Annotated in this window: 50 protein-coding genes (1 of these 50 only partly in view); 31 read left to right on the top strand and 19 right to left on the bottom strand. The window is 70.6% G+C overall.

The window, feature by feature from the left end:
- From rplF to EDD54_RS01275, 15 genes are all read left to right on the top strand, one after another.
- Positions 1–56, top strand: partial view of a 50S ribosomal protein L6 gene (gene rplF / locus EDD54_RS01205; RefSeq protein ID WP_126537347.1) — the final stretch only. The gene continues 481 nt to the left of window position 1, outside the view; only the last 56 of its 537 coding nucleotides appear in the window; its start codon lies beyond the left edge, outside the window; the stop codon is at positions 54–56.
- Positions 57–66: 10 nt separating this feature from the next.
- Entirely contained in the window at positions 67–426 is a 360-nt protein-coding gene (gene rplR, locus EDD54_RS01210) for a 50S ribosomal protein L18 (RefSeq protein WP_126537345.1), read from the top strand.
- 25 nt (positions 427–451) lie between these two features.
- A complete protein-coding gene (gene rpsE / locus EDD54_RS01215; RefSeq protein ID WP_126537343.1) occupies positions 452–1,033 on the top strand; it encodes a 30S ribosomal protein S5 in 582 nt (193 codons plus the stop codon).
- Between the two features lie 62 nt (positions 1,034–1,095).
- Positions 1,096–1,299, top strand: a complete 204-nt coding sequence (rpmD, locus tag EDD54_RS01220; RefSeq protein WP_126537341.1) for a 50S ribosomal protein L30 — start codon at positions 1,096–1,098, stop codon at positions 1,297–1,299.
- 29 nt (positions 1,300–1,328) lie between these two features.
- A complete protein-coding gene (gene rplO, locus EDD54_RS01225; RefSeq protein WP_126537339.1) occupies positions 1,329–1,802 on the top strand; it encodes a 50S ribosomal protein L15 in 474 nt (157 codons plus the stop codon).
- 203 nt (positions 1,803–2,005) lie between these two features.
- A complete protein-coding gene (secY, locus tag EDD54_RS01230) occupies positions 2,006–3,340 on the top strand; it encodes a preprotein translocase subunit SecY (protein ID WP_126537337.1) in 1,335 nt (444 codons plus the stop codon).
- Complete coding sequence (locus EDD54_RS01235; RefSeq protein ID WP_126537335.1) at positions 3,337–3,927, top strand: adenylate kinase; 591 nt, start codon at positions 3,337–3,339, stop codon at positions 3,925–3,927. Before secY ends, EDD54_RS01235 begins: the two co-directional genes overlap by 4 nt.
- 227 nt (positions 3,928–4,154) lie before the next feature.
- A complete protein-coding gene (gene rpsM, locus EDD54_RS01240) occupies positions 4,155–4,523 on the top strand; it encodes a 30S ribosomal protein S13 (protein ID WP_126537333.1) in 369 nt (122 codons plus the stop codon).
- 338 nt (positions 4,524–4,861) lie between these two features.
- Entirely contained in the window at positions 4,862–5,254 is a 393-nt protein-coding gene (gene rpsK / locus EDD54_RS01245; RefSeq protein ID WP_126537331.1) for a 30S ribosomal protein S11, read from the top strand.
- A 115-nt stretch (positions 5,255–5,369) separates the two neighbouring features.
- Positions 5,370–6,392, top strand: coding sequence for a DNA-directed RNA polymerase subunit alpha (locus EDD54_RS01250; RefSeq protein ID WP_126537329.1), 1,023 nt, complete (start codon positions 5,370–5,372; stop codon positions 6,390–6,392).
- A 91-nt stretch (positions 6,393–6,483) separates the two neighbouring features.
- A complete protein-coding gene (gene rplQ, locus EDD54_RS01255; RefSeq protein WP_126537327.1) occupies positions 6,484–6,915 on the top strand; it encodes a 50S ribosomal protein L17 in 432 nt (143 codons plus the stop codon).
- Positions 6,916–7,092: 177 nt separating this feature from the next.
- A complete protein-coding gene (locus EDD54_RS01260) occupies positions 7,093–8,025 on the top strand; it encodes a right-handed parallel beta-helix repeat-containing protein (protein WP_126537325.1) in 933 nt (310 codons plus the stop codon).
- 144 nt (positions 8,026–8,169) lie between these two features.
- Positions 8,170–8,994 carry a right-handed parallel beta-helix repeat-containing protein gene (locus tag EDD54_RS01265; protein ID WP_126537323.1) on the top strand — a complete coding sequence of 275 codons (825 nt, stop codon included), beginning with the start codon at positions 8,170–8,172 and terminating at the stop codon, positions 8,992–8,994.
- A complete protein-coding gene (locus EDD54_RS01270) occupies positions 8,957–9,163 on the top strand; it encodes a hypothetical protein (protein WP_126537321.1) in 207 nt (68 codons plus the stop codon). The genes EDD54_RS01265 and EDD54_RS01270 overlap by 38 nt, the downstream gene beginning before the upstream one ends.
- Positions 9,164–9,210: 47 nt before the next feature.
- Positions 9,211–10,299, top strand: coding sequence for a right-handed parallel beta-helix repeat-containing protein (locus EDD54_RS01275; protein ID WP_126537319.1), 1,089 nt, complete (start codon positions 9,211–9,213; stop codon positions 10,297–10,299).
- 5 nt (positions 10,300–10,304) lie between these two features.
- On the opposite strand, the gene EDD54_RS01280 is transcribed toward EDD54_RS01275, so the two are convergent.
- Positions 10,305–12,272, bottom strand: a complete 1,968-nt coding sequence (locus EDD54_RS01280) for an O-linked N-acetylglucosamine transferase, SPINDLY family protein (protein WP_126537317.1) — start codon at positions 12,270–12,272, stop codon at positions 10,305–10,307.
- A 156-nt stretch (positions 12,273–12,428) separates the two neighbouring features.
- On the opposite strand from EDD54_RS01280, the gene EDD54_RS01285 reads away from it, so the two are divergent.
- Together EDD54_RS01285 and EDD54_RS01290 are read left to right on the top strand one after the other, a co-directional pair.
- Positions 12,429–13,847, top strand: a complete 1,419-nt coding sequence (locus EDD54_RS01285) for a DegQ family serine endoprotease (RefSeq protein ID WP_245515608.1) — start codon at positions 12,429–12,431, stop codon at positions 13,845–13,847.
- Positions 13,844–15,154, top strand: coding sequence for a replication-associated recombination protein A (locus EDD54_RS01290; protein WP_126537315.1), 1,311 nt, complete (start codon positions 13,844–13,846; stop codon positions 15,152–15,154). The genes EDD54_RS01285 and EDD54_RS01290 overlap by 4 nt, the downstream gene beginning before the upstream one ends.
- Before the next feature lie 42 nt (positions 15,155–15,196).
- Here EDD54_RS01290 and EDD54_RS01295 read toward each other — a convergent pair whose 3' ends face one another.
- The 3 genes from EDD54_RS01295 to EDD54_RS01305 all read right to left on the bottom strand — a co-directional run bounded on the left by EDD54_RS01295 (position 15,197) and on the right by EDD54_RS01305 (position 18,439).
- A complete protein-coding gene (locus EDD54_RS01295; RefSeq protein WP_126537313.1) occupies positions 15,197–16,672 on the bottom strand; it encodes a methyl-accepting chemotaxis protein in 1,476 nt (491 codons plus the stop codon).
- A gap of 356 nt (positions 16,673–17,028) precedes the next feature.
- Positions 17,029–17,484, bottom strand: a complete 456-nt coding sequence (locus tag EDD54_RS01300; RefSeq protein WP_126537311.1) for a c-type cytochrome — start codon at positions 17,482–17,484, stop codon at positions 17,029–17,031.
- A gap of 115 nt (positions 17,485–17,599) precedes the next feature.
- Entirely contained in the window at positions 17,600–18,439 is an 840-nt protein-coding gene (locus EDD54_RS01305; RefSeq protein ID WP_126537309.1) for a MurR/RpiR family transcriptional regulator, read from the bottom strand.
- A 189-nt stretch (positions 18,440–18,628) separates the two neighbouring features.
- Between EDD54_RS01305 and EDD54_RS01310 the strand changes: the two genes are divergently transcribed.
- Both EDD54_RS01310 and EDD54_RS01315 read left to right on the top strand, forming a co-directional pair.
- A complete protein-coding gene (locus EDD54_RS01310; RefSeq protein ID WP_126537307.1) occupies positions 18,629–19,099 on the top strand; it encodes an AprI/Inh family metalloprotease inhibitor in 471 nt (156 codons plus the stop codon).
- Positions 19,100–19,201: 102 nt separating this feature from the next.
- Positions 19,202–20,212 (top strand): hypothetical protein, encoded by a 1,011-nt coding sequence (locus tag EDD54_RS01315; RefSeq protein WP_126537305.1) that lies wholly within the window; start codon positions 19,202–19,204, stop codon positions 20,210–20,212.
- Positions 20,213–20,412: 200 nt separating this feature from the next.
- On the opposite strand, the gene EDD54_RS01320 is transcribed toward EDD54_RS01315, so the two are convergent.
- On the bottom strand, positions 20,413–21,600 hold the full coding sequence (locus tag EDD54_RS01320) for an OpgC family protein (RefSeq protein WP_126537303.1): 1,188 nt from the start codon (positions 21,598–21,600) through the stop codon (positions 20,413–20,415).
- A 201-nt stretch (positions 21,601–21,801) separates the two neighbouring features.
- Here EDD54_RS01320 and EDD54_RS01325 point away from each other — a divergent pair, with 201 nt between their 5' ends.
- Positions 21,802–22,263 (top strand): BA14K family protein, encoded by a 462-nt coding sequence (locus tag EDD54_RS01325; RefSeq protein WP_126537301.1) that lies wholly within the window; start codon positions 21,802–21,804, stop codon positions 22,261–22,263.
- Between the two features lie 70 nt (positions 22,264–22,333).
- Here the strand turns inward: EDD54_RS01325 and EDD54_RS01330 are convergent, their stop codons facing one another.
- Together EDD54_RS01330 and EDD54_RS01335 are read right to left on the bottom strand one after the other, a co-directional pair.
- A complete protein-coding gene (locus EDD54_RS01330) occupies positions 22,334–23,272 on the bottom strand; it encodes a 1-phosphofructokinase family hexose kinase (RefSeq protein WP_126537299.1) in 939 nt (312 codons plus the stop codon).
- 203 nt (positions 23,273–23,475) lie between these two features.
- Positions 23,476–23,868 (bottom strand): DUF1236 domain-containing protein, encoded by a 393-nt coding sequence (locus EDD54_RS01335; RefSeq protein ID WP_126537297.1) that lies wholly within the window; start codon positions 23,866–23,868, stop codon positions 23,476–23,478.
- A gap of 390 nt (positions 23,869–24,258) precedes the next feature.
- Here EDD54_RS01335 and EDD54_RS01340 point away from each other — a divergent pair, with 390 nt between their 5' ends.
- From EDD54_RS01340 to EDD54_RS01350, 3 genes are all read left to right on the top strand, one after another.
- Complete coding sequence (locus EDD54_RS01340; RefSeq protein WP_126537295.1) at positions 24,259–26,271, top strand: acetyl-CoA carboxylase biotin carboxylase subunit; 2,013 nt, start codon at positions 24,259–24,261, stop codon at positions 26,269–26,271.
- On the top strand, positions 26,268–26,552 hold the full coding sequence (locus tag EDD54_RS01345; protein ID WP_126537293.1) for an acylphosphatase: 285 nt from the start codon (positions 26,268–26,270) through the stop codon (positions 26,550–26,552). The genes EDD54_RS01340 and EDD54_RS01345 overlap by 4 nt, the downstream gene beginning before the upstream one ends.
- An 84-nt stretch (positions 26,553–26,636) precedes the next feature.
- Positions 26,637–27,662, top strand: a complete 1,026-nt coding sequence (locus tag EDD54_RS01350) for an asparaginase (protein ID WP_126537291.1) — start codon at positions 26,637–26,639, stop codon at positions 27,660–27,662.
- Between the two features lie 79 nt (positions 27,663–27,741).
- Here EDD54_RS01350 and EDD54_RS01355 read toward each other — a convergent pair whose 3' ends face one another.
- The 8 genes from EDD54_RS01355 to EDD54_RS01390 form a co-directional block, all read right to left on the bottom strand.
- Positions 27,742–28,245, bottom strand: coding sequence for a hypothetical protein (locus EDD54_RS01355; RefSeq protein ID WP_126537289.1), 504 nt, complete (start codon positions 28,243–28,245; stop codon positions 27,742–27,744).
- 173 nt (positions 28,246–28,418) lie between these two features.
- Positions 28,419–29,795, bottom strand: a complete 1,377-nt coding sequence (locus EDD54_RS01360; protein ID WP_425374987.1) for a TIGR03808 family TAT-translocated repetitive protein — start codon at positions 29,793–29,795, stop codon at positions 28,419–28,421.
- A gap of 110 nt (positions 29,796–29,905) precedes the next feature.
- Positions 29,906–30,409: an SRPBCC family protein gene (locus EDD54_RS01365; RefSeq protein WP_207620250.1), complete on the bottom strand. Its 504-nt coding sequence runs from the start codon at positions 30,407–30,409 to the stop codon at positions 29,906–29,908.
- Positions 30,410–30,527: 118 nt separating this feature from the next.
- Positions 30,528–31,634, bottom strand: a complete 1,107-nt coding sequence (locus EDD54_RS01370; protein WP_126537285.1) for an ABC transporter ATP-binding protein — start codon at positions 31,632–31,634, stop codon at positions 30,528–30,530.
- An 89-nt stretch (positions 31,635–31,723) separates the two neighbouring features.
- Positions 31,724–33,412 carry an alpha-glucosidase family protein gene (locus tag EDD54_RS01375; protein WP_126537283.1) on the bottom strand — a complete coding sequence of 563 codons (1,689 nt, stop codon included), beginning with the start codon at positions 33,410–33,412 and terminating at the stop codon, positions 31,724–31,726.
- A gap of 5 nt (positions 33,413–33,417) precedes the next feature.
- Positions 33,418–34,572: a carbohydrate ABC transporter permease gene (locus tag EDD54_RS01380; protein WP_126537281.1), complete on the bottom strand. Its 1,155-nt coding sequence runs from the start codon at positions 34,570–34,572 to the stop codon at positions 33,418–33,420.
- Position 34,573: 1 nt separating this feature from the next.
- On the bottom strand, positions 34,574–35,584 hold the full coding sequence (locus tag EDD54_RS01385) for a carbohydrate ABC transporter permease (protein WP_207620251.1): 1,011 nt from the start codon (positions 35,582–35,584) through the stop codon (positions 34,574–34,576).
- 259 nt (positions 35,585–35,843) lie between these two features.
- On the bottom strand, positions 35,844–37,199 hold the full coding sequence (locus tag EDD54_RS01390; protein ID WP_126537277.1) for an ABC transporter substrate-binding protein: 1,356 nt from the start codon (positions 37,197–37,199) through the stop codon (positions 35,844–35,846).
- A gap of 491 nt (positions 37,200–37,690) precedes the next feature.
- On the opposite strand from EDD54_RS01390, the gene EDD54_RS01395 reads away from it, so the two are divergent.
- The 5 genes from EDD54_RS01395 (at position 37,691) to EDD54_RS01415 (ending at position 43,383) form a co-directional block, all read left to right on the top strand.
- A complete protein-coding gene (locus tag EDD54_RS01395; RefSeq protein WP_207620249.1) occupies positions 37,691–38,716 on the top strand; it encodes a LacI family DNA-binding transcriptional regulator in 1,026 nt (341 codons plus the stop codon).
- 88 nt (positions 38,717–38,804) lie between these two features.
- Positions 38,805–39,731 (top strand): lysophospholipid acyltransferase family protein, encoded by a 927-nt coding sequence (locus EDD54_RS01400; RefSeq protein ID WP_166653419.1) that lies wholly within the window; start codon positions 38,805–38,807, stop codon positions 39,729–39,731.
- 80 nt (positions 39,732–39,811) lie between these two features.
- Positions 39,812–40,828 (top strand): sulfate adenylyltransferase subunit CysD, encoded by a 1,017-nt coding sequence (gene cysD / locus EDD54_RS01405; protein ID WP_126537273.1) that lies wholly within the window; start codon positions 39,812–39,814, stop codon positions 40,826–40,828.
- Positions 40,828–42,729 carry a sulfate adenylyltransferase subunit CysN gene (gene cysN / locus EDD54_RS01410; protein WP_126537271.1) on the top strand — a complete coding sequence of 634 codons (1,902 nt, stop codon included), beginning with the start codon at positions 40,828–40,830 and terminating at the stop codon, positions 42,727–42,729. The genes cysD and cysN overlap by 1 nt, the downstream gene beginning before the upstream one ends.
- A 405-nt stretch (positions 42,730–43,134) precedes the next feature.
- Positions 43,135–43,383 carry a hypothetical protein gene (locus EDD54_RS01415; protein WP_126537269.1) on the top strand — a complete coding sequence of 83 codons (249 nt, stop codon included), beginning with the start codon at positions 43,135–43,137 and terminating at the stop codon, positions 43,381–43,383.
- A 457-nt stretch (positions 43,384–43,840) separates the two neighbouring features.
- Here the strand turns inward: EDD54_RS01415 and EDD54_RS01420 are convergent, their stop codons facing one another.
- The 3 genes from EDD54_RS01420 to EDD54_RS01430 form a co-directional block, all read right to left on the bottom strand.
- The gene (locus EDD54_RS01420) at positions 43,841–45,226 is read right to left on the bottom strand and encodes a virulence factor family protein (RefSeq protein ID WP_126537267.1); all 1,386 of its coding nucleotides are present in this window, start codon (positions 45,224–45,226) and stop codon (positions 43,841–43,843) included.
- Entirely contained in the window at positions 45,223–47,808 is a 2,586-nt protein-coding gene (mprF, locus tag EDD54_RS01425) for a bifunctional lysylphosphatidylglycerol flippase/synthetase MprF (RefSeq protein WP_165644637.1), read from the bottom strand. Before mprF ends, EDD54_RS01420 begins: the two co-directional genes overlap by 4 nt.
- Positions 47,809–47,976: 168 nt before the next feature.
- Positions 47,977–49,563 (bottom strand): bifunctional aminoglycoside phosphotransferase/ATP-binding protein, encoded by a 1,587-nt coding sequence (locus EDD54_RS01430; protein ID WP_126537263.1) that lies wholly within the window; start codon positions 49,561–49,563, stop codon positions 47,977–47,979.
- 190 nt (positions 49,564–49,753) lie between these two features.
- On the opposite strand from EDD54_RS01430, the gene scpC reads away from it, so the two are divergent.
- Positions 49,754–51,256, top strand: coding sequence for a succinyl-CoA:acetate CoA-transferase ScpC (scpC, locus tag EDD54_RS01435; protein WP_245515676.1), 1,503 nt, complete (start codon positions 49,754–49,756; stop codon positions 51,254–51,256).
- Positions 51,257–51,339: 83 nt separating this feature from the next.
- Positions 51,340–54,111, top strand: a complete 2,772-nt coding sequence (locus EDD54_RS01440) for an HAD-IC family P-type ATPase (RefSeq protein ID WP_126537261.1) — start codon at positions 51,340–51,342, stop codon at positions 54,109–54,111.
- Positions 54,112–54,118: 7 nt separating this feature from the next.
- Here EDD54_RS01440 and EDD54_RS01445 read toward each other — a convergent pair whose 3' ends face one another.
- Positions 54,119–55,042 (bottom strand): ring-cleaving dioxygenase, encoded by a 924-nt coding sequence (locus tag EDD54_RS01445; protein ID WP_126537259.1) that lies wholly within the window; start codon positions 55,040–55,042, stop codon positions 54,119–54,121.
- Between the two features lie 348 nt (positions 55,043–55,390).
- On the opposite strand from EDD54_RS01445, the gene EDD54_RS01450 reads away from it, so the two are divergent.
- On the top strand, positions 55,391–56,296 hold the full coding sequence (locus EDD54_RS01450; RefSeq protein ID WP_126537257.1) for a ferritin-like domain-containing protein: 906 nt from the start codon (positions 55,391–55,393) through the stop codon (positions 56,294–56,296).
- Positions 56,297–56,676: the final 380 nt, after the last annotated feature.

The following is a 56,676-nucleotide window of genomic DNA, read 5'->3' on the forward strand; positions in this document are numbered from 1 at the left end:
AGGGCGTGAAGTATGCGGGCGAGTTCATCGTCCGTAAGGAAGGCAAGAAGAAGTAAGGGGCGACCCATGGCAAAGCTCACTGGTGACGATCGGCGCCGCGCCCGCGTGCGCCGTGCCGTCAAGGCGGCGGCCAACGGTCGTCCGCGTCTCTCGGTGCACCGCTCGTCGATGCACATCTACGCGCAGGTGATCGACGACACCCAGGGCCGCACCCTGGCGTCGGCCTCCACCATCGACAAGGAACTCCGCGAGGGGCTCAAGACCGGCGCCGACAAGGATGCGGCCGCCGCCGTCGGAAAGCTCATCGCCGCCCGTGCGCTCGCCGCCGGCGTGACCAAGGTCGTGTTCGACCGCGGTCAGTTCCTGTTCCACGGCCGCGTGAAGGCGCTCGCCGATGCCGCCCGCGAGGGCGGTCTCGACTTCTGACGCCACCGACCCGAGAGAGATCAAAATGGCTGAACGTGAACGCAACAACCGGGACGGTGGTCGCGGCCGCGACGAGGAGCGCGACAGCGAATTCGTCGACCGCCTGGTGCACATCAACCGCGTCGCCAAGGTGGTGAAGGGCGGCCGGCGCTTCGGCTTCGCCGCCCTCGTCGTCGTCGGCGACCAGAAGGGCCGCGTCGGCTACGGCCACGGCAAGGCTCGCGAGGTTCCCGAGGCGATCCGCAAGGCGACCGAGGCGGCCAAGCGCGCCCTGGTCCGCGTGCCGCTGCGCGAGGGCCGCACCCTGCACCACGACGTCTCCGGACGTTGGGGCGCGGGCCGCGTCCACCTCCGCGCCGCCCCGGCCGGTACCGGCATCATCGCCGGCGGCCCGATGCGCGCCGTGTTCGAGACCCTGGGCGTCCAGGACATCGTCGCGAAGTCGCTCGGTTCGTCGAACCCGTACAACATGGTGCGCGCCACCTTCGCGGCCCTCGGGGCCGAGGACAGCCCGCGCTCCGTGGCCGCCCGCCGTGGCCTCAAGGTGTCGGTCCTGCAGTCGCGCCGCCGCGACGTGGATCCGGACGCCGTGGCCGCCGAAGGCTGACGCGCGAGGGGAGGGCGGTCGTCCGCCGTCCCCGCCCGTCCCGTTCCAAAGGATCGACACCCATGGCCATCACCACTGAAGCGGGCAAGACCGTGACGATCGTCCAGGTCGCCAGCCCGCAGCGCCGCCCGGCGGACCAGCGCGCTACGCTGGTCGGTCTCGGCCTCAACAAACTGCATCGCGTGTCCACGCTCGAGGATACGCCTGCGGTCCGCGGCATGATCGCGAAGGTCCAGCATCTCGTCCGCGTCGTGGACGAGGCCTGAGAAACCACCCGGTCGGAAGGATCGAGAACATGAAGCTCAACGAGCTCAAGGACAACGAAGGCGCGACCAAGGAACGCATGCGCGTCGGTCGCGGCATCGGTTCCGGCAAGGGCAAGACCGGCGGCCGGGGCGTCAAGGGTCAGAAGTCCCGCACCGGCGTGGCCATCAAGGGCTTCGAAGGCGGCCAGATGCCCCTGCATCGCCGTCTGCCGAAGCGCGGCTTCACCAACATCTTCGCGCTCGACCTCAACGAGGTCGGCCTGTCGAAGATCCAGGCGGCGGTCGACGCCGGCAAGCTCGACAAGGGCGCGCCGGTCACCGCCGAGGCGCTGAAGGCCGCCGGCCTGATCCGCCGCGTCAAGGACGGCGTCCGGATCCTCGGTGGCGAGCTCACCGCCGCGCTGACCTTCCAGGTCGCCGGCGCGTCGGCTCCGGCCGCCGCGACCATCGAGAAGGCGGGCGGCACGCTCACCCAACTCGTCTCGGCCACCGCCGAGGCCTGATCGGACGAGAGCCCCCGGGCGCGCCCGCACCGTTTCCGCACGCCGGAACGGTCGCAGGGCGCACCCGGGGGCTTATCACGTCCGCGGCGAGGGGCTATATGGGCCCAGCGCGCAGCACACAGCCGGTTCGCCCGGCCGCCCTCGACGGGGCCGGCGCGTTCCGATCGACCGACGCGACAGTCCCTGTGCGGACGGAGTGAGACATGGCCTCTGCGGCAGAACAGCTTGCTGCGAACCTCAACTTCGGAGCCTTCGCCAAGGCGGAAGAGCTCAAGAAGCGGATCTGGTTCACCCTCGGCGCCCTCATCGTCTACCGGCTCGGCACCTACGTGCCCCTGCCGGGGATCAACCTCCAGGCGCTCGAGCAGGCGTTCAACCAGCAGAGCAGCGGCATGCTCGGGCTGTTCAACATGTTCGCCGGCGGCGCGATCGGCCGCATGGCGATCTTCGCCCTCGGCATCATGCCGTACATCTCGGCCTCGATCATCGTCCAGCTGCTCACCAGCGTGGTGCCGCAGCTCGAGACGCTGAAGAAGGAGGGCGAGGCCGGCCGCAAGAAGATGAACCAGTACACCCGGTACCTCACCGTGGTGCTGGGCACGGTCCAGGCCTACGGCATCGCCGTCGGCCTGCAGAACGGCAACGGCATCGTGCTCGATCCCGGCCCGTTCTTCGTGATCTCCACCGTGCTGACCCTGCTCGGCGGCACGATGTTCCTGATGTGGCTCGGCGAGCAGATCACCTCCCGTGGCATCGGCCAGGGCACCTCGCTGATCATCTTCTCCGGCATCGTCGCGAATCTGCCGGTGGCGCTCGCCCACATGCTGGAGCTCGGCCGCCAGGGCTCGATGTCGACGGCGCTGATTCTCGGCATCCTCGTGCTCGCGGTCGCCGTCATCGCCGGCATCGTCTTCGTCGAGCGCGCCCAGCGCCGGCTGATCATCCAGTATCCGAAGCGCCAGATCGGCAACCGGATGTTCCAGGGCGATTCGAGCCACCTGCCGCTGAAGCTCAACACCTCGGGCGTTATCCCGCCGATCTTCGCCTCGTCGATCCTGCTGATTCCCGCCACCATCGCCGGCTTCGCGCCGCCGGACGCCGCCGGCGGCTGGCTGCAGACGCTGACCACGCTGATGGCGCACGGCCAGCCGCTCTACATGCTGCTCTACGCCGGCATGATCGTGTTCTTCGCCTTCTTCTACACCGCGATCGTGTTCAACCCGACCGACACCGCGGAGAACCTGAAGAAGCACGGCGGCTTCATCCCCGGCATCCGCCCGGGCGAGCGCACCGCGCAGTACATCGACTACGTGCTGACGCGGATCACCGTGCTTGGCGCCATATACCTCGTGGTGGTTTGTCTCTTACCCGAATTTCTGATTTCGGCGACCGGCGTTCCGTTCTATTTCGGTGGCACGTCGCTCCTCATCGTGGTGAGCGTGACCATGGACACGGTCGCGCAGATCCAGGGTCACCTCCTGGCCCACCAGTACGAGGGGCTGATCAAGAAGTCGAAGCTCAGAGGGAAACGTCGATGAGGCTCATTCTTCTCGGTCCGCCGGGTGCCGGCAAGGGAACGCAGGCCCAGCGGCTGGTGGAGCGCCACGGCATCGTGCAGCTGTCCACCGGCGACATGCTCCGGGCGGCGGTCGCCGCCGGCACGGAGATCGGGAAGAAGGCCAAGGCGGTCATGGACGCCGGCCAGCTCGTCTCGGACGACATCGTGATCGGCATCGTCGCCGACCGAATCGACGAGCCGGACGCCAAGGCGGGCTTCGTGCTCGACGGTTTCCCGCGCACGGTCGCCCAGGCCGAGGCGCTGGAGGCGATGCTCGCCGAGAAGGCGCTGAAGCTCGACGCCGTGATCGAGTTCAAGGTCGACGAATCGAAGCTGGTCGACCGCATCGTCAACCGCGCCGAACAGGCCAAGGCCTCCGGGCAGCCGGTCCGCAAGGACGACAACCCGGAGGTCTTCGTGAAGCGGCTCGACGAGTTCCGGGCCCTGACCGCGGCGCTGACGCCGTTCTACCGGGAGCGCGGCCTGCTGCGCCAGGTCGACGGCATGGCCCCGATGGATACCGTGACCGGCGAAATCGCCGGGATCCTGGCCGAAACCGTCGCCTGATCCCGGCCCGTTTCGGTTGACCTCGGCGTCCGTGTCGGCTATGTAGCCGCACCTATCCAGGTCTGCCCTTGCGATCGGGTCGTCTTCCCATGGGCTCCGCTCCGAATCGGGGCGGTCGCGGGAGGCGCGGCGCGGCCGCAGCAAGCTATTCGAGACCTCCCCGGCACGACCGGCGGAGGGAGCGTCCGGGGCCACGGCTCCGGGGCGCGTCGACAGGAGAGAACGAAGTGGCCCGTATCGCTGGCGTCAACATTCCCACCGGCAAGCGCGTCCTGATCGCGCTGCAGTACATCCACGGCATCGGCCCGAAGTTCGCCGAGGAGATCCTGACCAAGGTCGGCATCCCCGCCGAGCGTCGCGTCAACGAGCTGTCGGACGCCGAAGTCCTGCAGATCCGCGAGACGATCGACCGCGACTACACCGTCGAGGGCGACCTGCGTCGCGAGACCGCGATGAACATCAAGCGGCTGATGGACCTCGGCTGCTACCGCGGCCTGCGTCACCGCCGCGGCCTGCCGGTCCGCGGCCAGCGCACGCACACCAACGCCCGCACCCGCAAGGGTCCGGCGAAGGCGATCGCCGGCAAGAAGAAGTGATCTCGTCCACGGGCGGGTGCCGGTCCGGCGATGCCGGCGGTGCCCTTCCGTGGATCGGCCGATCCCGGCGTCGGGTCGCGGGTTCGCTCGCGCTCGGCGCCTTGGCCGTTTCGGAGCCTCGCGCTATTCGGCGCGGCTCTGTCCGGATCGAGGTGGCGGCCCGCGGGCCGCGCCCGGTCCGGGACCGGACGAACCCCGGGGTCGGGTGTCCGGTGGTCGGGCGGGTTCTCCGTCCGGATCACATCTCCGGTGCGCGGGTCCTGGCGTGCGCTCCGGTGGAGCCGCTGGCATTACGGCGGTGACGATATCGAAAGACGAAGCAAGAAGGCAAAGATCGCATGGCCAAGGAAGCTGCCGGTCGCGTTCGCCGTCGCGAGCGCAAGAACATCACGTCGGGCATCGCCCACGTGAACTCGACCTTCAACAACACCATGATCACCATCACCGACGCGCAGGGGAACACGATCTCCTGGTCGTCCTCGGGCACGATGGGCTTCAAGGGCTCGCGCAAGTCGACCCCCTACGCGGCGCAGATGGCCGCCGAGGACGCCGCCCGCAAGGCGTCGGAGCACGGCGTCAAGACGCTCGAGGTCGAGGTCCGCGGTCCCGGTTCCGGTCGCGAGTCGGCGCTGCGCGCGCTGCAGGCGGCCGGCTTCCTCGTGACGTCGATCCGCGACGTCACCCCGATTCCGCACAACGGCTGCCGTCCGCGCAAGCGTCGTCGCGTCTGACGACGGCGACAGCGTTCACCCCGGCGCGGGCCGTCCGCGCCGGTGCGGCCGTTCGGCGGAACGATCGGCGGGAGGCGGCCCCCCTTCGTTCCGCCCTCATGGAAAGGGTAGCATCGTGAGCATCCAGAAGAACTGGCAAGAGCTCAAGAAGCCGAACAAGCTCGAGGTTCAGTCGAGCCGCGATCCGAAGCGCACGGCGACCGTGGTCGCCTCGCCGCTCGAGCGCGGGTTCGGCCTGACCCTCGGCAACGCGCTGCGTCGCGTTCTGCTGTCGTCGCTGCAGGGTGCTGCGGTGACGGCGGTTCAGATCGACGGCGTGCTGCACGAGTTCTCCTCGATCGCCGGCGTGCGCGAGGACGTCACCGACATCGTGCTGAACATCAAGGAAATCGCCGTCAAGATGCACGGCCAGGGTCCGAAGCGCATGGTCGTGCGCAAGTCGGGTCCGGGCGTGGTCACCGCCGGCGACATCCAGACGGTCGGAGACATCGAGATCCTGAACCCCGACCTGGTGATCTGCACCCTCGACGAGGGCGCGGAGATCCGCATGGAGTTCACGGTCAACACCGGCAAGGGCTACGTGCCCTCCGACCGCAACCGTCCCGAGGACGCTCCGATCGGTCTGATCCCGGTCGACAGCCTGTACTCGCCGGTGCGCAAGGTCAGCTACCGCGTCGAGAACACCCGCGAGGGCCAGGATCTCGACCTCGACAAGCTGACCCTGACGGTCGAGACCGACGGTTCGGTGAAGCCCGAGGACGCGGTGGCCTACGCCGCCCGCATCCTGCAGGACCAGCTGGCGATCTTCGTGAACTTCGAAGAGCCGCAGAAGGACATGAAGGTCGAGTCCGTTCCGGAGCTCGCCTTCAACCCGGCGCTGCTCAAGAAGGTGGACGAGCTCGAGCTGTCGGTCCGTTCGGCGAACTGCCTGAAGAACGACAACATCGTCTACATCGGCGACCTCATCCAGAAGACGGAGGCGGAGATGCTCCGCACGCCGAACTTCGGTCGCAAGTCGCTCAACGAGATCAAGGAAGTTCTCGCGCAGATGGGCCTGCACCTCGGCATGGAAGTGCCGAACTGGCCGCCGGAGAACATCGAAGAGCTCGCCAAGCGCTACGAAGACCACAACTACTGAGACCGGCCGCCGGGGGAACGCCTCCCGGCTCCTACCAACATGAACGCCGGGCCCGACGGGAGTCGCGCCCACCAACCGATAGGAGAAGGCCATGCGTCACGGTAATGCAGGCCGCAAGCTGAACCGCACCCAGTCCCACCGCAAGGCGCTGTTCGCCAACCTCGCGGTGTCGCTGGTCGAGCACGAGCAGATCGTCACCACCCTGCCGAAGGCGAAGGACCTGCGTCCGATCGTCGAGAAGCTGGTGACGCTCGCCAAGAAGGGCGGTCTCGCCGCCCGTCGCCAGCTCGTCGCCGAACTGCAGAACAACGAAGCCGCCGCGAAGAAGCTCTTCGACGTGATCGGCCCGCGCTACAAGGACCGCGCCGGTGGCTACACCCGCGTCCTCAAGGCCGGCTTCCGCTACGGCGACGCCGCGCCGGTGGCGGTGATCGAGTTCGTCGATCGCGACGTTGCCGCCAAGGGCGCCGCCGACAAGGCCCGCGCCGAGGCCGAAGAGTCCCAGGAGACCGTCGCGGCCTGATCGGCCGAGGGCGGATTTCCGATGGTTCGACGAGGGCGGTCCCGAAAGGGGCCGCCCTTTTCGTTTGGCCGAGGTGGGTACGCCGGCGGCAACTTGTGGTATCCTCCCGGAACCCGGCGGTGGCCGTCGGCCGCGGCCCGGCTTTTTCGATCGGCGATTTCAAGCGGAGGCTCGTTCATGCGGAGTTTGGTCGCACTCTCCGTCCTCGGCGTCGCCCTCTCGACATCTGCGGTTCACGCCGCCACCGCAACCTTTCAAAGCCAACGGGTCGTCGTCGCCGCCACCGGGCGCGACCACGTCTACTGCGGCTTGCCGACCACGCCTTGTCGCACGTTCCAGAAGGCCCTCGAGGTGGTCCTCCCCGGCGGTATCATCACTACCGCGGGGCCGGGGAACTACGGTGCGATGAAGATCACCAAGTCGGTCGCGATCATGAACGACGGTGCGGGCATCGCCACGGTGGAGGGCGAGGGCGGGCGGCCGGCGATCGAGATTGCAAAGGGCTATTCCGTTGTGCTGCGCGGCCTGACCGTCGACGGCCGCGGCACAGCCAGCGCCGGGATCTTGTACGCGGGGGGCGGTGGCTACCTGCTGGTGTCGAAGTCGTTCATCCAGGGGGCGCTGACGGGCATCAGGATCGCACCGCGGTTCGGCGGCACCGTGACGATCGAGGACAGCGTCGTGACGGACAACGTGGACGGCGTCGTTTCCTCGAGCTCCCCGAAGCGCAATCTGTCCGTGGTGCTGATCCACGTGACGATCTCCAACAACGGGTCCTTGGAGAGCGGTGTCGGCCTGAAGGTCGGTGGCGCGGGGGCGGCCCAGCACGTCGCGATGACGGACACGACCATCAACGGCAACGGCTATGGCGTCACGGTGAACGGATCGGAACCCGAAGCGGTCGTGGTGACGGCGACCAACAGCGCCATCGTCAACAATGGTTGGTCAGCCGTAGTCGGTTCCGGCGGCACGCTGACGCTCGACCGGACGATGGTGCGGTCGAGGTCCGCCAACTACATCTCCAATGCGGGCAGCATCATCTCCTTCGGCGACAACGCCATCGTCGACCCCGTCACCGGCAACCCGATCACACCGGTGGCGCTGAAGTAACCGACTTCACCCGTCGCCTCGCGATCGGCCGACGGGTTGGTTCGGGATGGACGGAGAAGGTCGGTCGCGGAAGGGCCCGCCCTTCTCGGTTGGCCGAGGTGGGTACGCCGGCGGCAACTTGCGGCAAACTTGCGGAGCCCGCCGATGGCCGTCGGCCGCGGCGGGGTTTTTCGATCGGCGATTTCAAGCGGAGGTTCGTTCATGCGGAGTTTGGTCGCCCTCTCCGTCCTCGGCGTCGCCCTCTCGACATCTGCGGTTCCAGCCGCCGCCGACGGCTTGGAACGAGTGGTCGTCGCCGCCACCGGGCACGACAGCGCCTCCTGCGGCCTTCCGACCACACCGTGCCGCCAGTTCCAGAAGGCCCTCGAGCGGGTCCTCCCCGGCGGTATCGTCGTGACGGCGGGACCGGGGAGCTACGGTACGATGAAGATCACCAAGTCGGTCTCGGTCCTGAACGACGGGGCGGGCATCGCCATGGTGGAAGGCGGAGCCGGGCAGCCGGTGATCGAGGTGAATGTTCCCGACTCCGGGCCTGTGGTGCTGCGCGGCCTGACGATCGACGGCCGCGACGCAGCCAGCGCGGGGATCTCGTTCGCGGCGGGCGGCCATCTGCTGGTGTCCAAGTCGTTCATCAAGGGATCGAAGATGGGTATCAGGATCGCACCGCAGTTCGGCGGCAGCGTCACGATCGAGGACAGCCTCGTGACGAACAACGGGACCGGCGTCGCTTCCTCGGGCGCCTCGCCGGGCCAGCTGAGCGTCGTGCTGAACCACGTGACGATCTCCGCCACCAGATGGGACTTCGGGGACGGTATCGGGTTGAGGGTTGTCGGTCGCACTGGGGCCAAACAGTTCGTCGCGATGACGGACACGACCATCTCCAACAACAACATGGGCCCTCTCGGTGCAGGGGTCGGATGCCGACGCGGTCGTGGTGACGGCGACCAACAGCGCCATCGTCAACAATAGTCGGTCAGCAGAAGTCGATTCCGGCGGCACGCTGACGCTCGACCGGACGATGGTGCGGTCGGAGTCCGCCAAATACATCTCCAATGCGGGCAGCATCATTTCCTTCGGTAACAACGCCATCGCCGACCCCGTCAGCGGCAACCCGATCACACCGGTGGCGCTGAAGTAACCGACATCACCCCGTCGCCTCGCGATCGGCCGACGGGTGGTTCGGGATTGACGGAGAAGGTCGGTCGCGGAAGGGGCCGCCCTTCTCGGTTGGCCGGGGTGGGGACGCCGGCGGCGAATTGCAGTAAGCTCGCGGAACCCCCCGGTGGCCGTCGGCCGCTGCGGGGCCATTTTCGATCAGCGATTTCCTTCGGAGTTTCATGCATGCGGAATTTCGTCGCCCTCTCCGTCCTCGGCGCCGCCCTCGCGGCATCTGCGGTTCCGGCCGCCGCCGCCGGCTTCGCCCGGGTCGTCGTCGCCGTCACCGGCACCGACACGGCGGACTGCGGGTTGCCCACCACGCCGTGCCGTACGTTCCAAACCGCCCTCGGCCGCGCCATCCCCGGTGGCATCGTCGTCACGGCGGGTCCGGGGAACTACGGCCCGATGAAGATCACCAAGTCGGTCGCGGTCCTGAACGACGGGGCGGGCATCGCCACGGTGGAACGCGGAGACGGGCCGCCGATCGTGGTGCAGTTGTCGGGGACCGGCGGTTCCGTGGTGCTGCGCGGCCTGACCGTCGACGGCCGCAGCACAGCCAACGCCGGGATCGCCTTCGTCGGCACCGGCAAGCTGCTGGTGTCCAAGTCGCTCGTCCAGGGAACGCAGACGGGTATCTCGATCGTGCCGACGTCCGGAGGCGACATCACGATCGAGGACAGCGTCGTGACGGACAACCTGAACGGCGTCGTCTCCTCGGGTGTCTCGTCGGGCTCGCTGACCGTCACGCTCAGCCACGTGACGATCTCCGGCAACGGCCTCAACCCGGAAGGCGTCGGTCTCAAGGCATCGGGCGGGGCCGCCGCCTACCAGTTCGTCGCGATGACGGACACCACCATCGCGGACAACGGCACGGGTGTCTCGGTGCAGGGATCGGATTCCAACGCGATCGTCGTGACGGCGACCGACAGCGCCATCGTCAACAACGGGACGTCGGCCGTGATCGGTAGCGGTGGGACGCTGACGCTCGATCGGACGATGGTGCGGTCGAACTTTTTCGGCACCATCGTCAACGCGGGCAGCATCGTCTCCTACGGCAACAATGCGATCGTCGACAACGTCACCGGCAACCCGATCTCGCCGGCGGCGTTGAAGTAGCCAGCCTAGCCGGTCGCCTCGCGCACCGCCCGGTCCAGCCAGTCCTCGAGCGCCCGGACCGGGCGCTCGTCGTTCCAGAGCCGGGCGCGGCGGTCGGCGAGGCGGGCGCGGACGGCGGCGTCGAGGGCGGGGTCGGCGAGGGCGACGGCCTTGGCGACGTAGTCGTCGCGGTCGGCGGCGATCAGCTCGGGCATGTCCATGGCGCAGAGGATGCCGGTGGTGTGCCGGCCGCGCATCAGGCCGGTCGGCAGCGTCACCGGCGGCAGGCCGCAGGCGACGGCCTCGAGCGTGGTGTTGCCACCCGACCAGCCGACCGAGTCGAGATAGACGTCGCCGCAGTGGAGCAGCGAGGGGAAGAGGTCCGGCGGCACCGGCGGGGTGATCACCACGTGGCGGCGCGGGTCGAGCCCGGCGGCGGCGAAGGCGCCGTGCAGCCGCTCGCGGAACACCGCCGTGGTCGGCGCGGCGGGATCGCCGATGAACAGGAACTGCGCCGCCGGCAGCCGCCGGGCGATCGCGACGACGAGGGCGTCGTCGCGCGGGAGATATTTGAACAGGCTCTGGCAGCAGACGTAGACGACCGCGTCGTCGCGAAGGCCGAGGCCGGCGCGCGTCAGGCGGCCGCCCTCGGAGGGCAGCGGCGCGTAGCAGATCGACAGACCCGGCAGGCGGACGAGCCGTTCGGTGTAGTGGCGCGCGCCGTCGTCCGGCTCCATCAGCTCGGACGACAGGAACCAGTCGATCGTTGGCAGGCCCGAGGTGACCGGATGGCCCCAGGCCATCGCCTGCACCGGCGCGAGGCGCTGGGCCGCGAGCTGGACCGACAGCGTGCCCATGCCGATCTCGAGGTGGATCAGCGCGTGCGGCCGGTCGGCCTCGATCACGCGGCGCCATTCGGCGGCCGAGGCGCTGCCGGAGCGCCAGCGGTCGGCGCTCGCGGCGATGGCGTCGCGGGTCGGGTCGCGGTCGGGCGAGAACTGGTAGCCGATCACCTCGAAGCGGCGGCGGTCGAGCCGCTCGATCCAACCGCGGAACAACTTCGAGACCGAGTGCAGCGTGAAATAGGACGTCGCGAAGCCGACGCGGATGCGGCCGTCCGGTCGGCCGGCGAGGGCGGCAGGGGCGGGCAGGGCGGCGGCGGTCAGCGCGGCGAGGATGCGGCCGTAGACGCGCTGGAGTTCGGTGTCGTCACGGCCCTGGTAGGACAGGAAGAAGGGCTTGGCGCCGCCCACCTCGGCGGCGGCGGCGGCGCGCGCGGCGGGAGAGGCGGCGGCGACGCGGGCGTCGAGCTCGGCGAGGTCGGCGGCGTAGAGGGCGCGGCGGCGGTCGATCTCGTCCTCGGAGGCGTGGATCACGGCGAGCCGGTTCATCGCCCGGATCAGGCGGGCGCGCAGGCAGTCCGGCGCGACGGCGAGGCGCAGGTCGACGAGCGCGGCGGCGTCGGCCTCCCGGCCGCCGATCCGCAGCATGTTGGCGATGGTCGCCCAGTTCTCGGGCGGGATACCGCCGGCGAGGATGGCGGCGAGACCGTCGGCGACGACCCGGTCGGCGCGCGCGCCGATCGCCCGCTCGACCAGCCGACCGCGGACGTCGGCGGCGGCCCGGGTGTCGCCGGAGGCGGCCAGGAGGTCGGCGAGTTGCACCGGCGCCGGCACGTAGTCCGGCGCGGCGGCGACGAGGGCGCGGAGCCGCGCGACCGCGGCGGCGGTCCGGCAGAGACGGGCCTCGGCGAGCGCGAGGTTGTAGGCGAAGCGCGGTTCGGCAGAGAGCGCGGCGGCCGCCTCGAGGAAGGGCAGGGCGCCGGCGGCGTCGCCGACGGCAAGGCGCGCGCCGCCGATGCCGTGCAGCGCCTCGGCGGCGCCGACGGCGTCGAGGTGGGCGCGGTAGAGCGCCTCGGCCTCGGCGAGGCGGCCGGCCTGGAGATGGCCCGCAGCCTCGGCGCGGCGGTCGTCTGGTGTGGTCGGGGCCGTCATGGCGGGGCATCCGAATCGTCGAGGCCACGAGGATAGCCGAGGCGCCGCCGCCCGGGCCCCCGCCGGGGCGCGCAGGCGCGAAATTCCCTTTTCTTCGCCACGATGCGACGCCTACATAGCCGCCGACGGGAAATCGTGGACAACGGAGACCGATTCATGCGGTTCGGGATGCGGATGATCGCGGTCGCCCTCGTCGCCGCCCTGGCGGCGCCCGCCGGGCTGCCGGCGCGGGCCGAGGAGGCGCGGGTGCCGACGAGCGCGGGCGAGGTGCGGCTGACCTTCGCGCCGGTGGCGCACCACGCCGGCCCGGCGGTGGTCAACGTCTACGCGATCAGCCGGCGCCAGACCCAGGCGTCGCCGATGATGGACGACCCGTTCTTCCGCCAGTTCTTCGGCGATGCGTTCCCGGCACCGCGGCGCAGCCGGCCGCAGACCTCGCTCGGCTCGGGCGTGATCGTCGACGCCGGCGGCCTCGTCGTCACCAACAACCACGTCATCGCCGACGGCGACGAGGTCAAGGTGGCGCTCGCCGACCGCCGCGAGTTCGACTGCGACGTGGTGCTGAAGGACGAGCAGCTCGACCTCGCGGTGCTGAGGATCCGCAACCCCAAGGGCGACCTGCCGACCATCGACCTCGCCGACAGCGACCAGGTCCAGGTCGGCGACCTCGTGCTCGCCATCGGCAACCCGTTCGGCGTCGGCCAGACGGTGACCCAGGGCATCGTCTCGGCGCTCGCGCGCAGCCAGGTCGGCATCTCGGACTACCAGTTCTTCATCCAGACCGACGCCGCCATCAACCCCGGCAACTCCGGCGGCGCGCTGGTCGACGTCGACGGCCGGCTGGTCGGCATCAACACCGCGATCTTCACCCGCGGCGGCGGTTCCAACGGCATCGGCTTCGCGATCCCCTCCAACATGGTCCGCGTCGTGATCGACAGCGCCCGCAAGGGCGGCTCGACGGTGGAGCTGCCGTGGATCGGCGCCGACCTTCAGCCGGTCACCGCCGACATCGCCGAGACGCTCGGCCTCGACCGTCCCCAGGGCGTGCTGGTCACCGGCGTCACCGCCGACGGCCCGGCGGCCGAGGCGGGCCTCGAGGTCGGCGACCTCGTCACCGCGGTGGACGGCCTGGAGGTTTCGGATCCGCGCGTCTTCAACTATCGCCTCGCCACCCGCGGCGTCGGCCACGAGGTCGACCTGACGCTGAACCGCGACGGCGGCGAGCGCCACGTCACCGTGCGCCTGATCGCGCCGCCGGAGACGATCCCGAGCGCCGAGGTCACGATCGACCGGCCGTCGCCGTTCCAGGGGGCGACGGTGGCGAACCTGTCGCCGGCGGTGGCCTCCCGGATCGGCCTGCCCTACCGCGGCCAGACCGGCGTGGTGATCACCGACATCGACCGCCGCTCGCCGGCGGCCCGGGTCGGTCTCGCGCGCGGCGACATCGTGGTCGCGGTCAACGGCGCGGAGGTCGCGGACACGGCGCAGCTCCAGGCCGTGGTCGCCGACGAGCCGATGCTGTGGCGGCTGACGATCGACCGCGGCGGCCGCATCATCCGGATGGCGTTCCGGTGAGCGACCTGTTCTCCGCGCCGGTGCCGGAAGCCGAGCGGCTCCGGCCGCTCGCCGACCGGCTCCGGCCGGAGAGCCTCGCCGACGTGGTCGGCCAGGACCATCTGGTCGGGCCGCAGGGCACGATCACGCGGATGCTGAAGTCGGGGTCGCTGGGGTCGCTGATCCTGTGGGGGCCGCCCGGCACCGGCAAGACGACGGTGGCGCGGCTGCTCGCGCGCGAGACCAATCTCGCCTTCGAGCAGACCTCGGCGATCTTCTCCGGTGTCGCCGATCTCAAGAAACTGTTCGACGCCGCTCGCATGCGCCGGCAGACCGGGCGCGGCACGCTGCTGTTCGTCGACGAGATCCACCGCTTCAACCGCGCCCAGCAGGACAGCTTCCTGCCGGTGATGGAGGACGGCACCGTCACGCTGGTGGGCGCGACCACCGAGAACCCGTCCTTCGAGCTCAACGCGGCGCTGTTGTCGCGCTCGCACGTGCTGGTGTTCAAGCCGCACGACGAGGCGGCGCTGGCGGCGCTGCTCGCGCGCGCCGAGGCGGTGATGGGCCGGCCGCTGCCGCTCGACGACGACGCCCGCGCCGCGCTCGTGCGCATGGCCGACGGCGACGGCCGCTCGGTGCTGACGCTGGCCGAGGACGTCTGGCGCGCCGCCGCCGAGGGCGAGGTGTTCGACGCGGCGACGCTGCAGGAGGTCGTGCAGCGCCGCGCCCCGGTCTACGACAAGGCCCAGGACGGCCACTACAACCTGATCTCGGCGCTGCACAAGTCGGTGCGCGGGTCCGATCCCGACGCCGCGCTCTACTATCTCTGCCGCATGTTCGACGCCGGCGAGGACCCCCTCTACGTGGCGCGCCGGGTGGTCCGGATGGCGGTCGAGGACATCGGCCTCGCCGACCCGCAGGCGCTGCCGATCTGCAACGCCGCCTGCGCCGCCTACGAGATGCTCGGATCGCCCGAGGGCGAACTCGCGATCGCCGAGGCGGTCGTCTACGTCGCGACGGCGCCGAAGTCCAACGCGGTCTACACCGCCTTCAAGGCGGCGATGCGGACGGCCAAGGAGCACGGCTCGCTGCTGCCGCCGAAGACCATCCTCAACGCCCCGACCAAGCTGATGAAGGGCGAGGGCTACGGCGCCGGTTACCGCTACGACCACGATCAGCCGGACGCGTTCTCGGGGCAGGACTATTTTCCGGAGAAGCTCGGCCGGCAGAGCTTCTATCAGCCGGTCGAACGCGGATTCGAGCGCGAGATCCGCAAGCGGCTGGACTACTGGGCCCGGCTCCGCCGCGAACGCGGCGAAGGGTGACGTCGGCGGCCCCGGACCGAACTTCCGGGGAAGCCGGCGGGTTCAGCGCAGCGCCGCGGAGGCCTCGCGGACCTTGCGGGTGGCGCCGTCGATCGCGCGGGTGGAACTCGCGATCGAGTTCATGTTCTGCGAGATGGTCGCGACGCCGTCGGCGGCGACGCGCATGTTCGACGACATCTCGGCCGCCACGGCCGACTGCTCCTCGACCGCCGAGGCGATCGCGGCGGAGATCTCGCTGATCTTCACGATGGTCGACGAGATCGTGCTGATCGCCCCGACCGCGCCGTTCGTGGTGTCCTGCACCGCGTTGATCTGCGCGCTGATCTCCTCGGTGGCCTTGGCGGTCTGGTTGGCGAGGCTCTTCACCTCCGAGGCGACGACGGCGAAGCCGCGGCCCGCCTCGCCGGCGCGGGCGGCCTCGATGGTGGCGTTGAGGGCGAGCAGGTTGGTCTGCGCCGCGATGTTCTGGATCAGCTGCACGACGTCGCCGATGCGCTGCGCCGCGGTCGACAGACCGGAGACGATGACGTTGGTGCGGTCGGCCTCCTCGACGGCGTGCGTCGAGATCTGGCGCGCCTGGGTGACCTGGCGGGTGATCTCGTTGACCGACGCGGACAGTTCCTCGGCGCCGGCGGCGACGGCCTGGACGTTGTCCGAGGTCTGCGTCGACGCGGCCGCGGCCGACGTCGCCTCGGCGTTGACCAGCGAGATGGTGTCGACAACGCCGCCGATCTCGACGTCGATGGCGCGCTGGGCCTCCTGACGGCGGAGCTGGTCGGCGACCTCGCGGGTGATGTCGGTGGCGAACTTGACCACCTTGAACGGCTTGCCGCTCATGTCCAGGATCGGGTTGTAGCTCGCCTGGATCCAGACCTCGCGCCCGCCCTTGGCAACGCGCTTGTAGCGTGCCGCCTGGAACTCGCCGCGGGCGAGAGCGGCCCAGAAGCCGCGGTACTCGGCGCTGTCGCGATCGCGGGGATCGACGAACATCGAATGGTGCCGGCCCTTGACCTCGTCGAGGCGGTAGCCGACCACGTCGAGGAAGTTCTTGTTGGCGGTGCGCACGGTACCGTCGAGATCGAACTCGATGGTGCCCTGCGCCTTGTCGATGGCGGCGAGCTGGCCGGCCATGTCGGCGGCGTTGAGCTTGGCGGCGGTGACGTCGGTGGCGATCTTGACGACCTTCACCACTTTGCCGCCGCGGAACACCGGGTTGTAGCTCGCCTGGATCCAGACGTCGCGCCCGCCCTTGGCGATGCGCTTGAACTCGGCCATCTGGAACTTGCCGGCGCGCAGTTCGTCCCAGAAGCGCTTGTACTCCGCGCTCTCGCGATAGCCGGACTCGACGAACATCGAGTGGTTCTTGCCCTTCACCTCGTCGAGCGAGTATCCGACCGCCGCGAGGAAGTTCGCGTTCGCGGTCAGAATCGTGCCGTCCGGAGCGAATTCGATCATCGCCTGCGACTTGCCGAAGGCGTCCAGGATCGCCTGGGCGTCGTTCGTGCCGAAGAGTGCCATTTCCCCCACCTTTCCCGACCTAGGTCGTACACGGTGACATTTGGGCCCGTGCCCTTAAGCGCCAGTAAACACCGCGAATTGACCGTACTAATATCGCCGGTAGTTTCGGCTGGCACGTAGTGTCACCTACCGATGTCGTCGTGCCGATCACACGCTCGGGGGGAACATAGGCTGAAACGCTCGGAATGCGCAGTGAAGCCGTAGCGACATCGGACGTATTCGAGGTTGAGGGTTTCCCGGATACTCGCAAATGCGCAGTTGCGACGAGCCCGACAAGGAGCCGTTAAGCAAAGAGCCCGCCACAGGGGGGCGGGCTCTCGGTGCGAAGGGGTGTCCCCGCGGTTGCGGGCCGGGGATCAGGACGGCTTGCGGTACTTCTCGTGGCAGCCCTTGCAGTTCGACATCACCGTGCCGGCGGCGGCCTTGAAGGCGTCCTCGCCGGCGGCCGAGGCCGTCGCGGCGGCGGCGGCGTCGTCCGCGAGCTTCTTGGCGCGCGCGTCGAAGTCGGCCTTGTTCTCCCAGATTGCCGGCAGCGCCTCGGTCTTGCCGGTGTCGGTGCCCGCGGGGAAGTGGTTGGGGAAGTCGGCGGCGTTCTTCGAGATCAGCGTGAAGGCCTCCGCGGCCGCGGCGGCGTCGAAGGGAGCCTTGCCCTGCAGCATCGGGCCGACCACCTTGGCGGCCTTGCCGACGCCTTCCATCAGTTCCTCGCGCACGTGCCGCGGATCCTCCTCGGCGACCGACACGGTGGCGAGGCAGGCGAGGCACGCGGCCGCGAGGCCCGCAGCGGCGAGGATGGTACGCTTCATCGTCATGGTCTCCCTCCGGATCCTGATTTGGCCGAGGCCGCGGGGATGGTGGCAATCGCCCGTCGCACGGGCAAGACGGCCACGTCCCTCCGGGGGTGAACATTACGTGATGAGACTGACGTCACCCTGACACCGCCGCGCGGCGCCGCTCCCCGACCGCGACCGCGAGGGCGATCGCGAGCACGAAGGTGCCGGCGACGGAGCGGAAACCGCCGAAATCCGCCTCGACGATCTCCACCCACGCCGACGAGACCTGGGTGAGCGGGCTGAAGGCGCTGTCGGTGATGGCGGCGATCGGCACCTTCTGGGCGGCGAGGTCGCGCGCGAGTTCCACCGTCACCGGTGCGTAGGGGGTGAAGCTGACGGCGAGCAGCGCGTCGGCGGCGGTGGCGAAGCGCAGCGTCTCCGGCGCCATCGAGGCGACGTTGTCGACCAGGATGTTGCGCACGCCGATCTTCGAGAGCGCGTAGGCGAGATAGCTCGCCACCGGGAAGGCGCGGCGCTGGCCGATCACGTAGATCGTCTCGGCGCCGACCAGGATGTCGACGATGCGCTCCAAGGCGGCCGGGTCGAGGCTCTGCCGGAGACGCGTCAGCGAGAAGACGGCGGCCTCGGCGAAACCCTCGACCAGACCGGCCGGGCCCGAGGCCTCCTCGCGCGACTTCAGGGCGTCGAGGCGCTCGCGATAGTCGACGACGCCCTCGCGCAGGCGCGAACGGAACACCTTCTGCATGTCCGAGAAGCCGGCGTAGCCGAGCGCCTGGGCGAAACGCACCAGGGTCGAGGGCTGAACCTGCGCCTCGGCCGCGATGGCGGCGACGGTGCCGAAGGCGATGTCGTCGGGATTGTCGATGGCGAAGGCCGCCACCTGGGTCAGGCGCTTGGGCAGCGCGTCGCGTCGTTCGATCAGCGCCGCGCGCAGGGTCTCGAAATCGCGCGGCGGTGTCGTCGTGTCCGTCATCGGGGGCCTCCTTCCCCAGCTATACGAACCGGCGCGGCCTTCGTCAGCAGGGATGCGCGTTTTTTGCAGAGCCGCCATCGCGTGGACGGTGCCGTCTTGCGCCCGCCGCGCGGAACGCTTAGCACTCGCTCGCGTTCGGTCCAGAGACGCCGCCCGTCCCCCGCGCACGAGACCCGGACCCTGCCGACGATGACCCTCCGCACAGTCCTCCTCGCGCCCCTCTTCGCCGCGCTCTGCGGCTGCGCCTCCGGCGGAAGCAGCGCCGACGTCGACGGCACCACCGTGACCGCCACCACGTCCTCGGCCGGCCTCGCCGGCCCGCTCGGCGGCGTCGGGATCGGCGTCGGCACGGTCGAACTCGCCCCCGCGCCCGAACCGGATCCGGCCGCCGGCCTGTTCGGGCCGTGGACGCTGGCCCGCGCCGGCGACCGGGTCTGCATGGTCGATCTCGGTTCGCGCAACGCCGTCGGCGACCACACCGCCAAGACGCGGCGCTGCACCTCCGTCGAACTGGCGCGCATCGCGCTGTGGACCCCGACGCCCGAGGGCCTGATCCTCTACGACTTCGAGCGCCGCCCGGTGGTGACGCTGGTCGCGCAGCCGACCGGCGTCTACGAGGGCGCGATGTTCGACGGCACCCGGCTGACGCTCTGGCGCTGAGGCGCCGGCGCGTTCAGGAAACGTTAACGACGCCTCTTAAGCGGCGGGTGAACCTTCTCGGCTATGAATCGGGCCGAATTGAAGGATTCCGGACCGCTCGCCATGACCGTCTCCACCATGCCCCCCGCGGTGGCCACCCTGGTCGAACGCCGCGCCATCGGCCCCGCCGACGTCTCCCGCCTGCGTGCGACCGTCTACGGCGACGCCGTGGTCTCGCGCGAGGAGGCCGAGTGGGCCTTCGCCCTCGACGAGGCCGCCGCCGAAACCTGCCCGGAATGGACCGAGTTCTTCGTCGAGTCCGTGGTCGACTACGTCGTCCGCCGCGAGGCGCCGGAGGGCTACGTCTCCGCCGACACCGCGGCATGGCTCACCGCGGCGATCGCGCGCGACGGCATCGTGCGCACCGCCTCGGAACTCGAGGCGCTGGTCCGTGTGGTCGAGGTGGCCACCGAGGTGCCGGCTGCGCTGTCCGCCTTCGCGCTGAGGCAGGTCGCGGCCGCGGTCGTCGACGGCGACGGTCCGCTCGCCCGCGGCCGCAAGCTGGAACCCGGCGTGATCGGCGCCGACGAGGTCGCTCTGATCCGCCGCGTCCTCTACGCCTACGGCGGCGAGCGCACCGTCGGCATCACCCGCGAGGAGGCCGAGGTCCTGTTCGACCTCAACGACCGCACCAGCGAGGCCGACAACGACCCGTCGTGGTCCGATCTCTTCGTCAAGGCGGTGGCGAACTTCCTGATGGCGGCACGCGGTTACGCCGTGCTCTCCCGCGAGGAGGCGCTGCGCCGCGAGGCTTGGCTCGACGCACCGAGCGGCGGCGTCACCGCGCTGTTCGGCGACATGATGTCGGCGCTGCTCTCCAACGGGCTGAAGACCGTGTGGTCGGCCTGGCGCCGCGGCGAGGAGGAGGACCTCTACGCCGGCCGCATCCGCGCCCTCGAGGCCGAGAGCCGCGCCGCCGAGGCGGTCACCGCCGACGAGGTGCGCTGGCTCGCCGACCGCATCGGCCGCGACGGCGTCATCCACGCCAACGAACGGGCGCTCCTGCGCTTCCTCGCCGAGGAGAGTCCCGACCTCCACCCTTCGCTGCGCACTCTGCTCGATACCGCCGCCTGACCCGGTCTCGTGACGTCGCAGCCAGCGCGAGCGGCACCCGGGGCAAGCCCCCTCCGGGTGCCGCGAGCGTTTTCATCTCCCTCTCCCGAACGCCCGACGCGTCGGGCATCCGGGAGGTTTCGGCCGTTCGGCCGGCGCCCGTTCGGGCGCTTCTCGTTCGCGAGACCCCGACCACGGGTCGGAACCTCACGACCTCGATGTCACGCCCCCGCCGCCGCGAGCCTGGCACGCTCGGCCCGCCGCTCCCACCACAGCGCGGGCAGGGCCAGCGAGGCCACCGCGGCGAGCGCCACCGCCGTCTTGGCGACCTCGCCCTCGACCGGATGGTGCGCCGTCGCGGCGCGCAGCAGGTAGATCGCCACCGCGTGATAGGCGTAGACCTGCAGCGAGTTGCGCCCGATCAGGCGCAGGAACGGCAGTTCGAACAGCCGGCGCAGCGTGCGTCCGGCGGCCGGCGCGACGCCGCGCTCGCGCCGGCCGCCGGCGACGATCGTCCAGGTGACGAGATAGCCGAGGGCGGCGAAGTTCAGGAGGTAGACGGCGCTGAACTCGCCCCGCATGTCGAGCCGGGCGAAGCGCTCGGCCAGCACGTCCGGCACGAGCCCCCAGGTGAAACCGAGGCGGTAGGCCGCGAACAGGACGACGACGGCGAGGGCCGCCAGCGCCGGACCGGGGCGGGCCGGGTCGAATACGCGGTTCCAGTCGATCCCGCCGCTGGCAGTGAGCGCGCCGGCGACGAGCCCGGAGACGAACACGATTTGCCAGGCGAGCACGTTGAAATGGGCGCGCAGCATCAGCCCTGGCCAGGCGGCGGCCATGGCGGCGTCGAGCGCGTTCGCCAGCGGCAGGTGCAGGCCGAACTGCACCAGCGCCCACAGGGCGAGCGATCCCGCCAGCACGGTCGCGGCACGGCCCTCGACGACGAGGCGCACCAGGAAGGGCGCCGCGATCATGTAGACGATGTACTGCGGCAGGATGTCGAGATAGGTCGGTTGGAAGAGCAGCAGCGCCGCGGCGGCGGCGAAGCCGGGGTTGCCGTCGGTCAGCTGCCAGAGCCAGTCCTTCCAGTAGTCCTGCGGACCGGGCAGGACGACGCCGGCGAGGCCGATCGCGAGCAGGCAGCCGAGCGCGTAGAGATAGAGCTCGAAGGCGCGGCCGTGGATCTTCTCGCGCACGGCGGAGAAGCCGCGCTTCGCCATCGTGCGGGCGTAGACCATGCCGACCAGGAGGCCGGACAGGAACACGAAACCCTGGGCGTCCTGGACGTAGCCGAGTTCGCCGTGGTTGATCCGCACCAGCCGGTAGCCACCCTCGAAGGTCAGGTGGTTCAGCATCATGAACACGAGGAAATAGCCCCGCATCCCGTCGAGGATGGCCAAGCGTCGCATCGGGTCGTCCCCGTTCGATCGCCCCCCGACGCGGCCCCAACCGCCGCGGCACGGCCGAAGTTCCCGCGAGCGTACGGGACACGGCGCCGTGATGATGTTTTTACGCTTCCGGCAAGGAACGTCCGGCAGTCGAGCGTCGTTGATCCTGTATGACCTTGCAACGGTCGGATCAATTCGACACCTGACAGGAGGACGTCCACGATGTCGTCGCCCAACTTCCGCCGCGCGACTTGCGCCGTTCTGGCTCTCGGCATGCTGGCCCCGGTCGGCATCGCTCCGGCCGTCGCGCAGGACCGCGATCTCTACATCAAGCGCTACTACCAGAACAATCGCCACGACGACGGCTATCGCGACTGGCGTCGCGGGCGCTGGAACGACAACGACTATCGTCGCTGGTACCGTCGTCATCATCACCACGACAGCGGCCGCAACCTCGGCGCCGCCGCGCTGTTCGGCCTCGCCGCCGGCGCGCTGGCGGGCGGCATCATCGCCAACCAGTCCGCGCCGCAGGTCACCGGCTCGATCGGGCGCGTGCCGTCGGCCGGCGGCTATCCGCCGGGCTCGTCGGGCTACGTGGCCTACTGCTCGGCGAAGTACCGCTCGTTCGATCCGGGCAGCGGCACCTATCTCGGCTACGACGGCGCGCGGCACTACTGCCGCTGACGCCGGCGCGATCGTCGGAAACACACGCGGCCCGGCCGGAGCGATCCGGCCGGGCCGTTGCGCGTCCTGATCAAGGCGCGCTGGTACGGCGGATCTCGCCGTAGATGCGGTCGACGTCGATACGGCGGCAGAGCCGCGTGCCGGTGGAGAGCACGGCGGCGGTGCCCGAGGCGATGCCGAGGCGGAAGGCGTCGTCGGGCCGCCAGCCGAGGGCGAGGGCGTGCACCATGCCGGCGACGAAGCTGTCGCCCGCGCCCGACGTGCTCTTGGCCTCGACCTTCGGCGCCGGCAGGAACACCGTGCCCTCGCGGGTGGCGAGCACCGCGCCCTCGTGGCCGAGGGTGATGGCGATCATCTCGGACTTTCCGGCCGCGACCGCCTCGGCCGCCGCCGCGGCGATCGCCTCGGGCGAGCCGAGCGGTCGGCCGAGGAACTTCTCGAACTCGCCCTGGCTGGGCTTCACCAGCGCGAGGCCGCCGCGCTCCAGGGCGAGCTTCAGCGGCTCGCCGGAGGTGTCGAGCACGAGTTTGCCGCCGCGGGCGGCACAGAGGTCGATCAGGCGGACGTAGAAGTCCGAGGGCACGCCGCGCGGCAGGCTGCCGCTCGCGACCAGCCAGTCCCAGTCGAGGTCCTCGAGCGCCTGCAGGCACTTCTGGCACTCGCGCTCGCTGACCTCGGGTCCCTCGGCGATGAAGCGGTATTCGAGGCCGGTCGACTTCTCGTAGACGAGATGGCTGACGCGGGTGGTGCCGGCGATCGGGATCCGCCGCCGGGCGATGCCGCGGCTGCCGAGCAGCTCGTCGAGCACGCCCCCGGTCGAGCCGCCCGCGAGATAGACCGCGATCGATTCGCCGCCGAGTTCCTTGATCACCCGGGTGACGTTGATGCCGCCGCCGCCGGGATCGTAGTTCTCGTTGGAGGTCCGGATCTTGTGGGTGGGACGGACCGCCTCGGCCTCGGCGGAACCGTCGATGGTGGGATTGAGCGTGAGCGTGACGATCGGCTTCATGGGCGGCGGGCTCCGGCGGCGCGGGCGCGGCGGGATCGACCCGTCCGTCGCCAGACCGGTTCACCGCAACCGCCGTCGCCCGTCAAGCGGAGAGGCCCGCGGTAAGCGTTCGCCCGGGGTGGGCGAGGCCAGGGCCGAACGCACGCGGGCCGCCGTCTCCGTGGGGAGACGGCGGCCCTCTCGGTCGCGGCGATCCCGGTCCGTCAGTCGACCACTTCGATGACCGTGCGGGTCTGCGGGTCGACGATGACGCGGTGCTGGTTGACGATCGCGTAGCCGTAGGTGTCGTAACCCGGGACCGGCTGGATCGCGACCACCTGCGGCAGCGGCTGGCCGACCACGACCTGCCCCTCGTAGACCACCGACGGCGCCGGCTGCGCCACCACGACCTCGCGGATCTCGGTGGACGGCGGCGCCAGGATGGTGCCGAGCGCGGCACCGGCGACGCCGCCGACCGCCGCACCGACCGGGCCGCCGACGATCGCGCCGGTCACCGCGCCGCCGGCCGCGCCGGAAACGGTGCCTTCCTGGGCGAGGGCCGCGGAACTGCCGAGGGCGAGGGTCGCGGCGACGAGGCCGAGCGTGAGCTTGCGCATGTCCAACTCCATGTCGAAACCCCCTCGGTCCTAACAACGCCGAAGCCGGGAAAGCGTTGCGTCCGATTGCGGGATGTCGCCACGGCGAGGGGATGCGGAGATGCTGGCGCTACACCTTTCGGACGACTTCGCTCCGTGGCGAAAACACGGCCTATGAGACACAAGAACGACAGAGAATGGTGTTCATTCCATCGGGCCGGGGTCGGCACGGCCGGCGGCGCGCGCGGACGCGTCGCCGCCGCGCCACCGTCCGTCCGGCCGCGGATCCGCGGCCTGCGACGCCATGGATGAGGGCATCAGCCCTATGGCTGAATTGTGGGATCGTCGGGTTGTCCGTAAACAGGGCCGACCTACCGAACGAATTCCAAAAAAGGCGGGCAGTCCAAGATCATGTTCTCCAAGATCCTGATCGCCAACCGCGGTGAAATCGCCTGTCGCGTCATCAAGACCGCGCGGCGGATGGGCATCAAGACGGTGGCGGTCTTCTCCGACGCCGACCGCGACGCCGTCCACGTCGAGATGGCCGACGAGGCCGTCCACATCGGCCCGCCGCCGGCCGCGCAGTCCTACCTGCTGATCGACAAGATCGTGGCCGCCTGCAAGCAGACCGGCGCCGAGGCGGTCCACCCCGGCTACGGCTTCCTGTCCGAGCGGGCCGCCTTCCCGCGCGCGCTGTCGGCCGAGGGCATCGTCTTCATCGGTCCGAACCCCAACGCGATCGACGCCATGGGCGACAAGATCCAGTCGAAGATCTACGCCGCCAAGGCCGGCGTCTCGACCGTGCCGGGCAACCTCGACGTCATCGCGACGCCCGAGGACGCGGTGCGGGTCTCCGACGAGATCGGCTATCCGGTGATGATCAAGGCCTCCGCCGGCGGCGGCGGCAAGGGCATGCGCATCGCCTGGAACCCGGCCGAGGCGGCCGAGGGCTTCGTGCGCGCCAAGTCCGAGGCGGCGGCGAGCTTTGGCGACGACCGCGTCTTCATCGAGAAGTTCATCGTCAACCCGCGCCACATCGAGATCCAGCTGCTCGGCGACAAGCACGGCAACGTGATCTACCTGAACGAGCGCGAATGCTCGATCCAGCGCCGCAACCAGAAGGTCATCGAGGAGGCGCCGTCGCCGCTGCTCGACGCCGCCACCCGCAAGGCGATGGGCGAGCAGTCGGTCGCCCTCGCCAAGGCGGTCGGCTACGACAGCGCCGGCACGGTCGAGTTCGTCGCCGGCCAGGACCGCTCGTTCTTCTTCCTCGAGATGAACACCCGCCTGCAGGTCGAGCATCCGGTGACCGAACTGATCACCGGCATCGACCTCGTCGAGCAGATGATCCGCGTCGCCGCCGGCGAGAAGCTCTCGATCACGCAGGCCGACGTCAAGATCGACGGCTGGGCGGTGGAGAGCCGCGTCTACGCCGAGGATCCCTACCGCAACTTCCTGCCCTCGACCGGCCGTCTCGTGAAGTACCGCCCGCCGGCGGAGGGCCTGCGCGAGGACGACGTCACGGTGCGCAACGACACCGGCGTCACCGAGGGCTCCGAGATCTCGATGTTCTACGACCCGATGATCGCCAAGCTGGTGACCCACGGGCCGACCCGCCTCGCCGCCATCGACGCCCAGGCCGAGGCCCTCGACGAGTTCGTGATCGACGGCATCCAGCCGAACATCCCGTTCCTGACCGCGCTGATGCAGCATCCGCGCTGGCGCTCGGGCAACCTCTCGACCGGCTTCATCAAGGAGGAGTATCCCGACGGCTTCTCCGGCCGCCCGCTCGACGAGGAGGCGCGCCGCGTGCTCGCCATCGCCGCGCTGTCGATGGAGATGGTCCGCAAGGAGCGCCTCGACCACCACTCCGACCGCCTGAAGCCGCATTCCGGCAAGTGGCGCTCCGAGTGGGTGGTCCGGCTCGGCCGCGAGCAGATCGCCGTCGAGGTGCCCGAGGGCTACGCCTCGGTGCCGCTCGAGATCGACGTGCTGCTCGACGGCCACCGCTCGACGGTGTCGTCCGACTGGCGCCCCGGCGAGCCGCTGTGGCACGCCCGGATCGGCGACGACGAGGTCGCGGTGCAGGTGCGCCCGGCCGCGGCCGGCATGCAGCTGTCCTGGCGCGGCGTCGTCACCTACGCCCGCGCCATGCTGCCGCCGACCGCCAAGCTCGACGCGTTGATGCCGGAGAAGACGCCGCCGGACATGTCGAAGTACCTGCTCTGCCCGATGCCGGGTCTGGTGGTCTCGATCGCGGTGACGGCCGGCCAGGACGTCAAGGCCGGCGAGACGCTGGCGGTGGTCGAGGCGATGAAGATGGAGAACGTGCTGCGCGCCGAGCGCGACGGCGTCGTCAAGGTGGTCAACGCCAAGCCCGGCGACAGCCTCGCCGTCGACGCCGTCATCCTGGAGTTCGCGTGACCGCCGGCCGCCGCTCGGTCCGGGTCCTGATCGAGGGCCGGGTCCAGGGCGTCGGCTATCGCGCCTGGACCGAGCGCCGCGCCACGGCGCTCGGTCTCGCCGGCTCCGTCCGCAACCTCTCCGACGGCCGGGTCGAGGCGGTGTTCTCCGGCGATCCCGCGGCCGTCGACGCCATGCTGGCGGCCTGTGCCGAGGGCCCGCGCGGCGCGCTGGTCCGGGCCGTCGTCGTGACCGTGCCGGATCCGGACGAGGTCACGGGGCCGTTCCGCATCCTGCGCTGAGTGCGCCCGCCCGCGTCACCCGCGCCGGTTCTCCCCGCCGGCGGTCCGTGCTATCGGCTGGACCGTTCGGGACGGGAGCAGGGTATGGCAAATCCGGTACTGGTCGACGTCACCCGCGGCGACGTGGTGGAGAGCCGCCATCGCGGCGCGATCGCGGTGATGGACGCCGCCGGGCGGACGGTGTTCGCCGTCGGCGACGTCGAGCGCCCGGCCTTCCCGCGCTCGGCGGTGAAGGCGTTCCAGGCCCTGCCGTTGATGGAGTCCGGCGCCGCCGACCGCTTCGGTTTCGGCGATCGCGAACTCGCCCTCGCGGTGTCCTCGCACAACGGCGAGGAGGGCCACGTGGCCATGGCGCGGTCGATGCTGGCGAAGGCCGGTCTCGACGAGGGCTGCCTCGCCTGCGGCGCCCATTGGCCGCAGCGCGAGGCGGACAAGGCGCGGCTGCACCGCATGGGCGCGCCGGCCGGCCGCATCCACAACAACTGCTCGGGCAAGCACGCCGGCTTCCTTTGCGCGGCCGTGCAGATGGGTGTCGATCCCGCCGGTTACAACCGCCCCGACCATCCGCTGATGCGCGAGGTCGTCGCCGCGGTCGAGGCGATGACGGGCGCCGCCCACGGCGCCGACGTCTGCGGCACCGACGGTTGCTCGATCCCGACCTTCGCGATCCCGATCGCGGCGATGGCGCGCGGCTTCGCCCGCTTCGTCACCGGCGAGGGGCTGTCGCCGGAGCGCGCGCGCGCCTGCACGCGCCTGCGCGACGCCGCCATGGCCGAGCCCTTCATGGTGGCCGGCACCGGCCGCTTCTGCACCGACGCGATGGCGGCGCTCGGCGGACGTACCTTCGTAAAGACCGGCGCCGAGGGCGTGTTCACCGCGGCGATCCCCGGGCGCGGCCTCGGCCTCGCCGTCAAGATCGACGACGGCGCCGCGCGCGCCTCCGAGGCGGTGACGGCGGCGTTGCTGATCGAACTGCTCGGCCTCGACGCCGACGATCCCGCCCGCGCCACGCTCGATCGCCTCGCGGCGCCGGAGATCCGCAGTTGGGCGGGTGAACTCTGCGGGGGCTTGCGCGTCGCCGCCGACCTGTCGGCGGCACGGCCGGACTGAGTCGCCCGCAGCGTGCCGAAACGAAACGGCCCCGGCGTCGCCGCCGGGGCCGTTCCCGTGTCGTGGGGTCGTCCGCCGATCAGGGGACGATGAAGTTGAAGCCGACGTTGCCGGAAGCGACGTAGGTGCCGCTCACCTCGCGCATCGTGTAGATGCCGTATTCGTTGGCGTTGCAGTAGGTCGTGGTGCGCAGCGACGCGGTCACCGCGGTGCCGCCGCCGCTGCGGCCGTAGTCGGCCGCGACGACCGGCACCGAAGCGTTGATCGCCGTGCTGCCGAGCGAGGTCGGGCGGATGCAGTAGATGCCGACGGTGTTGGCCGGACGGCGCATCGAGTAGGCGCCGTAGCTGCGGACCACGCCGTACTGGTAGTCGTAGACGAGCGCGACGCGGACGTTGCTGCCCGCGGCACCGCCGACGATGCGCTGGGTGCCGACGGTCGACTCCGTGGCGCGGGTCGAGCCACCGGCGACCTGGCCGCCCGAGACCGTGTCGTTGCGCGACACCTTGGCGGTGTCGTCGGCGGCGAGGGCCGGCGTGGCGAGGGTCGCGGCGAGGGCGATCGTGGCGACGAAGCGATTCATGGTTCTGGATCTCCATCCCGGTCTGTCGGCCGACGCCCTGTTCGGGCCCGTCCGGCTCACACGGAAACTAGGGCCGGGGGCCTGAACGAAGCATGGCGCGGCCGTTCAGCTACATGAACGCCGCCAATGGCCGATTTGTGTCGGGGCCACACGGAGAAATGTCGCGTCCACCCTCAACCGAGGCTGTTCTCGCTCACCGTCACGTGGGGGAAGCGGGTCTCGCCGAGGGCTAGGTCGCCGGTCTGGAACTCGGCCCAACGCATCCCGCGCACCGCGCCGGAGCGGACGTCCGAGATCACGTTGCCGGAAATCACCACCGACCCCGCGCCCTCGACGACGCTGACGCCGATGCCGACCTCGGCGTCGCGGATCATGTTGCCGCTGGCGACGACGTTGCGCAGATAGGGCCCCCAGCCCATCAGGATCGCGACGCTCGGCGCGCCGTCGATCACGTTGCCCGAGACGGTGGTGTCGGCCTCGACCGAGATGCCGATGCCGAAGTCGAGGCCGTATTCGTCGGGGTAGGGCGCGCCGTGGCGGAGGTTGCGCACGATGTTGCCGGAGACGACCGCGAGCCGGCCGCCCTCGTTGAAGTTGGCGACCGAGATGCCGACCGAGGCGCCGTCGACCACGTTGCTGGCGATCAGCGCGCCCTCGAAGCCGAACTCGGAGTAGATCGCGGTCTCGCCGGAGCGCAGGCACTGGTTGCCGGTGATCTGGACGTTGCTGCCGGAGTTGGAGCGGATCGCGCTGAAGGCGCAGTCGGCGACCCGGTTGTCCGAAACGATCACGCCGCCGGCCCGGAACACGTTGATGCCGTTGCCGTTCTGGCCGGTGCCGCCGGAGCGGGCCTCGATCCGCTCGACCCGGTTGCGCGCGACGATGGTGCCGTCCTCGCCGGCCTCCCAGCGGTGCACCAGGATGCCGCCGTCGCCGCAGTCGGAGACGGTGTTGCCGGCGATCTCGAGCCCGCGCGCGTCGACGCTCCACAGCCCCGCCTCGCGGGCGCCGGTGATCCGGTTGGCGGTCAGGCTGCCCGAGACCTTCTCGAGCGCCACCGCGTGGCGCGAGCTGCCGACCACTTCGCAGCGGGTCATCGAGAGGTCGGAGACGCCGGAGAGGTGCAGCAGCGCCGGTACGCCGTCGTCGAGCGCGCGGTTGGCGCCGTCGAGCACGATGCCGTCGAGGCCGATCGACGAGCCGCCGACAGCCGTCAGCAGGGTTCCGCCGCCGGTGTAGACGAGGCGGCTCTCGCCGGGCACGCCGACGAGCTTCAGCCGGCTCGGCAGCACCACGTTGGAGAGTTCGTAGCGGCCGGGCGGCAGGTAGAGCGGCTTGCCGGCGGCGGCGGCGCGGTCCATCGCCTGCTGCATCATCGCCGACTGGTCGCCGTTGCCCGAGGGCGCGTAGGCGGCGTCGCCGCCGGCGAGCGACCCGCGCAGGTCCGCGAGTTCGATCCGCGCCGTGGAATCCGAGCGTGCCGGCGTGAACATCAGGGCCGTGCCGATGCTCGCGACCGTCCCGTAGAGAAATGCGCGGCGATCCATGATCCGACTCCGAGGCCCCCGCGGGGCCCCGGAGCAAGACCCGTTCCGCACGCATCCGTGCCGGAACGGGACAGCCGGCCGCCGTCGCGGCCGGAGCGTTCCCGGTGCCGGGATCAGCTGCCCGACTTCACCTTGGCGAACAGCGCGTCGACGCCGGCCTTGTAGACGCCCTCGATCGCCTCCTTGGCGGCCTCGTCGGTCGCGCCGGCGGCGGCGTCGAACTTGCCGGTCCACTTGATGCCGGCGCCGCCGTCGTCGTCCTCCTTGGTGGAGAGCGTCGAGGTGTAGTTGGCGACCGGCAGCGGGCCCGGCTCCAGGATGGCGTAGGTGTAGGAGTGCTTGGCGTCGTCCCACTCCACCAGCTTCTCGACGATCGTGCCGCCGCCGCCCGCGAGCGTCAGCGTGCGGATCTTGGCACCGTCACGCTCGCCGAGCTCGCACTTGGCGACGGCCGGATGCCAGTTGGCGATGCCGCAGAAGTCGCCGATCGCCTTCCAGACGCCGTCGGCGGTGATGGCCTTGTCTTCGACGCGGTACTTGGCGTCGACCGCGAATGCGGGCGACGCGACCACGGCGAACCCGGCCGCGACCAGCGCGACCCTCGTCAGCACGGACATTGGGTATCCTCCCCGGATTGATGCGCCTTCCTCGGGGCGCGCGGGGATCATCGGGACGTTCTGCCCGGCCGCTCAAGTGAACGTTCGGTAACGTGGCGGGACGGAAGGTCGCGGCCGGTCAGGCCGCGAGCGCGGTCCTCAGGCGCTGGAACGCCCGGCCGTCGGCGCCGAACAGGTGGGTGCGCTCGACCGGCGCCGTCAGTGCGACGGTGGCGCCGCGCTCGACCGGGGCGGTGCCGGGCACCTTGGCGACGATCGGCTCGCCGGCGCCGGTGTCGACGTAGAGCAGGGTGTTCTCGCCGAGCCGCTCGACGATGGTGACGCGGCCGCGGAAGAGGCCGGTGCCGTCGGTGAGCGAAAGGTCCTCGGGGCGGACGCCGAAGGAGGCCGGCGCGCCGGCCGCCGCCGCCGGCACCACGGCGGGCACCTCGAAGGGGGCGGCCGATCCGGGCGTGGAGATCCGCGCCGGCGAACCGGCGGACTCGATCTTCGCCGGCACCACGTTCATGGCCGGCGAGCCGATGAAGCGGGCGACGAACAGGTTGTCGGGGGTGTGGTAGAGTTCCATCGGGGTGCCGACCTGCTCGATCCGGCCGCCGTTGAGCACGACGATGCGGTCGGCGAGCGTCATCGCCTCGACTTGGTCGTGGGTGACGTAGATCATCGTGGTGTTCGCCATCCGCTCGTGCAGCTTGGCGATCTCGATGCGGGTGGCGACGCGCAGCGCCGCGTCGAGGTTCGACAGCGGCTCGTCGAACAGGAAGACCTTGGGATTGCGCACGATCGCCCGGCCGATCGCCACGCGTTGGCGCTGGCCGCCGGAGAGCTGCTTCGGCAGGCGGGCGAGATACTGGGTGATCTGCAGCATCTCCGCCGCCTCGCGGACGCGACGGTCGAGCTCCTCGGCCGGCGCGCCCTGCAGCTTCAGGCTGAAGGCCATGTTGTCGTAGACGGTCATGTGCGGGTAGAGCGCGTAGGACTGGAACACCATCGCGATGCCGCGCCGGGCCGGCGGCAGGTCGTTGACCACCTGTCCACCGATTTCGAGCGTGCCCGACGAGATGTCCTCGAGGCCGGCGATCATCCTGAGCAGGGTGGACTTGCCGCAGCCCGACGGCCCGACGAACACCACGAACTCGCCGGTGCGGATGTCGAGGTCGATGCCGTGCAGCACCTTCACGGCGCCGTAGGACTTCACCACGTTCGTGAGCTTCAGGCTGGCCATCGGCGTCGCTCCCCCAGGGATCCCGTTCCTGTCTTCCCGGGATCCCGAACGGGATCCCGGCCTCGTTTCTCTCGTGTCTCGTCGTGCGCTCAGGTCGCCTCGCCGGCGACGGCGATGCGGCCGAAGAAGGCGTCCTCGGGCCCGAGCGTCACGGCGTCGGCGTCGGCGACCGAGCCGAAGCCGAGGTCGACCGCCTCCGGCGCCATCCCCGCCGGCAGCGGGAACGTCGCGGCTTCGTGGCCGAAGTTGAAGACGCAGAGGACGGCGTCGGCGCCCGTCCGGCGCACGAAGGCCATGACGTCGCCCTCGGCCGGCAGGAACTCGATGGTCCCCTCGCGCAGCGGCGCCGTCTCGCGGCGGAAGGCGAGGAAGCGCTTGTAGTGCTCGTGGAGCGAACCCTCGACGCCGACCTGACGGTCGGCGGCCAGCGGCAGGTGATCGGCCGGCACCGGCAGCCACGGCTTGCCCTCGGAGAAGCCGCCGTGCGGCGCGTCGGCCAGCCAGACCATCGGCGTGCGGCAGCCGTCGCGGCCCTTGAACTCCGGCCAGAAGCGGATGCCGTAGGGGTCGACGAGGTCGTCGTAGGTGAGGCTGGCCTCGCCGAGGCCGAGTTCCTCGCCCTCGTAGAGGCAGACCGAGCCGCGGAAGGACAGGAGCAGCGACGAAACGAGCTTCTGCATGCGCAGCGGATCGGCGGCGTAGGGCAGGAAGCGGCTCGCCCAGCGCGGCACGTCGTGGTTCGAGAAGGCCCAGCACGGCCAGCCGCCCTGGCTCGCCTCGTAGCGGCCGATGGTGGTCTCGAAGAAGGTCTTGCCGTAGCCGTCGCCGAGCAGGTCGAAGCTGTAGCACATGTGCAGCTTGTCGCCGCCGGCGGTGTAGGCGGCCATGATCTCGATGGCGCGCGAGCCCTCGCCGACCTCGCCCATGGCGGTGGTGCCGGGGAACTCGTCGAGGACGGAGCGAAGTTCCTTCAGGAAGTCGAGGTTCTCCGGCCGGCTCTTGTCGTAGAGGTGGACCTGCCGGCCGTAGGGATTGACCGCCGGGGCGTCGTTGCCGGCGGGGCCGTCGGTCGGCGCCGGCGGGTTGGAGCGCAACTCGGCGTCGTGGAAGTAGTAGTTGACGGTGTCGAGGCGGAAGCCGTCGACGCCGAGCTCCAGCCAGAAGCGGAGCACGTCGAGCACCGCCTTGCGGACCTCCGGGTTGTGGAAGTTGAGGTCGGGCTGCGAGGTCAGGAAGTTGTGCATGTAGTACTGGCAGCGCCGGCTGTCCCACTCCCAGGCCGGACCGCCGAACACCGACAGCCAGTTGTTCGGCGCGGTGCCGTCGGGCGCGGAATCGGCCCAGATGTACCAGTCCGCCTTGGCGTTGGTGGTGTTGAGGCGCGATTCGACGAACCAGGGATGCATGTCCGAGGTGTGCGAGATCACCTGGTCGATGATCACCTTGATGCCGAGCCGGTGCGCCTCGGCGGTCAGCGCCTGGAAGTCGCCGAGGGTGCCGAAGATCGGGTCGACGTCGCAATAGTTCGAGACGTCGTAGCCGAAGTCCTTCATCGGCGAGGTGAAGAAGGGCGACAGCCAGATCGCGTCGACCCCGAGGTCGGCGAGATAGGGCAGGCGGGCGGTGACCCCCGGCAGGTCGCCGATGCCGTCGCCGTTGGAGTCCTGGAACGAGCGCGGATAGATCTGGTAGATCACCGCCCCGCGCCACCAGTCGGCGTCCGCCTCGTGGGCGGGCAGGACGGTGGCGGAGGTGGTGAGCGCCTTCGGATCGTGCATCGGAATCAGCCGCCTTTCACGGAGCCGGCCAACAGGCCGCGGACGAAGTAGCGTTGCAGGGAGAAGAACACGATCAACGGCACCACGATGGTGACGAAGGCCGAGGCCGTGAGGATCTCCCAGTTGCCGCCGCGCGAGCCGAGCAGGGCGTTGAGCTTGCCCGTCAGGACCAGCTCGTCGGCGCCGGACCCCAGGAAGACGATGGCGACCAGCAGATCGTTCCACACCCACAGGAACTGGAAGATCGCGAAGGACGCCAGCGCCGGCAAGGACAGCGGCAGCACGATCTTGCGGAAGATCCAGAAATCCGACGCGCCGTCGATCTGGGCGGACTCGATCAGGTCCTTGGGCAGGCCGGCGATGTAGTTGCGCAACAGGTAGATCGCCAGCGGCAGGCCGAAGCCGGTGTGGGCGAGCCAGATGCCGAGGTAGGTCTTGGAGGGCACCCCGAAGGCCGAGCCGACCTCGTTGTAGAGCTTGAGGAGCGGGATCAGCGACATCTGCAGCGGCACGACCAAGAGGCCGACCACCAGCGCGATCAGGTAGTTGCGCCCGGGAATTCGCATCCAGGACAAGGCGTAGGCGGCAAAGGCCGCGATCAGGATCGGGATCAGCGTCGCCGGAATGGTCACCGTCAGCGAGTTGACGAACGAGCGTCCGATGCCCTCCGAGAACAGCACCCGCTGGTAGTTCTCGAGCGTGAAGCGCGGCGGCGTCGCCTGGACGTAGAAGACGCGCCGGCCGCGCTCCTCGGTGAAGGCCGTCGGCGACGTCTGCACGTAGCCGCCGTCGGCGTTCACGGTGAGCGTGCCGCCGTCGCCGAGGTCGGCGGTGGTGCCGGCGGCGTAGGCGGCCGGGTTCTGGACGCGGATGCCGAAGGCGGTGACGGTGCCGGTCGCGCCTTCCTCGAACAGGTTGCCGGTGATGGCGTAGCGCCCGTCCGGCTGCTGCTGCTGGTCGGCCGACCCCTTCAGGCGGCCGACGGCGTTGCTGGTCGAGGTGGTCAGCGCGGTCCACCAGCCGGTGGCGGCGATCTGGTCCTTGTCGCGCAGCGACGAGATGAACAGGCCCGCCGTCGGCAGCGTCCACAGCGCCACGATCAGGAGAACGGCGAGGTGGAGGACGATCCGCCCGGGTTTCAGCGACTTGGCGACGGCCATCTCAGTGCCCTCCCGCTTCCTGCTGCGCCCGGCGGATGTTCCAGACCATGATCGGGATCACCGCCACCATGATGATCACCGCGATCGCCGCGCCGCGGCCGAAGTCGCCGCCGCCGCGGAACATCCAGTCGAACATCAGGTTGGCGAGCACGATGGTGTTCCACTGGCCGTTGGTCATCGTCAGCACGATGTCGAACACCTTCAGCACCAGCACGGTGATGGTGGTCCACACCACGAGGATGGTGCCGGTGATCTGCGGCACGACGATGTAGAAGAAGGTCTGGAACGGGTTGGCGCCGTCGATCACGGCGGCCTCGATGGTGTCCTCCGGCACGCCGCGCAGGGCGGCGGCCAGGATCACCGTGGCGAAACCGGTCTGGATCCAGACCAGGATCACCATCAGGAAGAAGTTGTTCCAGAAGGGCAGGGCGATCCAAACCTGCGGGTCGCCGCCGAGCGCGGTGACGATGGCGTTGAGGAGGCCGATCTGCTCCTGGCCCTCGCCGCGGTAGTCGTAGACGAACTTCCAGATCACCGACGCGCCGACGAAGCTGATCGCCAGCGGCATGAACACCAGGCTCTTGGCGATGTTGCCCCACCAGATCCGGTCGGTCAGCACCGCGATCACGAGGCCGAAGAAGGTCGAGGCCGCCGGCACCACCAGGAGCCACAGCACGTTGTTGAAGATCGACTGGCGGAACTGCGGGTCCGAGAAGGCCCAGGCGTAGTTCGCGCCGCCGACGAAGGCGTCGCCGGTGCGGTCGTGCACCGACAGCCACAGCGTCTCGACGATCGGATAGACGAGGTAGATCGTCAGGAGGAGCAGCGCCGGCCCCAGGAACAGCCAGGGCCGGACCCAGGACTGGACCTTGAGGTTGCGCGGCCGGTAGACGCCGTCGCGGCCCTCGGCCGGGAACAGCCGGTCGAGCAGGAAATTGCTGCCGTAGAAATAGGCGACGCAACCGCCGACGCCGAGGACGACGGTGACGAGCGCGGATCCGAGCTGCTCCAACATGGCGACCCCCCTCGTGTGACGCCCCCTTTCCGGGAGGCGCGCGGTCGTGGGGCACCGATCCCGGACCCCGTGGCGGGATCCGAGGCGGCACCGTGCCCGCTCGTTCAGGCCGTGTGATGTCCGAGCGGCCGCCCGTTTCCGCGGACGCCGAACGTCCGCACGGGTCACGGCCGCTCGGCCGGCGCCCGATCGGGGCGCGCCTCCCCCGCTCGGGAGGCCGACACCGGCGTCGGCCCCCTGGCGGGTTCGGGATCACTTACTTGATGGCGTCCCACGCCTTCTGGATCTCGGCAGCCGTGTCCGCCGCCGACTTGCCGCCGACGAAGTCCACCATGCCGGTCCAGAACGCGCCGGCGCCGATCTTGCCGGGCATCAGGTCCGAGCCATCGAAGCGGAAGGTCGAGGCGTTGGCAAGGATCTCGCCCTGCTTGCGCAGCGCCTCGCTGCCGTAGGCCTCGACGTTGGCGCCCTTGAACGGCGTCACGAAGCCCGACTGCGCCATCCAGAGCTCGTGCGCCAGCGGCGTCTCCAGGAACTTGACGAACGCGCGCGCCGCCTTGCTGTCCTTGGTGATCGAGACCAGGGTGCCGGCGCCGAGGACGGGGGTGCCGAGCTCGGGCTTGGAGGCGTAGGGCGGCAGGTAGAAGAAGTCGACGTCCTCGCCGAGCTTGGTGCCCTCGGGGAAGAAGGACGGGATGAACGAGGCCTGCCGGTGCAGGTAGCACTTCGGCGGGGTCGAGAAGAGGCCCTTCGGGCTGTCGCGGAAGTCGGTGGAGGCCACCGCCGCGGCGCCGCCGTCGACGTACTTGTCGGTCTTGGCGAAGGAGCCGAAGATCTCGATGGCGTTGACCACGGCCGGATCCGTGAACGGGATCTCGTTGGTGGTCCACTTGTCGTAGGTCTCGGGGCTCGCCGTGCGCAGCATCAGGTCCTCGACCCAGTCGGTCGCCGGCCAGCCGGTGGCGCCGCCGGAACCGAGACCGATGCACCACGGCGTACCGCCGTCGGCGACGATCTTGTCGGTGAGGGCCTGCAGGTCCTCCATGGTCTTCGGCACCTCGTAGCCGGCGTCCTCGAAGTTCTCGGGCACGTACCAGACGAGGCTCTTGACGTCGGCCTTGTACGGGAAGGCGAAGTATTTCTTCGTGCCGTCCTTGTCGTTGTAGGTGCCGAGGTCGACCCAGGACTGGCCGGCGCCGTAGTTGTCGCGCACGAAGGCGGCGACGTCGTCGCCGAGCGGGGCGAGCAGGCCCTTGGCCGCGAGGTCGGCGATCAGGCCGGGCTGCGGCAGGATCGCGATGTTCGGCGGCGAACCGGCCTGGGTGTCGATGACGATCTGCTGCTCGTAGTTCTCGGACGAGGCGTATTTCACGTCGGCGCCGGTGGCCGTGCGGAAATACTCGAGCACGCTCTGGACGAGGTCCTCGTCGGCGCCGCGCCACGGACCGAACACGGTCAGCGTCTCGCCCTTGAGGTCGACCTTCTGCAGGGCCTCGTAGTCGGCCCAGTGGAACTTGGAATCCTCGCCCGGCTTGAACTTGAGCTCGGCGAGCGCCGGTGTCGCGAAGGCGACCGCACAGGCCGCCAGTCCGGTGAGAAGGCGCGTCTTCATCCGTATCCTCCCGTTTCCTGCCTCCGACAAAGCGCCCGGCGTCCGTCTCCTCACCGCCAAACCGCTTTGACACCCCTCGTCCCGATCGTAGCCGTTTCCGAACGCCCGGCACAGCCCGAGGTTCCGCTCACGTGCCGAAATGCACGCGGCGGCGTCGTCGTGCCGGCATTCTCGCCCGCCACGGGCTCGATCGAAGCTCCCCCCTCGATGCCCCGCCGCGCCCGGCGAGCGGTGTCGCCGTGTGGAGGGACGTGTGCGCTCGGAACGTCAAAGCGCTTTGAATGCGGTCATCTTGTCGCGCCGGCTTCGCGATGTCAAGCGGTGCGCATCGGGTCGTGCCCGCCGAAGTGGGGAGCGTGCCCACGGAGATTACGGTTTTCCGCCCCTTCGCCGTGGCCTATCATGACGACCGCGGCGCACTCGTTTCGCGCCGCGACGGATTCCCACGCGCCGCGGCGCCCACTCAAAGCGTTTTGACAGACCACGACCCGATGGCGATGAATCTCAAGGAACTGTCGGCCCACCTGGGGCTGTCGCAGACGACGGTGAGCCGTGCCCTGAACGGCTATCCGGAGGTCAGCGAGGCGACGCGGCTGCGGGTGCTGCAGGCGGCCGAGGAGACCGGCTACCGCCCGAGTCCGGCCGCGCGCCGGCTCGCGACCGGCAAGGCCTACGCCCTCGGCATGGTGTTCCCGGTCGAGCGCAACGTCCTGATGGACCCGCTGTTCGTCGACTTCCTCGCCGGCGTCTCCGAGACGGCGGTGCGCTCGAACTTCGACATCCTGATCAGCCCGACCACAGCCGAGCAGGAGATCGACACCTACGCCCGCCTCGCCCGCAACGGCACGGTCGACGCGGTGATCCTGTCCGGCCCGATGATCGACGACCCCCGCGTCGAGCTGGTGCAGCGCCTCGGTTTTCCCGCCGTGGTGCACGGACGCTCGCATTTCGAGCGTCCGGTCGCCTTCCTCGACATCGACAACGAGGACGCCTTCTTCCAGGCGGTGCGCTTCCTGACCCAGCTCGGCCACCGCCGCATCGCCCTGATCAACGGCGACGAGCGCATGACCTTCGCCGCCGACCGTCGCCGCGGCATGGAGCGCGCGCTCGCCGCCGCCGGCATTTCGCCCGACGACCAGCTCTGGTACGCCGGCGCGATGACGGCGGAGAACGGCTACCGCTTCGCCCGTGCCGCGCTCGCCGAGGCGGATCCGCCGACGGCGGTGCTGGGCTCCTCGATCCTGGTCGGCCACGGCGTGCTGCGCGCCGCCGCCGAGGCTGGCGTCGCCGTGCCCGACGACCTCTCGCTGATCGTCCACGACGACGACATGCCCGCCTTCCGGGCCGACCAGATGCTGCCGCCGCTGACGACCACCCGCTCCTCGATCCGCGCCGCCGGCGCCCGCGTCGCCGAGATGGCGCTGGCGCGCATGCAGGGCGAGAGCGCCGAGACGCTGCAGGAGGTCTGGCCGGTCGAACTGGTGGTGCGCGGCTCGACCGCGCCGCCCCGCCGTTGACTCGGCTTTCAATCCGTCGTCACACGATGTTCGCCGATCCGTCGTAATCGCGATGGGAAGGATTGCGACTCCCGACCGAGGCGCCGTGATGGACGACCTGCTCTTCAGCTACGCCGACCCGACTTTCCCCCCGCTGAAGCGGCGGCTGATCCGCCTGATCGAGAAGGCCACCGGCCAGCCCCGGCTGAAGCGGCTCTACCTCGCCCACCGCGCCGAGCAGGTCGCCGGCGAGAGCTTCTTCCAGTCGGCGCTGCGCCGCCTCGAGATCGACGTCGACATCGACCCCGACGCCCTCGCGGCGGTGCCGCGGCAGGGGCCGCTGGTCGTGGTGGCCAACCACCCCTACGGCGTGCTCGACGGCCTCGCGATCGCCTGGATCGTCGAGAAGGTCCGCTCCGACTTCCTCGTGCTGACGAACGCGGTGCTGTTGCGTGCGCCCGAGGTGCGGCCCTACCTGCTGCCGGTCGACTTCGCCGGCACGCCGGAGGCGCTCGCCACCAACCTCGCCACCCGCGAGGCGGCGCGCCGCCATCTCGACGCCGGCGGCTGCGTGGTGGTGTTCCCGGCCGGCGGCATCTCGACGGCGCCGGACCGTCTCGGGCGCAAGCGCGCGGTCGACGCGCCCTGGCAGCCCTTCGTCGCCCAGCTGATCCACCGGGCGAAGGCGAGCGTGGTGCCGGTGTTCTTCGCCGGCCAGAACAGCCGGCTGTTCCAGATCGCCAGCCACGTCCACGCCGCGCTCAGGCTGTCGCTGATCTTCAAGGAGGTCCGCGACCGCATCGGCACGCGGCTGCCGGTGGCGATCGGCGAGCCGATCCCGTTCGAGGAACTCGCCGCCGGCGGCGACCGGCGCGCGCTGGTCGAGGACCTCCGGGCCCGCACCTACGCCCTCGAGGCCCGGCTCGGCCCGGCGGGCGCGGTGCGTCGGCGGCCGGCGATGGCCCGGCTCGGCGAGGCGATCCGGCGGCGGCGCACCCGGACGCGTTCGGTCCGGCGCGGCGGGCCCGTGACCTGATCGCCGCCAAAGCAATAATTTTTCCCGTTTCGGGGTGCCGACAGGGTGTTCGGCTCTATTCCGACGCCGCGGGCGCGGCTATGTGTCGGCTTCGGTCGCGTCGCGGCCACACGATCGAACCCGCGCGGGCCGAGGGCCGCAAGACGCCCGCGCACATACGGCCAGCCTGCGGCGAGGATGAACCGCACGTGTCCACGGACCGACTGACGCACCTGAAGCGTCTCGAAGCCGAATCCATCTTCATCATTCGGGAGGTGGCGGCGGAGTTCAAGAATCCGGTCATGCTGTATTCGATCGGCAAGGACTCCTCGGTGATGCTTCATCTGGCGATGAAGGCGTTCCACCCGGCCAAGCCTCCCTTCCCGCTGATGCACATCGACACCACGTGGAAGTTCCGCGAGATGGTGCGCTTCCGCGACGAGACGGCGGCGCGGCTCGGGCTCGACCTGATCGTGCACACCAACCAGGACGGCGTCGAGAAGAACGTCAATCCGTTCGACCACGGATCGTCCTTCTACACCAACGTCATGAAGACCGAGGCGCTCAAGGCGGCGCTGACCAAGTACGGCTTCGACGCCGCCTTCGGCGGGGCCCGCCGCGACGAGGAGAAGAGCCGCGCCAAGGAGCGCATCTTCTCCTTCCGCACCGAGACCCACGCCTGGGACCCGAAGAACCAGCGCCCGGAACTCTGGAAGCTCTACAACGCGCGCGTCCGCCAGGGCGAATCGATCCGCGTCTTCCCGCTGTCGAACTGGACCGAGCTCGACATCTGGCAGTACATCCTGCTCGAGAACATACCGATCGTCCCGCTCTACTACGCCGCCGAGCGGCCGGTGGTGGACCGCGACGGCATGCTGATCATGGTCGACGACGACCGTCTGCCGCTGAAGCCCGGCGAGACGCCGGAGAACCGGCTGATCCGCTTCCGCACCCTCGGCTGCTACCCGCTCACCGGCGCCATCGAGAGCCCGGCGGCGAGCCTGCCCGAGATCGTCCGCGAGATGCTGCTCGCCCGCACCTCCGAGCGCTCGGGTCGCCTGATCGACCACGACGAGTCCGCCTCGATGGAGAAGAAGAAGAAGGAGGGCTACTTCTGATGAGCGCGCTCGAACAACTCGACGTCGGTGCCTTCACCGACTACCTCGCCCGCCACGAGAAGAAGAGCCTGCTGCGCTTCCTCACCTGCGGCTCCGTCGACGACGGCAAGTCCACCCTGATCGGGCGGCTGCTCTACGACACCAAGCTGCTGTTCGAGGACCAGCTCCGCTCGCTGGAGCGCGATTCCAAGAAGCACGGCACCGTCGGCGAGGACATCGACTTCGCCCTCCTGGTCGACGGCCTCGAGGCCGAACGCGAGCAGGGCATCACCATCGACGTCGCCTACCGCTTCTTCGCCACCGACCGGCGCAAGTTCATCGTCGCCGACACGCCCGGCCACGAGCAGTACACCCGCAACATGGCGACCGGCGCGTCGAACTCCGACCTCGCCGTCATCCTGGTCGACGCCCGCCACGGCCTGCTGACCCAGACGCGCCGGCACTCCTTCATCGTCTCGCTGCTCGGCATCCGCCACGTGGTGCTGGCGGTCAACAAGATCGACCTCGTCAACTACTCCAAGGAAGTCTTCGACGGCATCGTCGACAGCTACCGCGAGTTCGCCGCCGGCTTCGGCTTCGAGACCTTCGTGCCGATCCCGCTGTCGGCCCGCTTCGGCGACAACGTGCTCGACAAGGGCACGAACATGCCCTGGTACGACGGCCCGACGCTGGTCGAGCACCTCGAGACGGTCAACGTCGCCGACGACGCGCTCGCCAAGCCGTTCCGCATGCCGGTGCAGTGGGTCAACCGCCCGAACCTCGACTTCCGCGGCTTCGCCGGCACCATCGCCTCGGGCACCGTGCGGCCCGGCGACCCGATCGTGGTGGCCAAGTCCGGCCGCGCCTCGACGGTGAAGGCGATCGTCACCTACGACGGCGACAAGGCCGAGGCGAGCGCCGGCGAGGCGGTCACCATCACGCTGGCCGACGAGGTCGACATCTCGCGCGGCGACGTGCTGACCACGCCCGACAACCGGCCCGAGGTCTCCGACCAGTTCGCCGCCCACCTGATCTGGATGGCCGACGAGGCGCTGCTGCCGGGCCGGCCCTACCTGATCAAGATCGGCACCAAGACGGTCGCGGGGCAGGTGACGGAGATCAAGCACAAGATCGACGTCAACTCCTTCAACAAGCTCGCCGCCAAGGACCTGCACCTCAACGAGGTCGCGGTGGTCAACGTCGCGCTGTCCGAGCCGATCGCCTTCGATCCCTACGGCCAGAACCACGACACCGGCGCCTTCATCGTCATCGACCGCCTGTCCAACCTGACGGTCGGTGCCGGCATGGTCGACTTCGGCCTGCGCCGGGCCACCAACGTGCACTGGCAGGCGCTCGACGTCACCAAGGCGTCGCGCGCCGAGGCCAAGCTCCAGAAGCCGGTGATCCTGTGGTTCACCGGCCTGTCGGGCGCCGGCAAGTCGACGGTGGCCAACCTGGTCGAGAAGCGCCTGCACTCGATCGGCCGCCACACCTACACGCTCGACGGCGACAACGTCCGCCACGGCCTCAACAAGGACCTCGGCTTCACCGACGCCGACCGCGTCGAGAACATCCGCCGCGTCGCCGAGGCGGCCAAGCTGTTCGTCGACGCCGGCCTGATCGTGCTGGTGTCGTTCATCTCGCCGTTCCGCTCGGAACGCCGGATGGCGCGCGAACTGGTCGAGGCCGGCGAGTTCGTCGAGGTCTACGTCGACACCCCGCTCGCGGTGGCCGAGACGCGCGACCCGAAGGGCCTCTACCGCAAGGCGCGCGAGGGCAAGATCAAGAACTTCACCGGCATCGACAGCCCCTACGAGGCGCCGGAGAACGCCGAACTCGTGCTCGACACCACGACGCGCCCGGCCGAGGAACTCGCCGAGCAGGTGGTCGAGTACCTGCGCTCGGGCGGCTATCTCGGCTGACGGCACGCCGTTTCGGTCGCGAATCGGAAAGGGCCGGCGCTCCGGGCGGAGCGCCGGCCCTTTCGTTTGCACGGGGCGCGTCGGGGTCTCTACGCAGGCCAGACGAAGCCGGCGGGTCCGAGGGCTCCGAAAGGCTAGGGGAACCCCGTAGCGGCCACCTCGTTATTCTCGCAGACGCGAGTTGATGTTGCGGTGCAATAAAGTTCCGACCAAAGGATGAGTAGCCTCTTGTGGATGCTAATAAACCAGTCGTGAATGGCGCTTGAAGATGACAAGCGCTGTAACCATCATTTAGCCGAGGTCGGAAGTTTACTCGGGTGGTAAGCGACGGAACCGGGAAATTAACGCCGCGTTAACCACCGTGTCGCCAGAGTGGCGAAAAGGACGGGGAGTAGGAGAGACGAGATGGACCTGATGCAGCTCGGTGCAGCATTCGCCGTCGTCGCGTTCGCCGGCTTCGCCCTGTTCGTCGTGACGCTCCGGTCGCGCTTCCAGCTGTTGGCGGCGCAGATCGACGCCGACCGCAACTGCCTGCCGCACGTGCGCTTCGAGCGCGGCCGCCCGCAGAAGCGCCCGCGGCACCTCAAGGCCGGCCGGCTCGCCCGGCTGGGCGCCCGTCACCACCGCGAACGCGGCGAGGGCGCCTTCGCCTGACGGCGGGGAGACGATAGGCGGACGGAGGACGTCCGCGGACGTGAAAGGCGCGGCCCGAGGGGGTCCGCGCCTTTGGCTTTTTCAGGGGTTGGGGGGGCTCGTTGCGGGTGACCGGACACCGGACGATGGAGAGGCCCCCGCCTCGACGTCCCGCTCCGGATGGGAACGCACCTACTCTGTTCTCGAGCCGCCGTTCCCAACTGCGGCTTGGTCGGCGGAGGCCGACCATCCACGTCCTTCCGCGGGAAGGACCGTTGGAACACTCGCATGCCAGCGCCGGGCCCTGGCCCGTGGATGATCCGCCTTCGCGGACCAAGCCATTGAAATAATTGTTCTCACCGTGGGAACCGAGACGAATGTTCCCGCCGGGAAGTTGGCGCCCGTGGCGCAGTGGCGCGCTCCGGAAGGGCAGTCGGCGGGGAGCGGGTACACCGCCCCCGCCGGACCGGGCTATCCCTCAGCCCGCCGGCTTCGGCTTCAGGCGGGCGAGGATCGGGTCGGCGAGGACGTCGTAGGCGCCATCGAAGTGGTGGCCGCCCTCGAGCTTCACGAGTTCGACGTGATCGGGCGAGAGGGTCGGGCAGGCGGTCTCGTCGTCGTCCGAGCCGTAGATGCACTGCACGAGCCCGGCCGGCATCTTGGCGATGTCCGGGGCGGTGAGGTCGCCGTCGCCCTGGAAGCCGACCCAGCCGCCGACCTTGATCTCGAAGTCGGAGGTCGGGGCGAGCGCCAGCAGCGACACCAGCTTCACCTTGGCGGCGACCTCCGGGGCCATTTGCAGATAAGCCGCCGGCAGCGCGTCGGCGCCGAAGGAATAGCCGATCAGCACGACCTGCCGGACCTTCCAGAGCTTGGCGTAGGTGTCGACGATCCGGCCGAGGTCGGCCGCCACCGTCGCCGGCTTCTTCTCGCTCCAGAAGTAGCGCAGGCTGTCGAGGCCGATCGTCGGCACGCCCTTCTCGGCGAGCACGTTGGCGAGGTCGCGGTCGATGTCGCGCCAGCCGCCGTCGCCGGACAGCACGATCGCCATGGTGTCGTAGGCGGGCTTGGCTTTCAGCACGGTGAGCGGCAGGTCGGCGAGCGGCCGGCCGTCGCCGCCGCCGCCCCCGGCGAGCGCGAACCGTCCCGCCTCGACCAGCGCCGCGGAGGCGGTGCGCTCGCTGGTGGTCAGGTTCAGCGCGTAGCCGGCGCGGACGATGTCGTCGACGTGGGCGACGCCGTCCTCGGGCGCGGCCGGCGTGCGGACCACGGTGACGGGATCCGGCAGTGGACCCTCCTGCATGCCGTAGATCCAGCCGCCGTTCGGGTCGCGGCGGTGCGCGCCGCCGCTGCAGAGTTCGCGCTCGAGCGGCAGCGCCGCGCCGGGGTCGACCGCGACGGTGCGGCCGACGGTGGCGTCCGGCGTCTGCGCCGCGACGGCGAGCGCCATCGTGCCGCCGACGCCGGCGCCGAGCACGACCGGGTCGCGGTAGAGCGAGCCGCCGGCCGAGCGTTGCAGTTGCTGGCTGACGCTCTCGACGTCGGAGACGAAATAGGCGCATTCGCCGTCGGCTGCGCCGGCCTCCGCCTTGGCGAAGGTCTTCTTCAGGTCGACGCCGACGACGATCGCGCCGCCGGTGGCGAGGCCGCGCGCCTCGATCTGTTCGGCAAGGCCCCAGCCGTCGGTGCCCGAGAACAGGAAGGCGACGCCGGTCGGCTCGAACGGACGGACCACCTCGGCGATGACGAGGTCGTCGGCCTGCGGCAGCGGTTCGGCCGGCAGCAGCACGCCGGCGGCGACGGCCGCCGCCGCGATGCCGGCGACGAGCAGCACGGCGGGGACGGGGCGGAGCGTCAGGTTCATTTCGCGATCACTCCCTTGAGGCCGCCGCTGATCAGCACGGTGACGTCGGCGAGCGCCAGCACCGGGTTGAGGCCGCCGGCCACCGCCATGTAGCGCGGCGTCCAGATCGGGTCGAACTTGGACTTGAAGGCCCTGAGGCCGTGGAAATTGTAGAAGGCCTCGCCGTGGTCGAAGGCGGCGCGGCCGACCCGGTGCCACAGCGGCGCGACCGGGTTCTCGGACAGGCCCGACAGCGGCGCCATGCCGAGCGAGAACCACGCGTAGCCCTCGGCCTGGAAGTGCAGCAGGATCTTGGCGAACAGCACCTCCATCGCCCCGTTGGGGGCGCCGGGAGCGAAGCGCATCAGATCGATGGTGGCCTCCTCCTTCAGGTCGGTGGTCAGCAGGTTGGCGAAGGCGAGCACCTCCTCGCCGCGCCGGAGCAGCGCGACGTCGGTGCGGGCGACGTAGTCCGGTTCGAACGAGCCGAGCGAGAAGCCCTTCTCGCGCACGGCGTGGGCGTCGAGCCAGGCGTCGGAGATCGCCTGCAACTGCGGCATCACGGCCGCGACCTCGCCCTTCGGCACGATCGAGAAGGTGATGCCGTCGCGCTCGGCCTTGTTGATGGCATTGCGGAACGAGGACCGGCGCGAGCCCTTCAGCGTGAAGTCGGCGAGGCGGATGCGCGCTTCCTCGCCGAGCTTGAAGGCGGAGAGGCCGGCGTCGGCGTAGAGCGCGAGGCTCTCGGCCGGCACCTGGTAGAACACGGCGCGGCCGCCGTGCCGGCGCGCCGTCTCGACGAAGCGCCAGACCAGTTCGGCCCGGGCCGCCGGCGTGCCGCCGATCGGGTCCAGCAGCGCCACCCACGACCGGCCGCGCTTGCCGTACATCACGAAGGCGCTGCCGTCGTCGGAGAACATCACGCTCTTGTCGCCGACCATCACCAGCGAGGCGTCGGCCACCGGCTGGCCGCGGACGATGACGGCGGCGCGCTCGACGTCGTCCTCGGAGGGCCGCTCCGGCCGGCCCGTCGGCGGGCGGGTCAACAGGAAGGCGGCGGCGCCGGCTGCGGCGAGCGCGATGCCGAGCGCGGCCCGCAGGCTGCGCGGGGCTGCCGCCTGGAACTCGAACTGCCACCAGAGCTCGTGGCTGTAGTCGACCTCCTTGTAGACGAAGAACAGGATCGCGACCTCGACCGCCAGCACGGTGGCGACGCACAGCCACCAACCCGGCGACAGCCGGTCGTGGATCAGCGAGGCCGGGCGGTTGAAGATCGGCCGGGTCGTGAGCAGTGCCACCAAGAGGACGGCGAGCAGCAGCGCCTCGCCGATCGCCAGCGCCTTGACCAGCGCCAGCGGGATCGACAGCGCCAGCACGAACACCGAGAACCACCACGCGCCGTCGAGCCGGTGCACGAGGCCGCGGGCGGCGACGATCAGGAAGATGCCGAGCACGCTGGCGAGGAAATGCGCGCCCTCCACCAGCGGCAGCGGGAACACCTGCTGCAGCCAGTCGAGCTTCTCGTCGGGGGCGGGCGTCGCGCCGGAGAACACCAGCATGGCGCCGAGCAGCACCGCCATGGTGCCGAGCACCAGCGGCACCATCGCGCCGGTGGCCCGGCCGATCAGCGGGTTCGAGCCGGCGGCGCGCCGCACCTCGGTGACGGTCAGCGCGGCGACGGCGAGCGCGAGCGGCGCGGCGTAGTAGATGACGCGGTAGAGCAGCAGCGCGCCGAGCACGCCCTCGACCGGAAGCCGGCCGCCGAGGCCGGCGACCACGGTCGCTTCGAACACGCCGACGCCGCCCGGCACGTGGCTGAGGATGCCGAGGCCGATCGCCACCGCGTAGATCGACAGCACCAGCGGATAGGACACCGGGCCGGCCGGCAGCAGGATCCACAGCACCGCCGCCGAGGCGGCGATGTCGACGGTGGTGGCGCCGAGCTGGATCAGGATCTCGCGCGGCCGGGGCAGGGCGATCCGGCGGCCGAACAGCACGACGTGGCCGTCGCCGACCGCGGCGGCGGCGATCAGCGCGGCGATGGCGCCGAGGATCACCACCGCGGCGATCCGGAACACCACCGGCGGCAGGCCGGCGACGTGGGCGATGCCGCGGTCCGCGAACAGGATGCCGAGCGAGCCGACGAATCCGAGGCCGATGCCGAAGGCGACGGTGACGTAGCCGACGATCCGGGCGATCTCCTCCGGCTCGACGCCGAGCGGGGCGTAGAAGCGGTAGCGCACGGTGCCGCCGGTGAGCGGGCCGAAGCCGGCGACGTTGCCGACCGCGTAGGCGCAGAAGCTGGCGAGGGCCACTTGCAGCGGCGGCAACTCGCGGCCGACGAAGGCGAGCGCCAGCCGGTCGTAGACCGACAGGGCGAGGAAGCTGACGGCGGTGAAGACGCCGGCGATCGCCACCGCGCTCCACGGCGTCGCCACGATGGCGGTGGCGAGGTCCTGGTAGTCGACCTCCTGCAGCAGCTTGTTCAGCGCGAAGACCGAAAGGGCGACGGCGGCGAGCGCCGCGGCGATCAGCAGGCGGCCGCGCCAGACCGCCCAGCGGTCCGCGCCGTCGGCCGCGACGGTCGGAGAGTCACGATCCATGATGTCCGGTCCCCCGTGTTCATCGCGCGGAGGAAGGGACCCGGATTGGGGCGAATTACCGGCGGCGTCTCGGGCCGGAGGCCGGATTCGGCCATGCGTCCACCGCATGACGGAGATTTAATCCGGCGGTCATCGGGCGTTCATCGCACGGAAAGGCGGCGGTCAGGATCACGTCGGGCGCCCGTGATCGCCCGGCTGGAGGACCGCGAGGGCATCGGCGACGCAGACGTCGAGCGCCGCCGCCGCGTCGATCCGCATCCAGTCGACGTCGTGGAGTTCGTAGCCCGCCTGACGGAGCACCACCGCGGCGCCGGCATCGGAGGCGTCGGCGCGGCGGGCGTCGACGCGGGCGAGTCGGACGTCGAGCGGGGCGTCGAGGAAGAGCCCGGTGAAGGGCACGCCGGCCGCGGCGGCGACCGCCTCGACCTCGGCGCGGTCCTGCGGGCGGCCGTGGACGGCGTCGACGATCACCGAGGAGCCGGCGGCGAGCAGGCGTGCGGCGCTGCCGTTGAGGGTCGCGAACACCGCGGCGTGCGAGGCCGGATCGGCGTAGTGCTCGACCGGCAGCCGGTCGGTCTCGGCGACGCCGGCGAGGCGCTTGCGGATCACGTCGCTGCGCAGGTGCACCGCGCCGGGGGCGCGCCCGACGTGCGACGCGAGCGCGGCCGCGACGGTGGACTTGCCGCTGCCCGACAGTCCGCCGATCGCCACCAGCTGCGGCGGCACCGGTTCGAGCACCCGCTCGGCGACGGCGAAATAGCGCAGCGCCGCCGTGGCCGCCGCCGGGCGCGCCGCCTCGGCGAGGTTCGGCAGGCCGGCGGCGATCACCTTGGCCCGGATCGTCGCCCGGAGGGCCAGGAAGATCGGCATCGCCGCGACGCCGTCGAGGTCGACGTCCGGTGCGGCGGCGAGATAGCGGGAAACGGCGAGCGCGGCGAGGTCGGGCAGGCCGCGCTCGATCAGGTCCATCACCAGATAGGCGAAGTCGTAGAGCACGTCGCAGGTGGCGATACCGTCGTCGAACTCGATGGCGTCGAACAGGGTGGGCCGGCCGTCGATCAGGGCGACGTTGGCGAGGTGGAGGTCGCCGTGGCAGCGCCGCACCCGGCCGGCGCGGCCGCGGCCGACCAGGAGGTCGCGCAGGTGCCGGAGCTCCGCCGCCATCCGCTCCGACAGCGCGTGCGCCCGCCCCGGCGGGAACACGTCGGCGTTCTCGGCGAAGGCGACCCGGTTCTGCGCCACGTAGTGGACGAGCGAATCGGCGGCCGCGAGGCCGTCTCCGAGCGGGGCGCGCTCGTGGGCGGCGTGGATGGCGTGGACGAGGGCGACGATGGTCGCCGCGCCGAGCTCGCCGCGATCGGCGACGAGGTCGAGCGTCGCGGTTTCGTCGAAGCGGCGCATGTGCACCGCCCACTCCACCACCTCGCCGTCGCCGCCGAGCCGCAGTCGGCCGTCGCGGCGTACCACCGGCACCGCGCCGAGATAGATCCCCGGCGCGCCCGGGCCGTTGATCTCGACCTCGCGCGCGCAGGCGACCCGGCGCTTCTCCAGCGTCGAGAAGTCCATGTAGGGAAAACGCACCGCCCGCTTGACCTTCCAGGCGTCGGCGCCCGCCAGGAACACCGCGGCGCCGTGGGTGTCGATGCGCACCGGTGCCTCGGCGAGGCCGTGGGTGGCGGGATCGGCGAGGAAGTCGAACACCGCGCCCTGGTCCTCGACCACGTGGGCGCGCGTCGCGTCGGCGGTGCGGTCCATGGCGATCCTCCGGCCATCGGGGCGGAACCCCGGTCGCCGACCAGACTAGCGCGGACGAGCCGGTCCGGCCTTGCGCGAAATCATGGAATCGCGCCCGCCGTGGGCGTCGCTGTCATACGAAGTATGCATAACTCGATTTAGCGACATGCGTTATCTGAGGCCCGACACCATCGGACGGAAAGGTGCGGGCATGGTCGCCTCGGGTGAACGGATCGCCAACGCGGTGCTGCGGTCGAAGGTCATGTCGGCCGACGAGGCCGCGCTGCGGATCCGCAACGGCATGAACATCGGCATGAGCGGCTTCACCGGCTCGGGCTATCCGAAGGCGCTGCCGCAGGCGCTCGCCCGCCGGATCGAGGCCGAGCACGCCCGCGGCGCGCCGTTCCGGGTCGGCATCTGGACCGGCGCCTCGACCGCGCCGGAGCTCGACGGCGCACTCGCCCGCGCCGACGGCATCGACATGCGCCTGCCCTACCAGTCGGACCCGACCTGCCGCGCCCGCATCAACGCCGGCGAGATGGAGTACATCGACCTCCATCTCAGCCACGTCGGCCAGTTCGTCTGGTTCGGCTACCTCGGCCATCTCGACGTCGCGGTGATCGAGGCGACGGCGATCCTCGAGGACGGCTCGTTGGTGCCCTCGACCTCGATCGGCAACAACAAGACCTGGCTCGACCTCGCCGACGCCGTGATCATCGAGGTGAACTCCCGGCAGAGCCCGGCTCTTCACGGCATGCACGACGTCTACTACGGCACCGCGCTGCCGCCGCACCGCCGGCCGATCCCGATCCTCTCCACCGGCGACCGCATCGGCCGGCCGACGCTCGCCTGCGACCTCTCCAAGGTGGTCGCGGTGATCGAGACCGACGCGCCCGACCGCAACTCCGCCTTCAATCCGCCCGACGCGGTGTCGGAGGCGATCGCGGGCCACATCATCGAATTCCTGACCCACGAGGTCTCGCGCGGCCGGCTGCCGGAGACGCTGCTGCCGATCCAGTCGGGCGTCGGCAACGTCGCCAACGCCGTGCTGGCCGGTCTCGGCCGGGGCGGCTTCGAGGGGCTGACCTCCTACACCGAGGTGATCCAGGACGGCATGCTCGACCTCCTGCTGTCCGGCCGCATGGACGTCGCTTCGGCGACGGCGCTGTCGCTGAGCCCGGCCGGCGCCGAGCGCTTCGAGCGCGAGATCGAGACGCTGCGCCGCAAGGTCGTGCTGCGCACCCAGGAGATCTCCAACCATCCCGAGGTGATCCGCCGCCTCGGCGTCATCGCCATGAACGGGCTGATCGAGGCCGACATCTACGGCAACGTCAACTCGACCCACGTGCGCGGCTCCTCGATCATGAACGGCATCGGCGGCTCCGGCGACTTCGCCCGCAACGCCTATCTCTCGATCTTCATGACGCCCTCGACCGCCAAGGGCGGCACCATCTCGGCGATCGTGCCGATGGCGACCCACGTCGACCACACCGAGCACGACGTCCAGGTCATCGTCACCGAGCGCGGCCTCGCGGACCTGCGCGGCCACTCGCCGAAGCAGCGCGCCCGCATCCTGATCGAGAACTGCGCCCACCCGACCTTCCAGCCGGCCCTCGCCGACTATTTCGAGCGCGCCTGCCGCGCCCCCGGCGGCCGCCACACCCCCCACATCCTCGCCGAGGCGCTGGCGCCGCTGGTGCCGCGGGAGCGGTGAGGCGGCCGGCCGGTTGACGCCGATCAACGGAGATCGCCGCGGGATCGGGCAGGATCCTCGCCGTGGGAGCGCGGGAGGATGCCATGGCCACGACGACCGTCACCCCCGCGCGACCGCGCCGTCCGGCTGAACGGCCCGCGGAGGCGTGGCACGCGCTGGCGCCGGCGGAGGTGGTGGCCCGGCTCGGCGGCGAACCGACCGGGTTGTCGGCGGCCGAGGCGGTGGTCCGGCTCGACCTGCACGGCCCGAACCGGCTGCCGCGGGCGGCGCGGCGGAGCGCGCTGGCGCGCCTCGCCGCCCAGGTCCACAACCTCTTGATCTACGTGCTGCTCGTCTCCGCCGCGATCTCGGCGTCGATCGGCCACCCGACCGACGCGCTGGTGATCTTCGGCGTCGTCGTCGCCAACGCGGTGATCGGGTTCGTGCAGGAGGGCAGGGCGGAACGCTCGCTCGACGCCATCCGCGCCATGGTCGACCCGACCGCGTCGGTGCTGCGCGACGGCCACCGCGTCACCCTGCCGGCCGACGGCGTGGTGCCCGGCGACGTCGTGCTGCTCGAAGCCGGCGACCGGGTGCCCGCCGACCTCCGGCTGACCTCCGCGCACGCGCTGCGCGTCGACGAGGCGACGCTCACCGGCGAGTCGGTGCCGGTGGACAAGGACGTCGCCGCCGTCGCGGCCGACGCCGCGCTCGGGGACCGCACCGACATGGCCTTCGCCGGCACCTTCGTCACCGCCGGCCAGGGCGCCGGCGTGGTCGTCGCCACCGCGGGCGAGACCGAACTGGGCCGGGTCGGCGCGATGATCGGCGCGGTCGAGCGCCTGACCTCGCCGCTGGTGCGCGAGATGGATCGCTTCGCCCGGCAGGTCACCGTCGTGGTGCTGGTCGCCTCGGTCGCGGTGTTCGCCTATGCGGTCGGCGTCGCCGGCCATCCGGTCGGGGACGCGTTCATGGCGGTGGTCGGGATCGCGGTGGCGGCCATCCCCGAGGGCCTGCCCGCGGTGCTGACGATCACGCTCGCGGTCGGCGTCCGCCGCATGGCCCGGCGCAACGCCATCGTCCGCCGCCTGCCGGCCGTCGAGACGCTCGGCGCGGTCTCGATCATCTGCTCCGACAAGACCGGCACGCTGACCCGCAACGAGATGACCGTGCGCGCGCTCGTCACCGGCGGTCGCGAGATCACCGTCGAGGGCGCCGGCTACGCGCCGAGCGGCGGCTTCCTCGAGGGCGGCGTCGCCGTCGATCCCGCCGCCGACCGCCCGCTCGAGGAACTCGCGCTCGCCGGCCTGCTCTGCAACGACGCCGACATCCGCGAGACCGGCGGGGCCTGGATCGTCGACGGCGACCCGATGGAGGGCGCGCTGGTCACGCTCGCCGCCAAGGCCGGCCACGACGCCCGCGCCGCGCGCGAGCGCTTCGCTCGGATCGGCGCGATCCCGTTCGATTCGCGCCACCGCACCATGGCCGTGCTGGTCGACCGCGGCACCGACGGACCGGTCGCCTATCTCAAGGGCGCCCCCGAGGCGATCCTCGCCGCTTCGGCCCTCGAAGCGACAGCCGACGGCGCCGTGCCGATCGACGTCGGCCACTGGGAGCGCGCGGTGGAGCGCCTCGCCGCCGAGGGCCTGCGCGTGCTCGCGCTCGCCCGCCGCCGCCTGCCGGCGGGCACCGACGCGCTCGCCCCGCACGACGTCGCGGCGGGCTGTACGCTGCTCGGACTGGTCGGCCTGATCGATCCGCCGCGGGCGGAGGCGGTGGCCGCGATCGAGGAATGCGCGGCGGCGGGGATCCGGATCAAGATGATCACCGGCGACCACGCGGCGACCGCGCGGGCGATCGCCCGGCGGCTCGGCCTCGGCGACGATCCGCCGACCGTCACCGGGCGCGACCTCGACGGCGCCGACGACGCCGCGTTCCGACGCCTCGCGGCGGAGAGCACGGTGTTCGCCAGGACCAGCCCCGAGCACAAGCTTCGCCTCGTCGAGGCGCTGCAGGGGACAGGCGCGGTGGTGGCGATGACCGGCGACGGCGTCAACGACGCGCCAGCCCTGAAGCGGGCCGACGTCGGCGTCGCCATGGGCCTGAAGGGCACCGAGGCGGCCAAGGAGGCGAGCGAGATGGTGCTCGCCGACGACAACTTCGCCTCGATCGTCGCCGCCGTCCGCGAGGGGCGGACCGTCTACGACAACCTGACCAAGGTGATCGCCTGGACGCTGCCGACCAACGGCGGCGAAGCCGCCGCCGTCGTGCTCGCCATCCTGTTCGGCGCCGCGCTGCCGGTGACGCCGGTGCAGATCCTCTGGATCAACATGGTGACGGCGGTGGCGCTCGGCCTGACCCTCGCCTTCGAGCCGACCGAGCCGGGCGCGATGCGCCGCGCCGCCCGCACCGTCGGCCGCGGGTTTCTGGCGGCACGCCTCGTCTGGCGGATCGCGCTGGTGACGGCGCTGATGGTGGCCGGCACCTTCGGCATCCAGGCCTTCGCGCTCGCCCGCGGCCACGGCCCGGAACTCGCCCGCACCATGGCGGTGAACGCCATCGTGACGATGGAGATCTTCTACCTGTTCTCCGTGCGCTTCGCCCACGGCCCGTCGCTGACGTGGCGCGGCGTGGTCGGAACGCCGGCGGTGCTCCTCGGCGTCGTCGGCACCGTGGCGGCGCAGCTCGCCTTCACCTACGCGCCGCCGTTCAACGCGGCGTTCGGCAGCCGGCCGGTGCCGCTCGCCGACGGCCTCGTGGTCGTGGCCGTCGGCGTCGCGCTGTTCGCGGCGGTCGAGGTCGAGAAGCGGCTCGCCGCCCGCCTCGGCCACCGCGGCGCCCCGGCCCGGGCCGGGACGCCGCGGCGCCGAGGGTAGGCGGGCCTCACGCGATCGTCGGCAGGGCGGCGGCGATCTCGGCCCGGCGGGACTCGTAGCGCGCCGGCAGCTTCAGCGCGGTGCCGAGGGCGTCCGGCGTCTCGTCGACGGCGAAGCCGGGGGCGTCGGTCGCGATCTCGAAGATCGTGCCGCCGGGCTCGCGGAAGTAGACCGACCGGAAGTAGTTGCGGTCCTTCTGCTCCGTCGCGTGGATGCCGAACTCCGCCGCGAGCCGATCGACGATCGCGGCCTGTTCGGCGTCGTCGGCGGCGCGGAAGGCGACGTGGTGCACCGAGCCCTTGCCGAGCGCGCCGCGCGGGAAGCCGCCGACGGCACGCACGTCGACGATCCCGCCGGTGGTCGCGCCGGGCACGACGAAGCGCGCGGCGGCGCCTTCCGTGCCCGCGGCCGAAAAGCCGAGCGCGCCGGTGAGGACGGCCGCGGTCGGCGCGGCGTCGGCGACCAGCAGCGTCACGCCGGCGATGCCGCGGATCGCCTCGTCGACGCCGATCTCCGCCGTCGTCCAGGCGCCGTCCCCCGCCGCGGGCGTCGCCGCGAGGGCGAGCCGCATGCCGTCGGGATCGCGGAAGGCGAGGCGGCGGGCGCCGAACACGGAGGCGGGATCCTCGACGGTCGCGCCGGCCGCGAGCAGCCGGTGCGTCCAGAAGCCGATCGCGCCCTCGGGCACGGCGAACACGGTCTCCTGCACCTCGCCGACGCCGAGCCGGCCGGCACGGGCGTGCGCCCACGGGAAGGTGGTGAACAGCGTGCCCGGCGCGCCGTCGCGGTCGCCGAAATAGAAGTGCCAAGTGCCGGGGTCGTCGAAGTTGACGGTGCGCTTGACGAGCCGGAGCCCGAGCACGCGGGTGTAGAAGTCGATGTTGGCGCGCGCGGCGCTGGCGATGGCGGTGACGTGGTGGATGCCGGACATGATGGTCTCCTCGCGGTGTGGTCCGCTGGGCGGTGACCCTCAGATGGCACGTCCGGGCAGCGCCGGCAGGACGCCGTCGCGGCGATGGACCGTTCACTCATGGTGAACGACACCGTCGTGTCTGGGTTCCGACGGGTCCACGAGCGTGCGGCTCCGACGATTGTTGCGCCGTCGCGAACATTTCCGGCGCGGCGATGAAACTTCCTGCCCCTCCTCGCGGTACCTGCCGTCACGAGGGTCGCAAACGAGGAGCGGCCCCGCGCGCCGGATCCGTGGGAGGTGGTCGGCGGCAACAGCGCGGAGGGTCGGGATCCCCGCCGCGCCGGAGCGAAACCCAGGAGTGCACCGATGAACCCGATCTTCGACCGTCTCTCGGCCGACCCCGCCGGCGCCGCCGCCCGGCTCGACGCCGGCCGCCGCGCCTTCCTGCGCGCCTCCGGCCTCGCCGCCGCCTCGGGCGTCGCGCTCGGCACCGGACTGGTCGGCACCGGCGAGGCCGAGGCGGCCGTGTCCGATGCGGACGTCCTGAACTTCGCGCTGAACCTCGAGTATCTCGAGGCCGAGTTCTACCTCCGCGCCGTGTTCGGCGAGGGCCTGGGGGCGAGCGACGTCACCGGCCGCGGTGCGGCCGGCGCCGTCACCGGCGGACGGGAGGTCGTGTTCAAGGACGCCGCGATCAAGGCCTTCGCCGCCGAGATCGCCCGCGACGAACACCGCCACGTCCAGTTCCTGCGCAAGGCCCTCGGCGACGCCAAGGTGGCCCGCCCGGCGATCAACCTGACGCGCGGCTTCGACGCCGCCGCCCGCGCCGCCGGTCTCGTGCCGGCCGACGGCCACTTCGACGTCTTCGGCAGCGACGACAACTTCCTGCTCGGCGCCTTCCTGTTCGAGGACGTCGGCGTCACCGCCTACAAGGGCGCGGCCGCGCTCCTCACCGACAAGGCCGTCCTCTCCGCCGCCGCGGGCATCCTGGCGGTCGAGGCCTACCACGCCGGCGAGATCCGCCTGATGCTGCTGCAGCGCGGCCTCGACGCCCGGGCCGCGGCCCTCTCCGACGCCCGCGACGCCGTCGACGGTTCGACCGACCTCGACCAGCCGGTCCGCGTCAACCGCCTCGTCAACGTCGTCCCGACCGACGGCAACGGCATCGCCTACGGCCGCACGCCGCAGCAGGTGCTCGGCATCGTCTACGTCGGCGGCGAGGCGAACCGCTACGGCTTCTTCCCGAACCGCATGAACGGCGCCGTGCGCTGAGGCGAGGAAGAGACGCGTCGCCGCCGCGAGGCGGCGGCGCGTGGGGGGCCGCGTACCCCCGTTCCCCGCAGGGGGCGGTTGTCACGTAAGCACTGCCTTAGGGAGCGGGACTCTGCACGGAATCGAGGTTGGTTCGTTTTGATCTGCAAGATTTGACTGACTTAGTGGGCGCTCCCTACCGCCGTCTTGCGCTTGATTGTGAGGCTACTCTCCGAAAGCTTGGTCGGACCGAGGGGCGAAGCGCTGGTTGACAGTCATTTTCTTGGTGCCGTAGTCCGAGCGTCACGGAAATAGTCGTCGACGCCGCGCGTCAGTCTCCAATTTGCCCCCCTCGACCCGGCCACAAATCAAAGCTTCTGTGCCGAAGAAGACTGGGACGA

Origin of the sequence: Oharaeibacter diazotrophicus (assembly GCF_004362745.1) — a bacterium.
GTDB classification, from domain to species: Bacteria; Pseudomonadota; Alphaproteobacteria; order Rhizobiales; family Pleomorphomonadaceae; genus Oharaeibacter; species Oharaeibacter diazotrophicus.

What these genes read in the sequence shown, in the direction of transcription:
- EDD54_RS01310 (WP_126537307.1), top strand. Translation starts at nt 18,629, where the DNA reads ATGACCCTCCGCACAGTCCTCCTCGCGCCCCTCTTCGCCGCGCTCTGC.
- cysN (WP_126537271.1), top strand. Translation starts at nt 40,828, where the DNA reads ATGAGCGCGCTCGAACAACTCGACGTCGGTGCCTTCACCGACTACCTC.
- secY (WP_126537337.1), top strand. Translation starts at nt 2,006, where the DNA reads ATGGCCTCTGCGGCAGAACAGCTTGCTGCGAACCTCAACTTCGGAGCC.
- rpsE (WP_126537343.1), top strand. Translation starts at nt 452, where the DNA reads ATGGCTGAACGTGAACGCAACAACCGGGACGGTGGTCGCGGCCGCGAC.
- EDD54_RS01350 (WP_126537291.1), top strand. Translation starts at nt 26,637, where the DNA reads ATGGCAAATCCGGTACTGGTCGACGTCACCCGCGGCGACGTGGTGGAG.
- EDD54_RS01395 (WP_207620249.1), top strand. Translation starts at nt 37,691, where the DNA reads ATGGCGATGAATCTCAAGGAACTGTCGGCCCACCTGGGGCTGTCGCAG.
- EDD54_RS01380 (WP_126537281.1), bottom strand. Translation starts at nt 34,572, where the DNA reads ATGGCCGTCGCCAAGTCGCTGAAACCCGGGCGGATCGTCCTCCACCTC.
- EDD54_RS01355 (WP_126537289.1), bottom strand. Translation starts at nt 28,245, where the DNA reads ATGAATCGCTTCGTCGCCACGATCGCCCTCGCCGCGACCCTCGCCACG.
- EDD54_RS01370 (WP_126537285.1), bottom strand. Translation starts at nt 31,634, where the DNA reads ATGGCCAGCCTGAAGCTCACGAACGTGGTGAAGTCCTACGGCGCCGTG.
- EDD54_RS01265 (WP_126537323.1), top strand. Translation starts at nt 8,170, where the DNA reads ATGGCCGTCGGCCGCGGCGGGGTTTTTCGATCGGCGATTTCAAGCGGA.
- EDD54_RS01440 (WP_126537261.1), top strand. Translation starts at nt 51,340, where the DNA reads ATGGCCACGACGACCGTCACCCCCGCGCGACCGCGCCGTCCGGCTGAA.
- scpC (WP_245515676.1), top strand. Translation starts at nt 49,754, where the DNA reads ATGGTCGCCTCGGGTGAACGGATCGCCAACGCGGTGCTGCGGTCGAAG.
- mprF (WP_165644637.1), bottom strand. Translation starts at nt 47,808, where the DNA reads ATGGATCGTGACTCTCCGACCGTCGCGGCCGACGGCGCGGACCGCTGG.
- EDD54_RS01400 (WP_166653419.1), top strand. Translation starts at nt 38,805, where the DNA reads ATGGACGACCTGCTCTTCAGCTACGCCGACCCGACTTTCCCCCCGCTG.
- EDD54_RS01235 (WP_126537335.1), top strand. Translation starts at nt 3,337, where the DNA reads ATGAGGCTCATTCTTCTCGGTCCGCCGGGTGCCGGCAAGGGAACGCAG.
- EDD54_RS01390 (WP_126537277.1), bottom strand. Translation starts at nt 37,199, where the DNA reads ATGAAGACGCGCCTTCTCACCGGACTGGCGGCCTGTGCGGTCGCCTTC.
- EDD54_RS01335 (WP_126537297.1), bottom strand. Translation starts at nt 23,868, where the DNA reads ATGCGCAAGCTCACGCTCGGCCTCGTCGCCGCGACCCTCGCCCTCGGC.
- EDD54_RS01285 (WP_245515608.1), top strand. Translation starts at nt 12,429, where the DNA reads ATGCGGTTCGGGATGCGGATGATCGCGGTCGCCCTCGTCGCCGCCCTG.
- cysD (WP_126537273.1), top strand. Translation starts at nt 39,812, where the DNA reads ATGTGTCGGCTTCGGTCGCGTCGCGGCCACACGATCGAACCCGCGCGG.
- EDD54_RS01315 (WP_126537305.1), top strand. Translation starts at nt 19,202, where the DNA reads ATGACCGTCTCCACCATGCCCCCCGCGGTGGCCACCCTGGTCGAACGC.
- EDD54_RS01325 (WP_126537301.1), top strand. Translation starts at nt 21,802, where the DNA reads ATGTCGTCGCCCAACTTCCGCCGCGCGACTTGCGCCGTTCTGGCTCTC.
- EDD54_RS01415 (WP_126537269.1), top strand. Translation starts at nt 43,135, where the DNA reads ATGGACCTGATGCAGCTCGGTGCAGCATTCGCCGTCGTCGCGTTCGCC.
- EDD54_RS01260 (WP_126537325.1), top strand. Translation starts at nt 7,093, where the DNA reads ATGCGGAGTTTGGTCGCACTCTCCGTCCTCGGCGTCGCCCTCTCGACA.
- EDD54_RS01365 (WP_207620250.1), bottom strand. Translation starts at nt 30,409, where the DNA reads ATGTCCGTGCTGACGAGGGTCGCGCTGGTCGCGGCCGGGTTCGCCGTG.
- EDD54_RS01430 (WP_126537263.1), bottom strand. Translation starts at nt 49,563, where the DNA reads ATGGACCGCACCGCCGACGCGACGCGCGCCCACGTGGTCGAGGACCAG.
- rpmD (WP_126537341.1), top strand. Translation starts at nt 1,096, where the DNA reads ATGGCCATCACCACTGAAGCGGGCAAGACCGTGACGATCGTCCAGGTC.
- rpsK (WP_126537331.1), top strand. Translation starts at nt 4,862, where the DNA reads ATGGCCAAGGAAGCTGCCGGTCGCGTTCGCCGTCGCGAGCGCAAGAAC.
- EDD54_RS01300 (WP_126537311.1), bottom strand. Translation starts at nt 17,484, where the DNA reads ATGACGATGAAGCGTACCATCCTCGCCGCTGCGGGCCTCGCGGCCGCG.
- EDD54_RS01420 (WP_126537267.1), bottom strand. Translation starts at nt 45,226, where the DNA reads ATGAACCTGACGCTCCGCCCCGTCCCCGCCGTGCTGCTCGTCGCCGGC.
- EDD54_RS01375 (WP_126537283.1), bottom strand. Translation starts at nt 33,412, where the DNA reads ATGCACGATCCGAAGGCGCTCACCACCTCCGCCACCGTCCTGCCCGCC.
- rplQ (WP_126537327.1), top strand. Translation starts at nt 6,484, where the DNA reads ATGCGTCACGGTAATGCAGGCCGCAAGCTGAACCGCACCCAGTCCCAC.
- rplO (WP_126537339.1), top strand. Translation starts at nt 1,329, where the DNA reads ATGAAGCTCAACGAGCTCAAGGACAACGAAGGCGCGACCAAGGAACGC.
- EDD54_RS01295 (WP_126537313.1), bottom strand. Translation starts at nt 16,672, where the DNA reads ATGGCACTCTTCGGCACGAACGACGCCCAGGCGATCCTGGACGCCTTC.
- EDD54_RS01280 (WP_126537317.1), bottom strand. Translation starts at nt 12,272, where the DNA reads ATGACGGCCCCGACCACACCAGACGACCGCCGCGCCGAGGCTGCGGGC.
- EDD54_RS01330 (WP_126537299.1), bottom strand. Translation starts at nt 23,272, where the DNA reads ATGAAGCCGATCGTCACGCTCACGCTCAATCCCACCATCGACGGTTCC.
- EDD54_RS01450 (WP_126537257.1), top strand. Translation starts at nt 55,391, where the DNA reads ATGAACCCGATCTTCGACCGTCTCTCGGCCGACCCCGCCGGCGCCGCC.
- rplR (WP_126537345.1), top strand. Translation starts at nt 67, where the DNA reads ATGGCAAAGCTCACTGGTGACGATCGGCGCCGCGCCCGCGTGCGCCGT.
- EDD54_RS01445 (WP_126537259.1), bottom strand. Translation starts at nt 55,042, where the DNA reads ATGTCCGGCATCCACCACGTCACCGCCATCGCCAGCGCCGCGCGCGCC.
- EDD54_RS01320 (WP_126537303.1), bottom strand. Translation starts at nt 21,600, where the DNA reads ATGCGACGCTTGGCCATCCTCGACGGGATGCGGGGCTATTTCCTCGTG.
- EDD54_RS01305 (WP_126537309.1), bottom strand. Translation starts at nt 18,439, where the DNA reads ATGACGGACACGACGACACCGCCGCGCGATTTCGAGACCCTGCGCGCG.
- EDD54_RS01340 (WP_126537295.1), top strand. Translation starts at nt 24,259, where the DNA reads ATGTTCTCCAAGATCCTGATCGCCAACCGCGGTGAAATCGCCTGTCGC.